The sequence below is a fragment of the Achromobacter sp. 1011811831 genome, assembly GCF_059760905.1.
Genome location: NZ_JCBANG010000026.1, coordinates 1 through 57,671 on the forward strand (window position 1 = coordinate 1; position 57,671 = coordinate 57,671).

44 protein-coding genes (1 of these 44 running past the window's edge) are annotated in these 57,671 nt (G+C 67.6%); 27 read left to right on the top strand and 17 right to left on the bottom strand.

What is annotated here, in order from left to right; translation table 11 throughout:
- Window positions 1-248 precede the first annotated feature (248 nt).
- From AC6LJ9_RS12420 to phbB, 5 genes are read left to right on the top strand one after another with little or no spacing between them, the layout of a single operon-like run.
- Entirely contained in the window at window positions 249-1,316 is a 1,068-nt protein-coding gene (locus AC6LJ9_RS12420; protein WP_498147779.1) for an HlyD family secretion protein, read from the top strand.
- Window positions 1,316-4,063, top strand: coding sequence for a ribosome-associated ATPase/putative transporter RbbA (rbbA, locus tag AC6LJ9_RS12425; RefSeq protein ID WP_498147780.1), 2,748 nt, complete (start codon window positions 1,316-1,318; stop codon window positions 4,061-4,063). The genes AC6LJ9_RS12420 and rbbA overlap by 1 nt, the downstream gene beginning before the upstream one ends.
- Before the next feature lies 1 nt (window position 4,064).
- Window positions 4,065-5,189, top strand: a complete 1,125-nt coding sequence (locus AC6LJ9_RS12430) for an ABC transporter permease (protein WP_103271149.1) — start codon at window positions 4,065-4,067, stop codon at window positions 5,187-5,189.
- Between the two features lie 48 nt (window positions 5,190-5,237).
- Complete coding sequence (locus AC6LJ9_RS12435) at window positions 5,238-5,705, top strand: hypothetical protein (RefSeq protein WP_498147781.1); 468 nt, start codon at window positions 5,238-5,240, stop codon at window positions 5,703-5,705.
- Complete coding sequence (gene phbB, locus AC6LJ9_RS12440) at window positions 5,695-6,456, top strand: acetoacetyl-CoA reductase (RefSeq protein ID WP_498147782.1); 762 nt, start codon at window positions 5,695-5,697, stop codon at window positions 6,454-6,456. Before AC6LJ9_RS12435 ends, phbB begins: the two co-directional genes overlap by 11 nt.
- Window positions 6,457-6,478: 22 nt before the next feature.
- On the opposite strand, the gene AC6LJ9_RS12445 is transcribed toward phbB, so the two are convergent.
- Window positions 6,479-7,375 (bottom strand): LysR family transcriptional regulator, encoded by an 897-nt coding sequence (locus AC6LJ9_RS12445; protein WP_498147783.1) that lies wholly within the window; start codon window positions 7,373-7,375, stop codon window positions 6,479-6,481.
- A 160-nt stretch (window positions 7,376-7,535) separates the two neighbouring features.
- On the opposite strand from AC6LJ9_RS12445, the gene AC6LJ9_RS12450 reads away from it, so the two are divergent.
- The 9 genes from AC6LJ9_RS12450 (at window position 7,536) to AC6LJ9_RS12490 (ending at window position 17,631) form a co-directional block, all read left to right on the top strand.
- A complete protein-coding gene (locus tag AC6LJ9_RS12450) occupies window positions 7,536-8,423 on the top strand; it encodes an EamA family transporter (protein WP_498147784.1) in 888 nt (295 codons plus the stop codon).
- Window positions 8,424-8,530: 107 nt separating this feature from the next.
- Window positions 8,531-9,217: an alpha/beta hydrolase gene (locus AC6LJ9_RS12455; protein WP_498147785.1), complete on the top strand. Its 687-nt coding sequence runs from the start codon at window positions 8,531-8,533 to the stop codon at window positions 9,215-9,217.
- 257 nt (window positions 9,218-9,474) lie between these two features.
- Window positions 9,475-10,908: a cytochrome ubiquinol oxidase subunit I gene (locus tag AC6LJ9_RS12460; RefSeq protein ID WP_498147786.1), complete on the top strand. Its 1,434-nt coding sequence runs from the start codon at window positions 9,475-9,477 to the stop codon at window positions 10,906-10,908.
- Between the two features lies 1 nt (window position 10,909).
- Window positions 10,910-11,917, top strand: a complete 1,008-nt coding sequence (gene cydB, locus AC6LJ9_RS12465; RefSeq protein WP_498147787.1) for a cytochrome d ubiquinol oxidase subunit II — start codon at window positions 10,910-10,912, stop codon at window positions 11,915-11,917.
- Window positions 11,917-12,075, top strand: a complete 159-nt coding sequence (locus AC6LJ9_RS12470) for a DUF2474 domain-containing protein (protein WP_498147788.1) — start codon at window positions 11,917-11,919, stop codon at window positions 12,073-12,075. Before cydB ends, AC6LJ9_RS12470 begins: the two co-directional genes overlap by 1 nt.
- Before the next feature lie 41 nt (window positions 12,076-12,116).
- Window positions 12,117-13,526, top strand: a complete 1,410-nt coding sequence (locus AC6LJ9_RS12475) for an aminotransferase-like domain-containing protein (protein WP_498147789.1) — start codon at window positions 12,117-12,119, stop codon at window positions 13,524-13,526.
- Window positions 13,527-13,635: 109 nt separating this feature from the next.
- Window positions 13,636-14,145: a sigma-70 family RNA polymerase sigma factor gene (locus AC6LJ9_RS12480; protein ID WP_498147790.1), complete on the top strand. Its 510-nt coding sequence runs from the start codon at window positions 13,636-13,638 to the stop codon at window positions 14,143-14,145.
- Entirely contained in the window at window positions 14,142-15,122 is a 981-nt protein-coding gene (locus AC6LJ9_RS12485) for a DUF4880 domain-containing protein (RefSeq protein WP_498147791.1), read from the top strand. The genes AC6LJ9_RS12480 and AC6LJ9_RS12485 overlap by 4 nt, the downstream gene beginning before the upstream one ends.
- Before the next feature lie 85 nt (window positions 15,123-15,207).
- Complete coding sequence (locus AC6LJ9_RS12490; protein ID WP_498147792.1) at window positions 15,208-17,631, top strand: TonB-dependent siderophore receptor; 2,424 nt, start codon at window positions 15,208-15,210, stop codon at window positions 17,629-17,631.
- A 42-nt stretch (window positions 17,632-17,673) separates the two neighbouring features.
- Here AC6LJ9_RS12490 and AC6LJ9_RS12495 read toward each other — a convergent pair whose 3' ends face one another.
- From AC6LJ9_RS12495 to AC6LJ9_RS12505, 3 genes are all read right to left on the bottom strand, one after another.
- The gene (locus AC6LJ9_RS12495; protein WP_498147793.1) at window positions 17,674-18,606 is read right to left on the bottom strand and encodes a c-type cytochrome; all 933 of its coding nucleotides are present in this window, start codon (window positions 18,604-18,606) and stop codon (window positions 17,674-17,676) included.
- Complete coding sequence (locus tag AC6LJ9_RS12500; protein ID WP_498147794.1) at window positions 18,603-19,949, bottom strand: c-type cytochrome; 1,347 nt, start codon at window positions 19,947-19,949, stop codon at window positions 18,603-18,605. Before AC6LJ9_RS12500 ends, AC6LJ9_RS12495 begins: the two co-directional genes overlap by 4 nt.
- Window positions 19,950-20,187: 238 nt before the next feature.
- Window positions 20,188-20,886 carry a glutathione S-transferase N-terminal domain-containing protein gene (locus tag AC6LJ9_RS12505; protein ID WP_498147795.1) on the bottom strand — a complete coding sequence of 233 codons (699 nt, stop codon included), beginning with the start codon at window positions 20,884-20,886 and terminating at the stop codon, window positions 20,188-20,190.
- Between the two features lie 208 nt (window positions 20,887-21,094).
- On the opposite strand from AC6LJ9_RS12505, the gene AC6LJ9_RS12510 reads away from it, so the two are divergent.
- A complete protein-coding gene (locus AC6LJ9_RS12510; protein ID WP_498147796.1) occupies window positions 21,095-22,549 on the top strand; it encodes a tetratricopeptide repeat protein in 1,455 nt (484 codons plus the stop codon).
- Window positions 22,550-22,615: 66 nt separating this feature from the next.
- On the opposite strand, the gene AC6LJ9_RS12515 is transcribed toward AC6LJ9_RS12510, so the two are convergent.
- Window positions 22,616-23,581 (bottom strand): glycosyltransferase family 9 protein, encoded by a 966-nt coding sequence (locus AC6LJ9_RS12515; protein ID WP_498147797.1) that lies wholly within the window; start codon window positions 23,579-23,581, stop codon window positions 22,616-22,618.
- Window positions 23,582-23,980: 399 nt separating this feature from the next.
- Here AC6LJ9_RS12515 and AC6LJ9_RS12520 point away from each other — a divergent pair, with 399 nt between their 5' ends.
- From AC6LJ9_RS12520 to prpF, 4 genes are all read left to right on the top strand, one after another.
- Entirely contained in the window at window positions 23,981-24,160 is a 180-nt protein-coding gene (locus AC6LJ9_RS12520) for a hypothetical protein (RefSeq protein ID WP_498147798.1), read from the top strand.
- 310 nt (window positions 24,161-24,470) lie between these two features.
- Window positions 24,471-25,181, top strand: coding sequence for a GntR family transcriptional regulator (locus tag AC6LJ9_RS12525; protein ID WP_498147799.1), 711 nt, complete (start codon window positions 24,471-24,473; stop codon window positions 25,179-25,181).
- The gene (gene acnD / locus AC6LJ9_RS12530; protein WP_498147828.1) at window positions 25,181-27,796 is read left to right on the top strand and encodes a Fe/S-dependent 2-methylisocitrate dehydratase AcnD; all 2,616 of its coding nucleotides are present in this window, start codon (window positions 25,181-25,183) and stop codon (window positions 27,794-27,796) included. The genes AC6LJ9_RS12525 and acnD overlap by 1 nt, the downstream gene beginning before the upstream one ends.
- A gap of 82 nt (window positions 27,797-27,878) precedes the next feature.
- On the top strand, window positions 27,879-29,063 hold the full coding sequence (prpF, locus tag AC6LJ9_RS12535; RefSeq protein WP_498147800.1) for a 2-methylaconitate cis-trans isomerase PrpF: 1,185 nt from the start codon (window positions 27,879-27,881) through the stop codon (window positions 29,061-29,063).
- A gap of 114 nt (window positions 29,064-29,177) precedes the next feature.
- On the opposite strand, the gene AC6LJ9_RS12540 is transcribed toward prpF, so the two are convergent.
- The 3 genes from AC6LJ9_RS12540 to AC6LJ9_RS12550 all read right to left on the bottom strand — a co-directional run bounded on the left by AC6LJ9_RS12540 (window position 29,178) and on the right by AC6LJ9_RS12550 (window position 32,190).
- A complete protein-coding gene (locus AC6LJ9_RS12540) occupies window positions 29,178-29,435 on the bottom strand; it encodes a hypothetical protein (RefSeq protein ID WP_498147801.1) in 258 nt (85 codons plus the stop codon).
- 277 nt (window positions 29,436-29,712) lie between these two features.
- Window positions 29,713-31,239 (bottom strand): argininosuccinate lyase, encoded by a 1,527-nt coding sequence (locus AC6LJ9_RS12545; RefSeq protein WP_498147802.1) that lies wholly within the window; start codon window positions 31,237-31,239, stop codon window positions 29,713-29,715.
- 111 nt (window positions 31,240-31,350) lie between these two features.
- A complete protein-coding gene (locus tag AC6LJ9_RS12550; protein WP_212320110.1) occupies window positions 31,351-32,190 on the bottom strand; it encodes a YggS family pyridoxal phosphate-dependent enzyme in 840 nt (279 codons plus the stop codon).
- Window positions 32,191-32,403: 213 nt separating this feature from the next.
- Between AC6LJ9_RS12550 and AC6LJ9_RS12555 the strand changes: the two genes are divergently transcribed.
- The 5 genes from AC6LJ9_RS12555 to AC6LJ9_RS12575 all read left to right on the top strand — a co-directional run bounded on the left by AC6LJ9_RS12555 (window position 32,404) and on the right by AC6LJ9_RS12575 (window position 37,755).
- Window positions 32,404-33,888 carry an L-lactate permease gene (locus AC6LJ9_RS12555; RefSeq protein ID WP_498147803.1) on the top strand — a complete coding sequence of 495 codons (1,485 nt, stop codon included), beginning with the start codon at window positions 32,404-32,406 and terminating at the stop codon, window positions 33,886-33,888.
- A 122-nt stretch (window positions 33,889-34,010) separates the two neighbouring features.
- Window positions 34,011-34,904 carry a LysR family transcriptional regulator gene (locus tag AC6LJ9_RS12560; protein ID WP_498147804.1) on the top strand — a complete coding sequence of 298 codons (894 nt, stop codon included), beginning with the start codon at window positions 34,011-34,013 and terminating at the stop codon, window positions 34,902-34,904.
- A gap of 107 nt (window positions 34,905-35,011) precedes the next feature.
- Window positions 35,012-35,791 (top strand): aldolase, encoded by a 780-nt coding sequence (locus AC6LJ9_RS12565; protein WP_103271171.1) that lies wholly within the window; start codon window positions 35,012-35,014, stop codon window positions 35,789-35,791.
- Between the two features lie 36 nt (window positions 35,792-35,827).
- Window positions 35,828-37,156 carry an MFS transporter gene (locus AC6LJ9_RS12570; protein WP_498147805.1) on the top strand — a complete coding sequence of 443 codons (1,329 nt, stop codon included), beginning with the start codon at window positions 35,828-35,830 and terminating at the stop codon, window positions 37,154-37,156.
- Window positions 37,153-37,755: a 2-hydroxychromene-2-carboxylate isomerase gene (locus AC6LJ9_RS12575; RefSeq protein ID WP_498147806.1), complete on the top strand. Its 603-nt coding sequence runs from the start codon at window positions 37,153-37,155 to the stop codon at window positions 37,753-37,755. The genes AC6LJ9_RS12570 and AC6LJ9_RS12575 overlap by 4 nt, the downstream gene beginning before the upstream one ends.
- Window positions 37,756-37,801: 46 nt before the next feature.
- Here the strand turns inward: AC6LJ9_RS12575 and ptsJ are convergent, their stop codons facing one another.
- Window positions 37,802-39,097, bottom strand: a complete 1,296-nt coding sequence (gene ptsJ, locus AC6LJ9_RS12580; protein ID WP_498147807.1) for a MocR-like B6 salvage transcription factor PtsJ — start codon at window positions 39,095-39,097, stop codon at window positions 37,802-37,804.
- Between the two features lie 344 nt (window positions 39,098-39,441).
- Between ptsJ and AC6LJ9_RS12585 the strand changes: the two genes are divergently transcribed.
- Complete coding sequence (locus AC6LJ9_RS12585) at window positions 39,442-39,888, top strand: hypothetical protein (RefSeq protein ID WP_498147808.1); 447 nt, start codon at window positions 39,442-39,444, stop codon at window positions 39,886-39,888.
- 76 nt (window positions 39,889-39,964) lie between these two features.
- Here AC6LJ9_RS12585 and AC6LJ9_RS12590 read toward each other — a convergent pair whose 3' ends face one another.
- Together AC6LJ9_RS12590 and AC6LJ9_RS12595 are read right to left on the bottom strand one after the other, a co-directional pair.
- Window positions 39,965-40,417 (bottom strand): WG repeat-containing protein, encoded by a 453-nt coding sequence (locus AC6LJ9_RS12590; RefSeq protein WP_498147809.1) that lies wholly within the window; start codon window positions 40,415-40,417, stop codon window positions 39,965-39,967.
- 44 nt (window positions 40,418-40,461) lie between these two features.
- The gene (locus AC6LJ9_RS12595; RefSeq protein WP_498147810.1) at window positions 40,462-41,205 is read right to left on the bottom strand and encodes a hypothetical protein; all 744 of its coding nucleotides are present in this window, start codon (window positions 41,203-41,205) and stop codon (window positions 40,462-40,464) included.
- Window positions 41,206-41,450: 245 nt separating this feature from the next.
- On the opposite strand from AC6LJ9_RS12595, the gene AC6LJ9_RS12600 reads away from it, so the two are divergent.
- Window positions 41,451-42,083, top strand: coding sequence for a putative 2OG-Fe(II) oxygenase (locus AC6LJ9_RS12600; protein WP_498147811.1), 633 nt, complete (start codon window positions 41,451-41,453; stop codon window positions 42,081-42,083).
- Window positions 42,084-42,124: 41 nt separating this feature from the next.
- Entirely contained in the window at window positions 42,125-43,141 is a 1,017-nt protein-coding gene (locus tag AC6LJ9_RS12605) for a hypothetical protein (RefSeq protein WP_498147812.1), read from the top strand.
- Window positions 43,142-43,158: 17 nt separating this feature from the next.
- On the opposite strand, the gene AC6LJ9_RS12610 is transcribed toward AC6LJ9_RS12605, so the two are convergent.
- The 6 genes from AC6LJ9_RS12610 to AC6LJ9_RS12635 all read right to left on the bottom strand — a co-directional run.
- Complete coding sequence (locus AC6LJ9_RS12610) at window positions 43,159-44,277, bottom strand: ATP-grasp domain-containing protein (RefSeq protein ID WP_498147813.1); 1,119 nt, start codon at window positions 44,275-44,277, stop codon at window positions 43,159-43,161.
- The gene (locus tag AC6LJ9_RS12615) at window positions 44,274-45,176 is read right to left on the bottom strand and encodes a hypothetical protein (RefSeq protein WP_498147814.1); all 903 of its coding nucleotides are present in this window, start codon (window positions 45,174-45,176) and stop codon (window positions 44,274-44,276) included. Before AC6LJ9_RS12615 ends, AC6LJ9_RS12610 begins: the two co-directional genes overlap by 4 nt.
- Before the next feature lie 12 nt (window positions 45,177-45,188).
- Window positions 45,189-47,348 carry a YcaO-like family protein gene (locus tag AC6LJ9_RS12620; RefSeq protein ID WP_498147815.1) on the bottom strand — a complete coding sequence of 720 codons (2,160 nt, stop codon included), beginning with the start codon at window positions 47,346-47,348 and terminating at the stop codon, window positions 45,189-45,191.
- Window positions 47,349-47,409: 61 nt separating this feature from the next.
- Window positions 47,410-47,544: a hypothetical protein gene (locus AC6LJ9_RS12625; protein WP_498147816.1), complete on the bottom strand. Its 135-nt coding sequence runs from the start codon at window positions 47,542-47,544 to the stop codon at window positions 47,410-47,412.
- Window positions 47,545-47,883: 339 nt separating this feature from the next.
- Window positions 47,884-48,144, bottom strand: a complete 261-nt coding sequence (locus tag AC6LJ9_RS12630; protein ID WP_498147817.1) for a hypothetical protein — start codon at window positions 48,142-48,144, stop codon at window positions 47,884-47,886.
- Window positions 48,138-57,671, bottom strand: the 3' portion of a protein-coding gene (locus tag AC6LJ9_RS12635) for a LysM peptidoglycan-binding domain-containing protein (RefSeq protein WP_498147818.1). The gene runs 3,198 nt beyond the window's last position; the window shows 9,534 of its 12,732 coding nt (coding positions 3,199-12,732); its start codon lies off the right edge, out of view; its stop codon occupies window positions 48,138-48,140. The genes AC6LJ9_RS12630 and AC6LJ9_RS12635 overlap by 7 nt, the downstream gene beginning before the upstream one ends.

The window sequence follows — 57,671 nt, forward strand, 5'->3', positions numbered from 1 at the left end:
AATACAATACAAAAACAAAAAAAAAGAAAATATAAGATTTTTTTTTTTTTTTTTTAAAAGAAAAAGACGCAATACGAGTTCCCTTGTGGCGTCTGGGGGCCCGGGAGTTGTTTAAAAGAGACGGGGCCTGTCCGCCGGGCGGGGGGGCGGCACGCCCCCCCCCAGCCCGCAAAAAACCCCCGCCACATCCGCCGATGCCGCCCCGTCCGCGCCGGTTCGCGGCCAATAAACCCGAAGGATCCCCTCCCATGCGCATACCCGCCAAGAAACTGCTTCCCGCCCTGCTCGTCGTGGCCGTGGCCGGCGCCGGCTACCTGGGCTGGCGCCTGCTGGGCGACCACGGCCCCGGCGCAGGCTTCGTCAGCGGCAACGGCCGCATCGAAGCCACCGAGATCGATGTCGCCGCCAAACTGCCCGGCCGCGTGCAGGACGTGCTGGTCAAGGAAGGCGACTTCGTCGCCGCCGGCCAGCCGCTGGCGCGCATGCAGGTCGACACGCTGCAGGCCCAGCGCGCCGAGGCCGTGGCCCAGCAGCAGCGCGCGGTCAACGGCGTGGCCAGCGCCGCCGCCCAGACCGCGCAGCGCGAAAGCGACAAGCTGGCGGCGCAGGCCGTGGTGGCGCAGCGCGAGAGCGAGCTGGACGCCGCGCGCCGGCGCCTGGCGCGCTCCGAGACCCTGTCGCGCGAAGGCGCCTCGTCGATCCAGGAACTGGACGACGACCGCGCCCGCGTGCGCAGCGTCCAGGCCGCCGTGCATGCCGCGCGCGCCCAGGTGACGGCCGCCGCCGCCGCCATCGAGGCCGCGCGCGCCGCCCAGGTGGGCGCGCAATCAACGGTCGAAGCGGCACGGGCCACGGTCGCGCGCATCGATGCCGACCTGGCCGACAGCGAGCTGCGCGCGCCGCGCGCCGGCCGCGTGCAGTACCGCGTGGCGCAGCCGGGCGAAGTGCTGGGCGCGGGCGGCAAGGTGCTCAACATGGTCGACCTGGCCGACGTCTACATGACCTTCTTCCTGCCCGAGCAGGCCGCCGGCCGCGTGGCGCTGGGCCAGGACGTGCGCATCATCCTGGACGCCGCGCCGCAATACGTGATCCCGGCCGCCGTATCCTTCGTCGCCAGCACCGCCCAGTTCACGCCCAAGACGGTGGAAACCGCCAGCGAGCGGCAGAAGCTGATGTTCCGCGTGAAGGCCCAGATCAGTCCCGATCTGCTGCAAAAGCACCTGCAGCAGGTCAAGACCGGCCTGCCCGGCGTGGCCTGGATCAAGCTGGATGCCGGCGCGCAGTGGCCGGCTCAACTTGAAGTCCGGGTGCCCTGATGGCCACGCAACCCGGCGTCCCCTCCGCCGCGCCGCCCGTCGCGTCGCTGGCCGGCGTCAGCCTGCGCTACGGCGAGGTGCTGGCGCTGGACGACGTGACGCTGGACGTGCCGGCGGGCCGCATGGTGGGCCTGATTGGCCCGGACGGAGTGGGCAAGTCCAGCCTGCTGTCGCTGGTGGCCGGCGCGCGCGCCGCGCAGGACGGGTGCGTGACGGTGCTGGGCGGCGACATGGCCGACCGCCGCCACCGCGACGCCGTCTGCCCGCGCATCGCCTATATGCCGCAAGGCCTGGGCAAGAACCTCTATCCGACCCTGTCGGTGGAAGAGAACCTGCAATTCTTCGGCCGCCTGTTCGGCCATGACGCGGCCGAGCGGCGCCGCCGCATCGACAGCCTGACGCGCAGCACCGGCATGGCGGCCTTCCTGTCGCGCCCAGCCGGCAAGTTGTCCGGCGGCATGAAGCAGAAGCTGGGACTGTGCTGCGCGCTGATCCACGACCCGGACCTGCTGATCCTGGACGAACCGACCACCGGCGTGGACCCGCTGGCGCGCGCGCAGTTCTGGGACCTGATCAACGCCATCCGCGCCGAGCGCCCCGCCATGAGCGTGATCGTGGCCACGGCCTACATGGACGAGGCGCGGCGCTTCGACTGGCTGATCGCGCTGGACGACGGCCGCGTGCTGGCGCAGGACACGCCGGCGGGGCTGCAGGCGCGCGGCCACGCGGCGTCACTGGAAGAGGCCTTCATCGCGCTCTTGCCCGAGGAAAAGCGCCGCGGCCACGAGCCGGTGCGCATCGTGCCGCTGGCGCTGGACGAGGACGCCGAGATCGCCATCGAGGCGCGCGACCTGACCATGCGCTTCGGCGACTTCGTGGCCGTGGACCACGTCAACTTCCGCATCCGCAAGGGCGAGATCTTCGGCTTCCTGGGCTCGAACGGCTGCGGCAAGTCCACCACCATGAAGATGCTGACCGGCCTGCTGCCGGCCAGCGAGGGCCGCGCCTGGCTGTTCGGCCAGGAGGTCGACCCGAGGAACATCGACACGCGCCGCCGCGTCGGCTACATGTCGCAGGCCTTCTCGCTGTACGGCGAGCTGACGGTGGAACAGAACCTGGTGCTGCACGCCCGGCTGTTCCACGTGCCCGAGGCCGAGATCCCCGCGCGCGTGGACGAGATGGCCGCGCGCTTCAGCCTGGACGCGGTGCGCGGCTCGCTGCCCGAGAACCTGCCCATGGGCGTGCGCCAGCGCCTGTCGCTGGCCGTGGCCATGGTGCACAAGCCCGAGCTGCTGATCCTGGACGAGCCGACCTCGGGCGTGGACCCGGTGGCGCGCGACAACTTCTGGCGCCTGCTGATCGCGCTGGCGCGGCAGGACCAGGTCACGATCTTCATCTCCACGCACTTCATGAACGAGGCCGAGCGCTGCGACCGCATGTCGCTGATGCACGCGGGCCGCGTGCTGGTCAGCGCCTCGCCCGCCGAGATCACGCGCGAGCGCGGCGCGGCCACGCTGGAAGAGGCCTTCATCGCCTACCTGATCGACGCCGGCGCTGGCGCCAAGGCGGACGCGCCGGCCATCGAGGACGCTGCCCAACCCGCCGCTCCCGTCGCCCACCGCCGCTTCAGTCCGCAGCGCATGCTGAGCTATATGTGGCGCGAGGCGCTGGAACTGCGGCGCGACCCGGTGCGCGCCACGCTGGCGCTGGCCGGCTCGCTGCTGCTGATGTTCGTCATCGGCTTCGGCATCAGCCTGGACGTGGAAGACCTGCGCTACGCGGTGATGGACCGCGACCAGACCGGGCTGAGCCAGAACTACGCGCTGAACCTGTCCGGCTCGCGCTACTTCATCGAGCATGCTCCCGTGACGGACTACCGGGACATGGACGCGCGCATGCGCAGCGGCGAACTGTCGCTGGCCATCGAGATCCCGCAGGGCTTCGCCCGCGACGTGCAGCGCGGCAAGCCTGCGCAGATCGGCGTGTGGATCGACGGCGCCATGCCGCAGCGCGCCGAGACCATCCGTGGCTACGTGCTGGGCATGCACCAGGGCTGGCTGGCGCAGCAGGCGCGCGAGCGCCTGGGCGTCTCCACCGCGGCCGCCGTCGGCGTGGAGACGCGCTTTCGCTACAACCCCGACGTGCGCAGCCTGCCGGCGATGGTGCCGGCCGTGATTCCGCTGCTGCTGCTCATGATGCCCGCCATGCTGACCGCGCTGGCGGTGGTGCGGGAGAAAGAACTGGGTTCCATCATCAACCTGTACGTCACGCCGGTCACGCGGCTGGAATTCCTGCTGGGCAAGCAGGCGCCCTATGTGGCGCTGGCCATGCTGAACTTCCTGCTGATGGCGCTGCTGGCGGTGACGGTGTTCGGCGTGCCGGTCACGGGCAGCTTCGCCACGCTGCTGCTGGCGGCGCTGATCTACAACGTGGTGGCCACCGCCATCGGCCTGCTGGCCTCGACCTTCACGCGCAGCCAGATCGCGGCGCTGTTCTTCACCATGATCGGCACGCTGGTGCCGGCGGTGCAGTTCGCCGGCCTGCTCACGCCGGTCGCCTCGCTGGAAGGCATGGGCAAGCTGATCGGCCAGGTCTACCCGGCCACGCACATGCTCACCATCAGCCGAGGCGTCTTCAGCAAGGCGCTGGACCTGTCCAGCCTGCAGTCCTCGTTCTGGCCGCTGCTGGCGGCCATACCGGTGGCGCTGGGCGCGTCGGCGCTGCTGCTGCGCAAACAGGAGCGCTGAGATGCGGCACTGGTCCAATATCTGGCGGCTGGGCGTGAAGGAACTGTGGAGCCTGGCGCGCGACCCGATGATGCTGATCCTGATCACGGTGTCGTTCACGCTGATGATCTACACGGCCGCCACGGCCGTGCCCGAATCGCTGCACAACGCCGCCATCGCCGTGGTCGACGAGGACGGTTCACCGCTGTCGGCGCGCATCGTCTCGGCCTTCTACCCGCCGCACTTCACGCGCCCGGCGATGGTGACGCCGGCGCAGGCCGACGCCGGCATGGACGCCGGCCGCTACACCTTCGCGCTGAACATCCCGCCCGACTTCCAGCGCGACGTGCTGGCCGGCCGGCCGGCGCAGATCCAGCTCAATGTGGACGCCACCCGCATGAGCCAGGCCTTCACCGGCAGCAACTACATCCAGCAGATCGTCGCCGACGAGATCAACGAGTTCGCGCGCCGCTACCGCGCCAGCGCCGAACCGCCGGTGGGACTGGCGGTGCGCATGCGCTTCAATCCCAACCTGACCCAGGCCTGGTTCGGCGCGCTGATGGAGATCATCAACAACGTCACCATGCTGTCCATCATCCTGACCGGCGCCGCGCTGATCCGCGAGCGCGAGCACGGCACCATCGAGCACCTGCTTGTCATGCCCGTGACACCGACGGAGATCATGGTCGCCAAAGTGTGGTCGATGGGGCTGGTCGTACTGGCGTCGGCCGCGCTATCGTTGACGTTCATCGTGCGCGGGCTGCTGCAAGTGCCGATAGAAGGGTCCGTCGCCCTGTTCCTGGCCGGCGCGGCCCTGCACCTGTTCGCCACCACCTCGATGGGCATCTTCATGGCCACGCTGGCGCGCAGCATGCCGCAATTCGGCATGTTGCTGGTGCTGGTGCTGCTGCCCTTGCAGATGCTGTCGGGCGGCACCACGCCGCGCGAGAGCATGCCCCAGTTCGTGCAGGACATCATGCTGGCCGCGCCCACCACGCATTTCGTAGAGCTAGGCCAGGCCATTCTCTACCGAGGCGCGGGAATCGACGTCGTCTGGAAGCCCTTCCTCGCCCTGGCCCTGATCGGCACCGCGCTGTTCATGTTTTCGCTGGCCCGCTTTCGCAAGACCCTCAGCCAGATGGCTTGAGGCCAAGTATTCGTTGCCCCTTACCACGACACTTTAAAAGGACGGATGATGAAGAAGACTACAGCCTCCACGCCCCAGGGTCTGTTCGGCGCCAACGCCGCGTGCTGCCAACGGCTCGCCCTGCTGGCCCAGCAAAGCCAGCAGCGCTGGCTGGCGCTGGGACAACGCCTGTACGGCGGCACCGCCTCCGAGTACCTGTCCACCCTGGCCCCGCTCAAGGCCTCCGGCAACTGGCAGGAAATCGCGCCGGCGCTGGGCGAGGTCACCCGCAAGCAATGGCAGGCCCAGCTGGAAGCCAGCCAGGCCCTCACCCACGCCGCGCTCGAGGAACAGGCCGCGCTGGCGGCCGGCTGGAGCGAGGCCATGAGCGGTTGGCTGCATGACGCCGCCGGCGCCGCCACCGGCCTGGCCGCCACGCCCGTGACGCAGTTCTGGTCCAACATGTCCGACCAGGTCGCCAGCGCCTGCGCCGCCATGCGCGAAGCCACGCAGGCGGGAGCCCGCCATGGCCAATGACGCTTCCCGCCAAGCACGCACCGCGCTGGTGACCGGCGGCACAGGCTGCCTGGGCCGCGCCATCGCCATCGCGCTGCATGATGCCGGCCACCAGGTCCTGGTGACGTATCACAGCAGCGCGGCCGCCGCCCGCGCCTGGCAGGACGAGCAGGCCGGGCTGGGCCGCGACTTCACGCTGTATCAGGTCGACGTGGCCGACAACGCAGCGTGCCAGGCGCTGGTCCGCCAGCTGGAGCAGGACGGACGGCAGGTCGACATCCTGGTCAACAACGCCGGCATCACGCGCGACGCCAGCCTGCGCAAGATGAGCTACGACAACTGGAACGAGGTGATGCGCAGCAACCTGGACTCGATGTTCAACATGACCCAGCCGCTGTGCGGGGCCATGGCGGACAGGGGCTGGGGACGCATCGTCAACATCTCGTCGGTCAACGGCAGCAAGGGCGCGTTCGGCCAGGCCAACTACGCGGCGTCCAAGGCCGGCATCCACGGCTTCACCAAGTCGCTGGCGCTGGAGCTGGCCAGGAAGGGCGTGACGGTGAACACCATCTCGCCCGGCTACCTGGCCACCAGCATGGTCAAGGCCGTGCCGGAAGAGGTGCTGAAGGAGAAGATCCTGCCGCAGATCCCGCTGGGCCGGCTGGGCGAGCCGGACGAGGTGGCGGCGCTGGTGGCCTTCGTCTGCAGCGACGCGGCCGCGTTCATGACGGGCAGCAACATCGCCATGAACGGCGGTCAGCACATGTATTGAGCGCCGCCTGCCCGCCCGCGCCTCAGGGCCCGGGCGGGCCCAGTTCCTCGACCAGGAAATCGATGAAGGCGCGCACCTTGGCCACCATGTGGCGGCGCGACGGATACACCACGTAGATGTCGGTCTGCACCGGCCGCCAGTCGTCCAGCACGGCGCGCAACGCGCCGCTCGCCAGATCGTCCTGCACATACACGCGCGGCACCAGGCTCAGGCCGAAGCCGGCGCGCAGGGCATCGCGCACCGCCAGGCTGGAGCCGACCTTGTAGCGCCCCCGCACCGGCACGCGCTGGGTCTGCCCCGTGCGCTGGAAGGTCCATTCGTCGGCATGCCCGGACAGCGTGAACTGCACGCACTCATGGCCGCGCAGGTCGGCCGGCGACGCCGGTTCGCCATGACGCGCCAGATAGGCCGGCGCGGCGCACAGCACGTGCTCCAGGGTCATCAGCCGGCGCGCCACCAGGCTGGAATCCTCCAGCCGGTCCGTGCCGCGTATCGCCAGGTCGTAGCCTTCCTTGACGATGTCCACGCGCCGGTCCTCCAGGTTCAGGTCCAGCGACAGGTCCGGATGGCGCGCCAGGAAGGCGGGAATCGCGGCCGACAGGCGCGTCAGCGTGAAGGACATGGGCGCGCTGACGCGCAGCGTGCCCGTGGGCGCGGATTGCAGCGGCCCGAGCGACTGCTCGGCCTCGCGCAGCTCGTCCAGGATGCGCGCGACCTGCTCGTAGTAGCGCGTGCCCGCCTCGGTCAGGCTCATGCGCCGCGTGGTGCGGTTCAGCAGGCGCGCCGCGACGTGGGCCTCGAGTTCGGCGATGTTCTTGCTGACGGCGGCGGGCGACAGGCCGAGCTGCCGCGACGCGGCGGCGAAGCCGCCCTGCTCCACCACTTGCCGGAAAACCCGCAGCGCGGTCAGATGGCCCACGGATTATTTACCTTTGGTGAACGATATCGCGATCATAATGGCCATTATCACGAAGCAGGAATTCAATTAGCCTTCCGGTCATGACGCCAAGGCGCCGCATGCACGGTCCTGGATCTCCCCGAAACCCTCAACGGACACCGGCCCAGGCCGCTGCCAGGACATGACCACGAATCGCAGTTCCGACCTCCTGCTCACCGCCGCCGCGCCGGCCATCTGGGGCAGCACCTACGTGGTGACCACGCTGATGTTGCCGCCCGGCATTCCCCTGACCGTGGCCATGCTGCGCGCGCTGCCCGCCGGCCTGCTGTTGCTGCTGTTCGTGCGCCAGCTGCCGCAGGGCGTCTGGTGGCCGCGCGTGTTCCTGCTGGGCGCGCTGAATTTCTCGGTGTTCTGGGCCATGCTGTTCGTGGCCGCCTACCGCCTGCCCGGCGGCGTGGCGGCGACGCTGGGCGCGATCCAGCCGCTGCTGGTGATCGCGCTGGCGCGGCTGCTGCTGGGCGCGCCGGTGCGCGGCCTGGCGGTGCTGGCCGCGGCCGCCGGCCTGGGCGGCGTGGCGCTGCTGGTGCTCACGCCCAAGGCGGCGCTGGACCCGGTCGGCGTGGCCGCCGGCCTGGCCAGCGCCGCGTCCATGGCGCTGGGCACGGTGCTCAGCCGCCGCTGGCAGCCGCCCGTGTCGGCGCTGACCTTCACGTCCTGGCAATTGACGGCCGGCGGCATCCTGCTGGCGCCGGTCGCCTTGCTGGCCGAGCCCGCGCTGCCCGCGTTCAGCCTGCTGAACGTGGCCGGCATCGCCTACCTGGGGCTGATCGGCGCCGCGCTCACCTATGTGCTGTGGTTCCGAGGCGTGGCGCGGCTGGAGCCGGCCGCCGTGTCCTCGCTGGGCTTTCTCAGTCCGGTGACGGCCGTGCTGCTGGGCTGGAGCGTGCTGGGCCAGGGCCTGAGCGCGGCCCAATTGGCCGGCATGGCGGTGGTGGTGGCCAGCGTCTGGCTGAGCCAGCGCGCCCAGCGCATGGCGCCCGCGCCGGCGGCCCGCCGCGCCCCGGGCTGACGGCGGCTGCGCATGTGTATGCATAGGTAAATACCGCGACCAACGCGGTGGAAACCGCGCACGGCGTGCGGCATGATCGGACTCCGACTCACTCATGGAGACTGCCGATGAGCAGCAAACCCACCATCATCCTGGTCCACGGTTTCTGGGGCGGCGCCGCTCATTGGAGCCGGGTGATCCTGGAACTGTCGCGCCTGGGCCACGCCGGCCTGCACGCCGTCGAGCTGCCGCTGACCTCGCTGGCGGACGACGCCGAACGGCTGCGCAAGATGATCGCCCAGCAGCCCGGCCCGGTGCTGCTGGCCGGCCATTCCTACGGCGGCGCCGTCATCACCGAGGCCGGCAACCAGCCCAACGTCACGGGTCTGGTCTACATCGCCGCCTTCGCGCCCGACGCCGGCGAAAGCGCGGGCGGCCTGACCCAGCAGCGCCTGCCCGCCGCCGCGCCCCACCTGGCGCCCGACAGCGACGGCTACCTGTGGCTGCGCGCCGACAAGTTCCACGAGAGCTTCTGCCAGGACCTGAGCGCCGAAGACGCGCTGGTCATGGCCGTGACGCAGAAGGCCCCGCTGGCCTCGGCCTTCGGCACCACGGTGACCCGGCCGGCCTGGCGCGACAAGCCCAGCTGGTACCAGATCTCCAGCCAGGACCGCATGATCACGCCCGAGAACCAGGCCTGGATGTCCGGCCGCCTGAACGCGCGCAAAGTCATCACGCTGGACGCCAGCCACGCCTCGCTCGCCTCGCGCGCGGCCGAAGTGGCCGCGCTGATCGACGAGGCGGCGCGCGCCTGAACAGCGGCGCAGTGGCGCAGGCGCCACGCATGCAGCGGCGCAGTGGGTCCCCCGGGACCGGCTGCGCCGTTTTTCCTGCGCTTCGTCCCCACTATGCGGATTGTGGAAAACAGGCCTTTACCCCTATGAAACCGGGCCTCGCGCGATACCCACCACCAAACTGATACGCTTTTTTTAGCTTTCTCTGAATCTGTACTGTTCAAGCCGGGAGATCTACTTTGACGGCGTAGCTTCAACACGCACCAGGAACGACCGTCATGGACAGCGACGCGCTATTGCTCGCCCGAATACAGTTCGGCTTCACCATCTCCTTTCACATCATCTTCCCTGCCATCACCATCGGGCTGGCCAGCTATCTGGCGGTGCTCGAGGGCCTGTGGCTGCGCACCCGCGCCACGGTGTACCGGGATCTCTATCACTTCTGGACCAAGATCTTCGCCGTCAACTTCGGCATGGGCGTGGTGTCCGGCCTGGTGATGGCCTATCAGTTCGGCACCAACTGGAGCTTCTTCTCCGACTTCGCCGGCAGCATCACCGGCCCGCTGCTGGCCTACGAGGTGCTGACCGCCTTCTTCCTGGAAGCGGGCTTCCTGGGCGTGATGCTGTTCGGCTGGTCGCGCGTCGGGCCCGGCCTGCATTTCTTTTCCACGGTGATGGTGGCGCTGGGCACGCTGGTGTCGGCCACCTGGATCCTGGCGTCCAACAGCTGGATGCAGACGCCGGCCGGCTACGAGATCATCAACGGCCAGGTCGTGCCCACGGACTGGCTGGCGGTGATCTTCAATCCGTCCTTCCCCTACCGCCTGGCGCACATGGGCATCGCCGCCTTCCTGGCCACGGCGCTGATGGTGGGCGCGTCCGGCGCCTGGCACCTGCTGCGCGGCGACCGCAGCCCGGCGGTGAAGAAGATGTTCGCGATGGCCATGGGCATGCTGCTGCTGGTCGCGCCGCTGCAGGCCGTGGTGGGCGACTTCCACGGACTGAACACGCTCAAGCACCAGCCCGCCAAGGTCGCCGCCATGGAAGGCCATTGGGAAAACGAGCCGGGCGCCGGCGTCCCGCTGACCCTGTTCGGCCTGCCCGACATGGAAAAGGAGGAAACCCGCTACGCGCTCAACATCCCGCGCCTGGGCAGCCTGATCCTCACCCACAGCCGGGACGGGCAGTTCCCCGGCCTGAAATCCTATCCGGCCGCGGACCGGCCCAACGTGCCGGTGGTGTTCTGGTCCTTCCGCATCATGGTCGGATTGGGTCTCCTGATGATCGCGCTGGCGATCTGGGCGCTGTGGACGCGCTGGCGCGGCCGGCTGTATGAATCGCGCGCGCTGCAACGCTTCGCGCTGTGGATGGGCCCCTCCGGACTGATCGCCATGCTGGCCGGCTGGTATGTCACCGAAGTGGGCCGCCAGCCCTGGGTGGTGTACGGCGTGATGCGCACGGCCGACGCGGCCACGCCGCACGGTCTGGGCGAACTGACGCTGACGCTGGCGCTGTTCGTGGTGGTGTACCTGCTGGTGTTCGGCGCCGGCGTGTCCTACATGCTGCGCCTGATCCGCATGGGTCCCACGCCCGCCCCCGGCCACGCCCCCCTGTCCGGTGGGCCCGGCGAACCGCGCCAGCCGTCGCGTCCCCTGTCCGCCGCCTCCACCGGCGCCGGCCTGCCGCCGCAAACCTCGCATTCGGGAGCCTGAGATGGGCATCGACCTCGCATTGATCTGGGCCGTGATCATCCTGTTCGGCATCATGATGTACGTCATCATGGACGGCTTCGACCTGGGCATCGGCATACTCTTCCCGCTGGTGTCCGACGCCGAAGAGCGCGACGTCATGGTCAACACCGTGGCGCCCGTGTGGGACGGCAACGAGACCTGGCTGGTACTGGGTGGCGCCGGCCTGATGGCCGCTTTTCCGCTGGCCTATTCCGTCATCCTGCACGCGCTGCACCTGCCGCTGGTGTTCATGCTGCTGGGCCTGATCTTCCGTGGCGTGGCCTTCGAGTTCCGCTTCAAGGCCGACGAGCGCCACCGCCCGCTGTGGGACCGCGCCTTCGTGCTGGGCTCGGTCTGCGCCACCTTCTTCCAGGGCGTGGCGCTGGGCGCCTACATCGAAGGCATCCCGGTCGTCGGCCGCGTCTACCAGGGTGGTCCCTGGGACTGGATCAGCCCCTTCTCGCTGTTCACCGGCGCGGGCCTGGTGGCCGCCTATGCGCTGCTGGGCTGCACCTGGCTGATCATGAAGACCGAGGGCGCGTTGCAACGCCGCATGTGCCGCGCCGCGAAGCCGCTGACGCTGGCGCTGCTGGCCGTGATCGCCGCGCTCAGCCTGTGGACGCCGCTGGCGCAGCCGCAGATCGCGCAGCGTTGGTTCAGCCTGCCCAATATGTTCTGGTTCCTGCCCGTGCCGCTGCTGGTGGCGGCGGCCGGCTTCGACCTGATCCGCCGCGTGCGGGGCGCGCCCGCCGCCGGCCCCTTCCTGCTGGCGCTGGGGCTGGTGTTCCTGGGCTACAGCGGCCTGGGCATCAGCATCTGGCCGGCCATCATTCCGCCGGACGTCTCGATCTGGACGGCGGCCGCGCCACCGCAGAGCCTGGGCTTCGCGCTGGTGGGCGCGCTGGCCATCATCCCGGTCATCCTGATGTACACGGCCTGGTCCTACTACGTGTTCCGCGGCAAGGTGCGCGCGGGCGAGGGGTATCACTGATGCCATCCCGATCCGACACCCGCGCCGCCCCGGCGCTCCCCTCCTGGCGCAGCCGGTTGCTGTGGCTGGCGCTGATCTGGGCCGGCAGCGTCGCCGCGCTGGGCGTGGCGGCCTGGTCCATGCGCCTGGTCATGCGCGCCATCGGCATGTCCCACTGATCCCAATCCCTCTCCTTGCAGGCCGCCCGCGCGGAACCGCCATGAAACGCTATGAGAAGTTGACCGAGGAAATCACCGGCTCGATCCTGTCGGGCCTGCTGCAGGCCGGCGACCGGCTGCCCTCGGTGCGCCAGACCAGCGCCAGCCGCGGCGTCAGCCCGTCGACGGTGTTCAAGGCCTACTATCTGCTGGAGGCGCGCGGCCTGATCCGCGCGCGCGACCGTTCCGGCTACTACGTGCTGCGCGCGCCGCAGGCCACGCTGCCGGAACTGGAGGCCGTCTCCAGCGCCGACGCCGGCCGCCATCCGGTGGACGTCAGCGACAAGGTGCTGCAGGTGCTCAACGCCACCCTGCGGCGCGACATGCTGCCCTTCGGCTCGGCCTTTCCCAATCCCTCGCTGCTGCCCTACGGCCGGCTGGCCAAGTTCATGGCGTCGACGGTGCAGAAGCTCGACCCCTGGGGCTCGATCGATGACCTCAGCCCCGGCGACGCCGCGCTGCGCCGCGCCATCGCGCTGCGCTACCTGGCCGACGGCCTGACGGTGCCGGTGGATGACATCATCATCACCAACGGCGCGCTGGACGCGCTCAACCTGTGCCTGAGCGCGGTGACGCGGCCGGGCGACGCGGTGATCGTGGAATCGCCGACCTTCTACGCGGCGCTGCAATCGCTGGAACGCAACCAGCTGCACGCCATCGAGGTAGCCACCCATCCGCGCGAGGGCATCGACCTGGACGCGCTGGCCCAGGCCATCGTGCGCCACAAGCCGCGCGCCTGCTGGCTGATGACCACTTTCCAGAACCCGCTGGGCAGCCTGATGCCCGACGCCAAGAAGGAAGCGCTGGTCAAGCTGCTGACGCGCCACGGCGTGGCGCTGATCGAGGACGACGTCTACGGCGAGCTCTATTTCGGCGACAAGCGCCCGCGCCCGGCCAAGGCCTTCGACCGCGAGGGCATCGTGATGCACTGTTCCTCGTTCTCGAAGACGCTGGCGCCGGGCTACCGGGTCGGCTGGGTGGCCGGCGGCCGCTACACGCGCCGCATCATGCGCAACAAGCTCACCACCAGCCTGGCCACCGCCGCGCCTACCCAGGCCGCCATCGCCGCCTACCTGGAGAAAGGCGGCTTCGACCGCCACCTGCGCCAGTTCCGCCAGCAGCTGGCCCTGCAACAGGGCGAGATGCTGCAGGCCGTGGCGCGGCATTTCCCCAAGGGCACCCGCGCCACGCGGCCGCAGGGCGGCTACTTCATCTGGGTCGAGCTGCCCGAGCGGATCGACACGCTGCAACTGCATCGCGCCGCGCTGGGCCACGGCATCAGCATCGCGCCCGGTCCGCTGTTCTCGGCCACCGGCGGCTTCGGCAACTTCCTGCGGCTGAACTACGGCCATCCGTGGAACGGCGGGCTGGAACAGGGCATGGCGACTTTGGGCAAGCTGATGGGCGGCTAGCCCGCTGCCGGGAGGCGCGCTGGCCCGGCGGCGCCGGCGCACTCAAAAATGAGTGTTATTCTTATTTGAATCCCCACTCTCCGTCGATCCCGCCTGCCCCGCGCCGCCTATGGAATCCTCCGCGCATCACCACGTCCAGCGGCTCTACGCGGAACATCACGACTGGCTGTTCGGCTGGCTGGCGCGACGCGTGGCCAACCGCGCCGACGCGGCCGATCTGGCCCAGGACACCTTCTGCCGCCTCCTCACCGCCCCCAGCCCCGCGCCCCTGGCCGAACCGCGCGCCTACCTGCTGACGCTGGCGCGCCGCCTGACCATAGACCTTTGGCGGACGCGGGATGTCGAGACCCGCTATCTGCAGGCGCTGGCCCATGACCCCGAGCCCGTCGCCGCCTCGCCCGAAACGCTATGCATGCTCAAGCAGGCCGTCGCCGAAATCGACCGCTTGCTGGACGGCCTGCCGGTGTCGGTGAAGCACGCGTTCCTGCTCAATCGCCTGGACGGCATGACGCAACCCGCCATCGCCCGCGCCCTGGGCCTGTCGCTGGCCACGGTGGAACGCTATTTGAAGCGGGCCTTCCTGCACTGCATCGCCGCCCGCCGCGAGCTCGGCGCATGAGCGGCCGCGGGGCGCGGCGCGTCGACGAAGCGACGGAACGCGCAGTCGAATGGATGCTGCGCCTGACGTCGGGGCGCGCCACCGACCAGGACCATCGCGCGTTCGAACAATGGCTGGCGAAGCATCCCGGGCATGCCCGCGCCTGGGCCGAGGTCGATGGACTCATGGCGCGGCCGCTGGCCCGGCTGCGCGACGCCGGGAGCACCGCGCCCGCGCTGACACAGGCAGCCCGGACCGCGCTGCTGCACCACGGCGCCAGGCGTCGCAAGCTGCTCAAGCTGGCCGTGCTGGCGCCGGGCGCCGCGCTGGGCGCGCTGGCGGTCGACCGGTACGTGCCGCTGTCCGGCCTGGGCGCGACCTACGCCACGCATACCGCAGAACGGCGCAGCTACGCGCTGGACGACGGCTCCGAGCTGACCCTGGACGCGCGCTCGGCGGCCGACGTGCGCTACGACACGAGGCAGCGCCTCATCGTCCTGCGCGAGGGCGGACTGCACGTGGCCGCCAGCGCCGACGCCCGACCGCTGCGGATACGCACCCGCCATGGCGATATCGAGGCCGGCGCCACGGGCCTGGTCGCCAGCCTGGCGGTGACCCTGTACGAGACCTACGCCACGGTCAGCGCCATCGAGCACGCGTTGACGCTGATGCCCGGGCATGGCCGGCCCCTTGCCCTGCCCGGACATGGCACGGCGGCATTCGATGACACGGCCGCCTGGCTGCGCGCCGACGATGCGCAGGCCAGCTGGCGGCACGGCATGCTCAGTGTCAAGGATGCCAGCCTGGCGGAAGTGGTGGCGCGCCTGCGCGCCTACCAGCCCGGCGTGATCCGTCTGTCGCCGGATGCCGCCAGGCTGCGCGTATTCGGCGTGTTCCCGCTCGATGACACGCGCCGGGCGCTGCACGCGCTGGAAGAGACGCTGCCGCTCAGGATCCGGCGCTATGGCTCCTGGCTCACGCTGGTGGACCTGGCATGAGGTTTTTTCGCCGCCGCTGAGGGTATCGAGACCGGTTGCCCGTCATGGCTTATGACGCAACCCGATTCCACCCTCATTCCCAGCCATGCCGTTCTCCTTCGATTTCCGCGCCCGGCTCGTCGCCGGCGCGCTTGGCGCCAGCCTGATCGCCGCGCCCGCAGCCGCCCAGCAACGCTATGACCTGCCGGCCGCGCCGCTGGCCGACACCTTGAGCCGCATCTCCTTGATGAGCGGCCGCAGCATCTCCGCCAGCGCCGAACTGGTGTCCGGCAAGCAGGCCGCCGCCGTGCGCGCCGCCCCCGACGCCGAGACGGCGGCGCGCCAGGCCCTGGCCGGCACCGGCCTGGAACTGGTCATCACGCCAGCAGGCGTCTGGAGCCTGCGCCCGGCACCAGCGGTCGGACCGGTCGCCGCCCTGGAACCCGTGCTGGTCACCGCCGGCAACGCCATCGAGCCCAGCGAAGGCACCGGCTCGTACACCCAGGCGGAGTCCGGTTCCGCCACCCGCATGCGGCTGTCGCTACGCGAAACGCCCCAATCCGTCAGCGTGATCACGCGCCAGCAGATGGACGACCAGGGCATCGTCAACGTCGCGCAGGCGCTGGAGCAAACGCCCGGCATCATCGTCAACCGCGACAACTCCGAGGGCTACAGCTTCTACTCGCGCGGCTTCCAGCTGGAGAGCTTCCAATTCGACGGACTGCCCAGCCTGTCCAGCGACGGCGGCAACGTGCGCGACAACTACAGCATCACCAATTCGGTCGTCTATGACCGCATCGAAGTCCTGAAGGGCGCCACCGGCCTGGTCAACGGCGCAGGCTACCCGTCCGGCGTGGTGAACTTCATCCGCAAGCGGCCGACGCAGGACTTCCAGGGCAGCGTCACGGCCGGCATCGGTTCCTGGGACCGCTACCGCAGCGAGCTGGACCTGAGCGGACCGCTGGCGGCGCAAGGCAAGGTGCGCGGACGCGTCGTGGCCGCCGCCGAGAAGCGCGGCAGCTACATGGACTATGCGCGCGGCAAGGAAAACCTGGCCTACGGCATCATCGAGGCGGACCTGGGTCCGCGCACCACGGCCAGCATCGGCGTGGATCATCAGCAGAACCGCAACAAGGCCACGTCCAATACGCATCTGCCCGCCTTCTACTCCGACGGCACGCCGGTACGCTTCCCGCGCTCGACCAACCCCGCCGACAAATGGTCCTGGCGCAACCAGGACACCACGCGCCTATTCGCCGATCTGCGGCATACGCTGGACAGCGGCTGGCAATTCAAGCTGGCCGCCGCGCACCGCAACTACCGCTCGCGCGAACTGATATCGGGCATGAGCAGCGCCCTGGTCGATGCCCGGAGCCACAGCGTGGGACATGGCTACTATCCCGGCGGCGCGGCGCGATTCGACACCGACACGCGCGAGAACAGCGTGGACTTCCAGGCATCCGGCCCCTACACGCTGTTCGGCCGCCAGCACGAGTTGGTTATTGGCTACAACGCCGCCCGCAACCATGCTCAGTCGAACCGGCACGACGGCGAAACGGACGCGCTCATCGACAACGCGTTCCGCTGGAACAACGATGCCGCCAAGCCTGGCGTCTATGAGTGGTGGCTGACGCAGAACATGCTGGTCAACCAGAAAATCCTCTACGGCGCCACGGTGCTGCGCCCCGCCGACCGCTACGCCATCATCCTGGGCGGCCGCCTGAGCAACTATGCATGGAACCAGAACCTGGCCTTCGCCAACGGCCGCCTCGTCAACTACGCCAGCGAAGTGCGCCGGAAGTTCATCCCCTACGCCGGCCTCACCTATGACCTGGACAGCCAGCACACGGTCTACGCCAGCTACACGGATGTCTTCAAGCCGCAGGCCTACAGCTTCGACGCCAACGACCGCCAGCTGGATCCGCTGACCGGCAAGAGCATGGAGCTGGGCGCCAAGGGCGAATACCTGGATGGCAAGCTCAACGCCAGCATCGCGCTGTTCCAGCTCAAGCAGGACAATATGGCCGAGCTGGACACCAGCGGCGCGCGGCGGCCCAACGGCGACGAGGCCTATGTCGCCGTCCAGGGCGTCACCACGCGCGGCGTCGAACTGGAAGTGTCGGGCGAGATCTCGCGCGGCTGGCAGGTCCACGCCGGCTACACCTACAGCCGTTCGCGCGACCGGGATGGACGGCGCGTCAGCACCACCCAGCCCGAGCAGGTGTTCAAGCTGGCCACCACCTACCGCCTGCCCGGCGACTGGCACCGCCTGACGGTGGGCGGAAATCTGCTATGGCAAGGCAATACCTACTTCACCCAGGCGATCGAGGGCAAGGACCGCCGCTTCATCCAGGACAGCTACGCCATCCTGGGATTGATGGCGGCCTACGACGTCAGCAAGGACCTGCGCCTGTCCGTGAACCTGAACAACGTCTTCGACAAGGCCTATTACTCGGGCATCGGCACCTACAACTCGGTCTACTACGGCGCGCCGCGCAATGTGCTGGCGCAGGCGCGCTACCGGTTCTGATGACGGTCGCGGCCGGGGGAATTGAACCCCCGGCCGGCGCGCTCAATAGCGCGCGTCCTTCGGCTTCTTGCCCTGCGGCCAGTCCTTTTCCTTGCCGGCGAAATCCGGGCGCGGCATGTGGGTGAAATACTCGGCCACGTCGACCGCGTCCTGGTCCGACAGCACGTCGCCCTCGCCCCAGGCGCCGTGCGTGTTCACGCCCATCGGCATGCTGTTGCGGATGAAGGCGGCGGCCTTGTAGGTGCGGGCCAGGCCCGCGCCGATGTTGAAGGACTCATCGCCCCACAGCGGCGGAAACACGATGTCGCCGGCGCGGTCCTTCTTGCCTTCGCCGTTGGCGCCGTGGCAGGCCGCGCATTGCGCCACGTACAGTGACTTGCCGCGCTCGGGGTTCGGCACCAGCTTCATGTCGATGGGCCAGGCGTTCTCGATCTGCACCTTGGCGCCGTGCGGCACGTCCTGGGCCAGCCACTTCATGTAGGCGATCATGGCCTGCATCTCGGCCGAGTCCTTGGCCAGCGGCTTGCCGTTCATCGAGCGCATGAAGCAGCCGTTGATGCGGTCCTCCAGCGTCACCACGCGGTTGGCGCGCGGATTGAACTGCGGGAAGGTGTTCACCGTGTTGATGTACGGCGCGCCCATCGGCTTCTTGCCCTGCTGCACGTGGCAGCTGTTGCAGTTCATGCTGGCGCCGGTGTTGTTGGGCAGCAGGCGGCGCGTCTCGTTCAGGAGGCGCTTGCCGTAGTTGATCTGCTCGGCGTTGGGCTGTTTGGCGATATCGGTATCCGACGGGATGGTGTAGTCGGGCAGGCGCTTGCCGTCCTTGTCCAGCACCGGGAAGGTGCGCGCGGGCGCCTGCCTGTCGGCGGCCGGCGTGGCCGGGGTAGCCAGCGCATCGGCCGCGCTGGCGCCCAGCCAGGCGCCGCAGGCCGCCAGCGCGGCCAGCAGCGATGCGAGTTTCAGTTTCCTGCTCATTGTTTGCCTCCGGCGACGATGTTCGGCTTCTTGCCGGCCAGGAATTCGCGGATGTGCGCGACGTCGCGCTCGCCGATGGGCGGCGCCTGGTTGGTCCACGCGCCGCGGATGAAATTGATCACGTCGGTGATGTCCTGATCACTCAGGTGATTGAAGGCCGGCATGGCGAAGGCCATCGCGTCCTGCGCGTTGGACGGCATCCGGCCGCCCTCCAGCGTGATCTGGATGATGGACTGCGGGTTCTGCGCGAACACGGCCGAGTTGCCCGCCAGCGCCGGGAAGATGCGCGGCATGCCCTGGCCGTCGGCGCGGTGGCAGGCCACGCACTGCTCGACGTAGATCACCGCGCCGCGCGAGCCGTAGCGGCCGTCCAGCAACGCCGCCGTGGTGGTGTCGGCCTTGGGCGCGAAAGCCTGCAGCTTGCCCGGGGCGGGCGGCAGCTGTTTCAGGTAGGCCGCGATAGCCTCCAGGTCGGCGTCCGCGAAGTAGCGGGTGCTGTGCTCGACCACGTCGGCCATGGCGCCGAAGGCCGCCACCTTGTCCGTGCGGCCGGTCTTCAGGAACAGCGCGATCTCGGCGGGGCTCCAGGATTGCAGGCCCTGCGCCTCGCCGCGCAGGCTCTTGGCGCGCCAGCCGTCGATCACCGCGCCGGTCAGGAAGGCATCGCCATCGGCCATGGACAGCGCTTTCTCCTGGTAGGCCAGGCCACGCGGCGTATGGCAGGCGCCGCAATGGCCGGGGCCTTCCACCAGGTAGGCGCCGCGCTTGAGCTTCTCGTCGGCGCCGGCGGGCGCGGCGAAGTCGCGCTTGGGAGCGAACATCAGCTGCCACCATGCCATGGGCCAGCGCATGTTCAGCGGCCAGGGGATGGTCGAATCCGCGCTGGGCTGCTCGACCGGCGCCACGCTGGCCATGAAGTAGGCGTACAGGGCGCGCAGGTCCGCGTCCGGCATGATGGCGTAGGACGGATAAGGCATGGCGGGGTACAGCGGCGTGCCGTCCTTGCGGATGCCGTGCTGGACCGCGTTCTTGAAATCCGCGTAGCTGTAGGCGCCGATGCCCGTCTTCTTGTCGGGCGTGATGTTCGACGAATAGATGGTGCCCACCGGCGTCTGCATCGCCAGGCCGCCCGCGAAGGGCTTGCCGCCGGGCACGCTGTGACAGGCCACGCAGTCGCCGGTGCGCGCGATGTAGGCGCCGGCCTCGACCAGGCTGCGATCCTGGATATCGACGGGCGCGGGCGCGTCGACCTTGCGGGCGGCGGTCAGCGCTTGTGCGCCGCCGATGGCGATGCCTGCCGCGGCCACAAGGCCCAGCGCCGCCCAGATCCCGAACTTACTCATACTGACCCTCCGTGTCCGCTGGTCTGCGCGCACGTCGGGGAAATTCGTACTGCGTTGTCCAGCCTATGGGATCAGCTTACGCCTTTTAGTAATTAACATATGACCGAACAGCATGAATCTATGACCGCTGTTTGATCGGCAGCAAACCGGGCGGAAAACGGGCGGCTTGCCACCCGACCGCGCGCCGACGCCGCGTCTGGCGGCAAGCCCCGACGCGCGGACCCGAGACCCGCGCGGCTCAGCCGGGAATCGTCAGGCCCCGGACCACGGCGGGCCGGGAGACGAAAGCGTCCAGCACGCGCGCCACATTCTTGTACTGGGTGAACTCGACCAGCTCGCCCGCGCCGTAGAAACCGATCAGGTTGCGCACCCAGGGAAAGATGGCAATGTCGGCGATGGTGTACGTATCGCCCATGACCCAGTCGCGGCCTTGCAGGCGCTGGTCCAGCACGCCCAGCAGGCGTCGCGCCTCGGCCACGTAGCGGTCGCGCGGGCGCTTGTCTTCGTAGTCCTTGCCGGCGAACTTGTGGAAGAAGCCCAGCTGGCCGAACATCGGGCCGATGCCGCCCATCTGGAACATCAGCCATTGCAGCGTCTCGAAACGCCCGCCCGCGTCGGCCGGCAGGAACTGGCCGGTCTTGCTGGCCAGGTAGACCAGGATGGCGCCGGACTCGAACAGCGCCAGCGGCTTGCCGTCGGGCCCGTTGGGATCGAGGATGGCGGGAATCTTGTTGTTGGGGCTGATCGACAGGAACTCGGGCGTGAACTGGTCCTGCGTATCGAAGCTGACCCGGTGCGCCTCGTAGGGCAGGCCCAGCTCTTCCAGCAGGATCGACACCTTCACGCCATTGGGCGTGGGCAGCGAATACAGCTGGATGCGGTCGGGGTGGCTGGCCGGCCATTTCCTGGTGATGGCGTAGGAATCGAGGGAAGTCATGCGTCGCGCTCCGGGGAATCGGAAGAGTGGGGTCGGGAATGCCGCGCGGGCCCGGGGCCCGTCGCGTCGGGCAAATTTAGCGCAATTCTCCCGCCACGAGGATGGCGGCCCGGGGATCGCCGGTTCTTTGAGAGAATAGGCGGTTCGCGCTCGCCCGGGCGCTCTCCGTCAACCCGCGCCCAACACGCGCCCGCCCGCCGTACCGACGATGTCCACCCCTTTCTGGCTACGCCCCCTGCTCCTGGCTGGCGTGCTGGCGCTGCCTCCGGCGCCCGGCCTGACCGCCGCGCCTGTCGCGGCAGCCGCCCTCACCCCCGCGCCCGCCGCGCCCCAGGCCAGCGGCCGAACCTCCATCCGGGCCACCACCCACGCCCGGCCCGCCACGCCGCCCGCCGGCATGCCGCAATTCGGCGTGGGCGCCCATGGCCGCTACCTGGTGCTGAAAGTACAGGGCCCGTCGGGACCGAGGGTTGCGCCGTACACGCCCTACCGGCTGTTCCTGACCGCCGAGGACCAGTCGATCCGCGACACGCCCGACGGCAGCGGCGTGATTCACGGCGTGACCGATGCGCAGGGGCGAACCGCCTGGATCTGGACCGACACCGATCACCTGGCCCGCGATTTCACCCTGGTCCGCCTGGCCGGCAACAACAGCTGGGGCCAGGTGTTCCAGCTGAGCAGCAGTTTCGAAAACGAGCCGTTGACCCGCTACCCCTACCGCATCGGCCTGCATCAGCGCTGGGGCGAGCTGCTGGTCGACCTCGGCTACACCACGGCCCAGGGCAACACGGCCTATGTCAGCGATGCCATGCCGGCGGCGTCGCTCAATCTGTACACCAGCAGCGATTCCGGTTTCGAGCTGGACTGCTTTCCCGAATTGAACGCCGTGAATCTGGAGCTGGTCCGACGCGACCTGGATGCCGCGCGCGCGCAGATCGCCGCCATGCGCTGCGCCGACACGCGCGCGGGCAAGGTGGCGCTGGCGGCCGTGCTGCTGGGCGCGGGCCAGCCCGACTGGGCCCGGCGCACCCTCGCCGACGCCAGCGCGCCGGCTTGGATCGAACGCCTGAGCCCGCTGGACGACGCGACGCTGGCCGAGCGCTACACGCTTCACAAGCTGCTGGGCATGCCGGGCGAAGCCCTGGCCGACGCCGTCGAACTGCAGCGACGCCAGGCCCGCAACGCCGCGACGCGGCCGGACCCGGACTATGCCAACAGCATCGCCTATTACCTGGCCGACTTCCCGGACTATCTGGCGCAGGCCGAGGCGCAGGCGCGGCGCTCGATCCGCACGGCCGGACTGCGGCCCTACAACGGTGCCACACTGGGCTGGATACTCGTGCAGCGCGGCGACTCGGCGGGCGGCCTGGCGCTGTTGCGGCGCGGCTACGCGGACTGGCCGCGCGAAGAAGAAATGGTCGCCGACTACGGCCTGGCGCTGTGGAATGACGGCCAGCAGGCGCTGGCGCGGCGGGTCTGGGACCAGGCCGAGGCGCAATGCGTATGGGGCCGGCGGCTGTACGATGCGCTGCGCGCCGTGGACTACCCGCACCCACTGTTCAATCCGTCGGACAGCGAGCCCGTGCGCGCCTACCAGCGTCGCTGTGCAAAGCCCCCGCCGCAGATCCGCGACAAGCGCCATCTGCGCGGCGCGGCCGCCTGAGGCGCGGCGCGCGCCGGGCCGCGCCAGGGCGCAAATTCGAATGGCGGCCGCAAGGGCCGCCCGGGTTCAGGCCGCGACGGGCAGCACACGATCCACCGGATCCGCCGCCAGCGCGCCCATGCAGGCGGCCAGCACCTTTTCCGGCGCGATGCTGTTGATGCCCGCGCCGGCGATGTCGGGAACCACATCGACGGCGCCCGGCCGCTGCCAGAACCACTCGGGGTTCGGTTCGTTGAACACGCCCACGTAAGGCACGCCCACGCCCTGCGCGATATGCGAAGGACCGCAGTCATTGGCGACGATCAGGCGCGCGCGCAGCATCAGCGCCGACAGCTCCGGAATGGTCCGGCAATACTCGATCCGGAATTCCGGACGGTGCAGGCTGTTGATCAGTTCGAGCTCGGCGGCCTCGTCCGGCCCCAGCACGAAGGAAAACTGCGTGCCGCGCCCGAGCGAAGTCTTGAGCAGGTCCGCCAGCCGGATGTAGTGCGCGATGCTCCAGCGCTTGAACGGCCCTGAACCGCCGCCGGGGACCATCACCACGTCGACCGGCGCCACCGGGCGCTTGCGCTGCTCGGCGATTTCCCGGAAGCAGTTCAGCGCTGCCTGATGGGGATCGAAGGAACGGTAGGTGCCCAGGAGCCGCAGATTGGCCAGGCCGATGTATTCGCCGATGTTCTTGGGATGCGAATGCGTCCAGGCGCGGTCGCTCAGGCGATTGTTGCGGAATCCCATGCGCAACGCCGGGCGGCGCAGCATGCTGACCAGCCCGTAGCGCTCGCTGCTGTGATGCAGATTGATCGACGCATTGGCGCGCGCGGGCAGGCAGCGCACATGTTCGCGGAAGCTGGACACGCGCACGAATTCATCCACCCAGGGCAGGGACGTGTAGTAACGCCCCACGTCATCCCTGGCCACGACCCGCAGCCGCTGCGACGGCCACCATTGCTTGAGCTGGTAGAGCGTTGGAAACGCCACGACCTGATCCCCGTAGCGGGGCTGGCTCCTGATATAGACGACCGTATCCGGCATACCCTCTTTCCCGTGTTCCCTGAATTGCACCCGCCGCCCTGCGCAACGGATGACTGATATCGAGATTGATTCTCTTATTGGTATTGCGGCGCTTTTATAGCTGCCGATCACGCCTCGGCCGGCCGCCCAGGACGCTTCTCTCTGTCCCGGGCGCGACGACCGCTCGCCGTCATCGCAACGGCCACGCCGCCGATGCCGACAGTGGCGAATTTACCCGTAGCGCCTCATACGGAATACAAGACCTTGTTGAATAAGTGTGAAGAGTTTTAAAGTCGTTGTTTTTTGTCACAAATAGGCCCGGGGCAGCGCTTGCCGGCGTCCCGTCCGTCCGGCGCTATGATCCGTACATACGCTGCACGTTGCGCGCCGTTCCGAGGGGATCGGCGCGGGAGACTCACCATGACGCATTTCCGTTCCACTTTCCCCCTGCCCCGTCTGGCCATGCTGTTGGCGCTGGCCCTGGCGCTGGCCGGTTGCTCGCTCGGCCCCGGCGGCCCGCCCCACCCTGGCGCGGTCAACCCGTACAGCAGCGGCGGCTTCCATGACGCCGGCCCGAACTACCCCGACACCGGCCTTTGACACGATGATTCCCAGGGCGGAACGCCCTGGGAATCATCGCCATGCACGGCGCCCGAACGGTGCCAATCCATGGTGCCGATCCACGGCGCCTACCCCAGCCTCCCCTCTCCCGCCGATCTCGTCCGAGCCCGGCACTGCGGCTCGCCGACAGATTGTCGACACGAACGCCGCCCCCCTGCCCCAGCCGCCGCGCAGACCCGCCCACGCGCTTGCGCCTTTCCCGCCTCGCGGGTAAATTGTTGACAATTACTCGAGACAAGTCCGTCAATTCCGCATTCCGCTCGCCAATACGAGCCAGATTGTCGACACCATGAGCCAAATCCTCACGCTCCCGAACGCCGCGCCAGGCGATGGCGAAACGCTGTCGGACCAGATCTTCAAGAAGATCCAGGCCGCCATCGTCAAGGGCGAGATGGCGCCGGGCAGCAAGATTTCCGAGCCCGAGCTGGCCCGCGTCCATGGCGTCAGCCGCGGCCCGCTGCGCGAGGCGCTGCACCGCCTGGAAGGCCAGAAGCTGCTGGTGCGCGTGCCGCACGCCGGCGCGCGGGTGGTGTCGCTGAGCCAGCAGGAACTGTGCGAGCTGTACGAAATCCGTGAATCGCTCGAAGGCATGGCCTGCCGCCTGGCCGCCGAGCGCATGCCGGCCGCCGAGGTGCAGGAATTGCGCCGCGTGCTGGAAGCGCACGAGCGCGACGAAGCATTCCAGGCGGGCCTGGGCTACTACCAGCAGGAGGGCGACTACGACTTCCACTACCGCATCGTCAAGGGCAGCGGCAACCAGATGCTGTTCCGCATGCTGTGCGACGAGCTCTACCAGCTCGCGCGCATGTACCGCATCCAGTACTCGACCACGCCCAACCGCCCCCGGCAGTCCTATGCCGAGCACCACCGCATTCTCGACGCCATCGCCGACCGCGATGGCGAGCTGGCTGAACTCCTGATGCGCCGCCACATCCGCGCATCCCGTCTCAACATCGAACAACAGATCGCCCAGGGCAACCTTCGGCGTACCGAGGCATGATGAACAAATCCTATCGCAAGCCCCTGCCGGGCACCCGCCTGGACTACTTTGATGCGCGCGCCGCCGTCGAGGCCATCGCGCCCGGCGCCTATGACGGCCTGCCGTACACCTCGCGCGTGCTGGCGGAAAACCTGGTGCGCCGCTGCGAGCCCGCGCAGCTGACGGACGCGCTCAAGCAGCTGATCGAACGCCGCCGCGACCTGGACTTCCCCTGGTATCCGGCGCGCGTGGTCTGTCATGACATCCTGGGCCAGACCGCGCTGGTCGACCTGGCCGGCCTGCGCGACGCCATCGCCGACAAGGGCGGCGACCCGTCCAAGGTCAACCCGGTGGTGCCGGTGCAGCTGATCGTGGACCACTCGCTGGCCGTGGAATACGGCGGCGACGATCCCGACGCCTTCGCCAAGAACCGCGCCGTCGAGGACCGCCGCAACGAAGACCGCTTCCATTTCATCGACTGGACCAAGCAGGCCTTCCGCAACATCGACATCGTGCAGCCCGGCAACGGCATCATGCACCAGATCAACCTGGAACGCATGTCGCCGGTGGTCCACGCGCAGGACGGCGTGGCCTACCCCGACACGCTGGTCGGCACCGACAGCCACACCCCGCACGTGGACGCGCTGGGCGTGATCGCCATCGGCGTGGGCGGCCTGGAAGCCGAGAACGTGATGCTGGGCCGCGCGTCCTGGATGCGCCTGCCCGACATCATCGGCGTGGAGCTGTCCGGCCGCCCCGGCCCCGGCATCACCGCCACCGACGTGGTGCTGACGCTGACCGAATTCCTGCGCAAGGAAAAGGTCGTGGGCGCCTACCTGGAGTTCTACGGCGCCGGCGCCGCCGCGCTGACGCTGGGCGACCGCGCCACCATCTCGAACATGGCGCCCGAGTACGGCGCCACCGCCGCGATGTTCGCCATCGACCAGCAGACCATCGACTACCTGCGCCTGACCGGCCGCGAAGACGAACAGATCGCGCTGGTCGAGGCCTACGCCAAGACCGCCGGCCTGTGGGCCGACAGTCTGGCGCAGGCGCAGTACGAGCGCGTGCTGCGCTTCGACCTGTCCACCGTTGTGCGCACGCTGGCTGGCCCGTCCAACCCGCACCGCCGCCTGCCGGTCGCGGACCTGGCCGAGCGCGGCATCGCCGGCAAGGTCGAGAACCAGCCCGGCCTGATGCCTGACGGCGCCGTCATCATCGCCGCCATCACCAGCTGCACCAACACCAGCAACCCGCGCAACGTGATCGCCGCCGGCCTGCTGGCGCGCAACGCCAACCGCGCCGGGCTGACGCGCAAGCCCTGGGTCAAGAGCTCGCTGGCGCCCGGCTCCAAGGCCGTCGCGCTGTACCTGGACGAAGCCGGCCTGACCACGGAACTGGAACAGCTGGGCTTCGGCGTGGTCGCCTTCGCCTGTACCACATGCAACGGCATGTCCGGCGCACTGGATCCCAAGATCCAGCAGGAGATCATCGACCGCGACCTCTATTCCACCGCCGTGCTGTCGGGCAACCGGAACTTCGACGGCCGCATCCATCCCTACGCCAAGCAGGCCTTCCTGGCCTCGCCACCGCTGGTGGTGGCCTACGCCATCGCCGGCACCATCCGCTTCGACATCGAGCGCGACGTGCTGGGCACGGACGCCAGCGGCCGCGAGATCCGGCTCAAGGACATCTGGCCCACCGACGCCGAGATCGACGCCGTGGTCAAGGCCGCCGTCAAGCCCGAGCAGTTCCGCAAGGTCTACGCGCCCATGTTCGGCATCCAGGACGAGCGCCGCGCCGCCGTCGATCCGCTGTACCCCTGGCGCCCGCAGAGCACCTATATCCGCCGCCCGCCGTACTGGGAAGGCGCGCTGGCCGGCGCGCGCACGCTGCGCGGCATGCGCCCGCTGGCCGTGCTGGGCGACAACATCACCACCGACCACCTGTCGCCGTCCAACGCCATCCTGATGGACAGCGCCGCTGGCGAATACCTGCACAAGATGGGCCTGCCGGAAGAGGACTTCAACTCCTACGCCACCCATCGCGGCGATCACCTGACCGCGCAGCGCGCCACCTTCGCCAACCCCAAGCTGTTCAATGAGATGGTGAAGAACGCCGACGGCACGGTGCAGCAGGGCTCGCTGGCCCGCGTCGAGCCGCAAGGCCAGGTCATGCGCATGTGGGAAGCGATCGAGACCTACATGGACCGCAAGCAGCCGCTGATCATCGTGGCCGGCGCCGACTACGGCCAGGGCTCGTCGCGCGACTGGGCCGCCAAGGGCGTGCGGCTGGCCGGCGTGGAAGCCATCGTGGCCGAGGGCTTCGAGCGCATCCACCGCACCAACCTGATCGGCATGGGCGTGCTGCCGCTGGAGTTCAAGTCCGGCGTCAACCGCAAGACGCTGGCGCTGGACGGCACCGAGACCTACGACGTGATCGGCGAGCGCAAGCCGCGCGCCGACCTGACCCTGGTCATCCACCGCGCCAACGGCGAAACCGTGCAAGCCGCGGTGACCTGCCGCCTGGACACGGCCGAGGAAGTCTCCATCTACGAAGCCGGCGGCGTGCTGCAGCGCTTCGCCCAGGACTTCCTGGAAGCCGAATCGGCCGGCGCGGCCAAGCAGGCCGGCTGAGGCCAGGCCACGGCCAGCGGGCGCCCCGATCCCGGCGCGCCCGCCTCCCCCAATCAACCCGACAGACCCCGAGGACCGCGACATGGCCCACGCTCCCCAGACCAAGATTGCCGCCACCTACATGCGCGGCGGCACCAGCAAAGGCGTGTTCTTCAAGCTGGACGACCTGCCCGAATCGGCGCGCGCGCCCGGCGCCGCGCGCGACGCGCTGCTGATGCGCGTGATCGGCAGCCCCGACCCCTACGGCAAGCAGATCGACGGCATGGGCGCGGCCACCTCCAGCACCAGCAAGACCGTCATCATCGGCAAGAGCAGCCGGCCCGGCCACGACGTCGACTACCTGTTCGGCCAGGTCTCCATCGACCAGGCCTTCGTCGACTGGAGCGGCAACTGCGGCAACCTGTCGGCCGCCGTCGGCCCCTTCGCCATCAGCAACGGCCTGGTCGATCCGGCCCGCGTGCCGCGCGACGGCATCGCCACCATCCGCATCTGGCAGGCCAATATCAGCAAGACCATCATCGCCCACGTGCCGATGACGAACGGCGAAGTGCAGGAAACCGGCGACTTCGAACTGGACGGCGTGACCTTCCCCGCCGCCGAGCTGCAGCTGGAATTCATGGACCCGGCCGAGGATGGCGACGGCGGCTCTATGTTCCCCACCGGCAAGCTGGTGGACGACCTGGACGTGCCCGGCGTGGGTACCTTCAAGGCCACCATGATCAACTCCGGCATTCCCACCATCTTCCTGGACGCCGAGGCGCTGGGCTACACCGGCGCCGAACTGCAGGAAGACATCAACGGCGACGCCGCCGCGCTGGCGCGCTTCGAGACCATCCGCGCCCACGGCGCGCTGCGCATGGGCTTGATCAAGTCGCTGGAAGAGGCTGCGTCCCGCCAGCACACGCCCAAGGTCGCCTTCGTCGCGCGTCCGCGCGACTACGTGGCATCCAGCGGCAAGAAGATCGGCGCCGGCGACATCGACGTGCTGGTGCGCGCCTTGTCCATGGGCAAGCTGCACCACGCCATGATGGGCACCGCCTCTGTCGCCATCGCCACGGCGGCGGCCGTGCCCGGCACCCTGGTCAATCTGGCCGCCGGCGGCGGCGAGCGCGACCAGGTCTGCTTCGGCCACCCCTCGGGCACGCTGCGCGTCGGCGCGCAGGCGCAGTTGGTGGACGGCGAATGGAAGGTCACCAAGGCCATCATGAGCCGCAGCGCCCGCATCCTGATGGAAGGCCGCGTGCACGTGCCGCGCGTAGGCTTCTGATCCTCGGGAAAAAACCGTCCCCGCCCGCGCCTGGCAAGAAGCGCGCAATGCCCGGCATCCTCGCGGACCGGGCGAGGCGGGCCTTGCGCCCGCCCCGGCTATGCGCCGCGCATCCTACGGATAGGACAGCGTGACGACATAGTTCCTGGTCTTGCCCTGCGCGCCTTCGCGCGCCGGAAGCGGGTCCACGCGCACCTGCACATGCCTGGCGCTGCGCATGGATGCGTCCACGGGCCGGCCCGCCGCGCGGGCCCGCTCGGCTTCGCATTCGACGCTGACCTGCAGGCTGCCCGGACGCGTCTTGGGCGAGCAGCTCGCGGGCTCCACGATGGCGCCGTAGAAACGGATCTCTCCGCCCTGGGCATGGACCATGGATACAGCGCCGGCGACGCTGAGGAGCAAGACCGGTAGACAACGACGTGGCGTAATCATGGCGCCTCCTGACAACGAAGCGCCGGCATTCAAAACCGGCCGGCCTTCATTGTCTTAACGACCTGCGCACATCGAATTTAATGGCTTGTCCTAGGACTACGCGCTTAAGACTTTCCCTTAATTGCGCCGCAATAGCGCTGCCGAAAATGGCGCGGGCGAACGACATCACGGCGCCGATCATGCACCGCAACACCCTGGGTACGACCCAGGTTTGAGGCTATTTTTCCGCCTGCTGCGCCGCACTAGAGACTATTACGTCGAATTGCCGATCCAGTCCGTCCAACGCCTGCTGTATATGCAAACGGCGGGTTTTGATCCACGCATCCTGCTCCGCCAGGCGCGCGCCCGCATCCTTCAGCATGCGCGCCATCTCGGCGGGCTGCGGGCCGCCGATAGTGGCGCGGCTGTTCACGATGGCCACCGGATCCAGCGCGGCGCGGAACTCGGCCTCGCTCATCGGCAGCTCGGTCCCGTACTTCGAATCCTTCTGCGCCTCGGCATAGATGCGGCGCGCCTCGGCGTAGGAAAAATCCAGCGGCTTGATGCCGTGGGTCTTGGCATGGGCCACGACTTCCGACGCGAAATGATGGCCATCGCGGAACGGCAGCTTGTACTTGCGCATCAGCAGGTCCGCCAGTTCCTGCGACGCGGTCCAATCGCTGTTCAGCTCCTCCAGCGCCCGGTCCGGGCTGATGACCAGGGCCTTGAGCACGCGGTCCCAGCGCTTGAGCGCCGCGATGCCGCTGTCCACCATCGCCGAGTTCTGCTTCACTTCCTTCGGATCGCTCATGCCCGGCGTGATGTTGTGCGTCTGCAGAAGCGGCCCCATCGCCAGCGTCAGCGCCGTGGACGCATCGCTGCGCGTGTCGTTGAGCAGGCCCGGGTTGCGCTTCTGCGGCATGGCGCTGGACACGTAGGTATTGCCGCCGCCCTCTTCCAGCAGGATCCACGGGCGCGACTGCGCGTACTGCGTCATCACGTCCTCGACGAAATTGCCGGTGCGCAGCGCGATGCTGGCGACGATAGACGCCACCTCCACCGGCTGGTCCATGGACGAGATCTGCGCGGCGTCGTAGGCGTTGTCCACCAGCGCCTCGAAACCCAGATAACGCGCCATGCGCTCGCGGTCCAGCGGCCAGCTGGTGCCGTTGAGCACCGTGGTGCCCATCGGCGAGCGGTCGATGCGGACATAGGCCTCGCGGATGCGCTGCGCATCGCGCAGCAGCCCCGCCGCCTGCCCCAGCAGGTAGTGGCCGTAGCTGTTGGGCTGCGCGGCCACGCCGTTGGTGTAGTTGGGCACGATGGTGGCGGCATGGCGGCCTGCCAGCGCCACCAGCGTCGCGCTGGTCTGGTTCAGCTGATCGGCCAGTTCCAGCAGTTTGTCGCGCAGGATGGCGCTGCGGTAGGTGGCGTGCATGTCCTGGCTGGAGCGCCCGGCATGCAACAGGGTCACGTCCTCGCCCGCCGCCTTGATCAGCAGCGGCTCGAACGAGATCACCGTGGACGGCCGCCTGGCGCCGGGCTGGGCGCCCGCCTCGAGCACCTTGGCCAGCCCCGCCGCCAGCCTCGGCGCCATGCTCTTGTCGAGCAGGCCCTGGTCCGTATTGATGACCAGCGTGGCCTTGTTGATCTCGCCGAGCCAATAGAAGGGATCGCGTTGCTGGGCGGGCTTGGAATCGGTCTGCGCGGTCGCGCAGGCAGCGGTCAGGACGAGCGCAAGCGCAGGGACGAGGCGTGTGAACATGGCGGTCTCGGCGGAGGCAATGCCGGCCAGTGTAGTCAGCCCCGGGCCGGCGCGACACCCAGGCTTGTGCTTATACGCAGATCCTGTCGGCTGCGCCAAGGCGCGCTTTTCTCAAGCGGGCGGCGGGGCGCCGTCCTCGGTCGGCCAGTAATAGGAATCCGGCGTATTGCGCGCGCCGAAGATGGCCTGCCCCACGCGCACCACGGTGGCGCCTTCCTCGATGGCGATTTCGTAGTCGCCCGACATGCCCATCGACAACTCGTCCAGCCCGACGCCTGCGGGCGCGTCCTGGCGCAGCCGGTCGCGCAGCGTGCGCAGCAGCACGAAACACTGGCGCACGCGCTCGGCCTCGGCCGAGAACAGCGCCAGCGTCATGAAGCCGCGCACTCTCAAACCAGAATAGGCCGGCATCTGCCGCAGGAAGGCCGCGGCCTCGTCGGGCTGCAGGCCGTACTTGCTGGCCTCGCCGGAGGTATTGATCTGCACGTACACGTCCAGCGCGCGGCCCTCGGCCTGCAGGCGACGATCCAGCGCCTCGGCCACGCGCAGGCTGTCCAGCGCCTGGAACTCGGCCGCGTAGCGCGCCACCAGCTTGGCCTTGTTGGTCTGCAGATGGCCGATGACCGACCAGCGCAGGTCCGTCAGGTCGGCCATGGCTTCCCATTTGCGCGACACTTCCTGCAGCTTGTTCTCGCCCAGGTAGCGGCAGCCGGCCTGGTAGGCCAGGCGGATGCGCGCCTCGTCCACCGTCTTGCTTACCGGCAGCAGGCGCACGCTGTCAGGCGCGCGCCCGGCGCGGCGGGCCGCGTCGGCGATGCGCTGGTTGACCGTGGCCAGATTGCGGCGGAAATCCTCCACCGACTCGGCGCGCGGCCAGCGGCCGTGCTGGTCATGCTGGGTTTGGGTTTGCGCGGGCGCGTCGCCCGCCTCCTGATCGATTGCTTCGCTCATGCCTGAACCTCGCGCATCGAAGCGACGCATTGTCGGCGTCGCTTCATTTTTGTCATAGGTCAAATATTATCACGCGCCAAGAGCCGCGATGCATGAATGACATGACGCCAACGCGGGCTTGTACCGGCGCGTCCGCCGGCTGCGTTACTCTCTCTGCCTCACGCGCGCCGCGCCCACCGGACCGGCCGCCCCACTTCCGTCGCTGGACGCCGAATGAACTACCTGCTGTGGTCGCTCCCCATGCTCGTCATCGCCGGCGCGATCGCCATCGCGCGGCTGAACGCCACGCAGGCCGCCGCGCTGGGACTGCTGGCCACGGTGCCCGTGGCCATCTACGCCGGCGACACGGCCTTCGGCGGCGCGCAGCTGGTCCTGGCGCTGGAACGCGGCGCCTGGATCGGCGCCACCATCGCGCCATACATCCTGGGCGGGCTGCTGTTCTGGCAAGCAGCCGCCCACGGCGCCAGCGCGCCGGCGGACGGCGGCGCGGCAAGCCCCGCCGATGCCCGCGACCGTCGTCGCCTGCTGTTCTTCGCCTGTTTCCTGGTCGGCCCCTACGCCGAGGCGGCCACCGGCTTCGGCGTGGGCATGCTGGGCACCGTGGCGCTGCTGCGCGGCCAGCGCATCGCGCCGCGCCACCTGATGGTCTTCGCGCTGTTGAGCCAGACGCTGATCCCCTGGGGCGCCATGAGCAGCGGCACGCTGCTGGCCTCGGCCTATGCGCGCATGACCGGCACGGAACTGGCGCTGTACGCGATGGTGCCCACCGCCGCGCTGATGGCGCTGGTATGGCTGCCGCTGTATTGGCGCACCGCCAGCCGGGCCGGCTTCGATCCGCAAAGCGGTGGCAAGACCACGGAGCGCCTGCGCGAGGCCGGCTGGATCGCGGCCGCGCTGGCCCTGCTCGCCGCGTTCACCGCCTGGCTCGGCCCCGAGACCGCGCTGCTGGCCTCTTACGGCCCACTGATCACGCTGCGCTATCTGCTGGACCGCCGGCCGGACCGCCGCGCGTTCGCCGCGACCGCGCGCCGCATGCTGCCCTATGCCGCGCTGATCGCGGCGCTGGCGCTGACGCGCCTGGTTCCGGAATGGCGCGCCGCCCTGGCGGCCGTCGGCCGTGTCGCCCCCTACGCCGACCTGCCGGTCTGGTCGCCGCTGCTGCACGCCGGCTCCTGGCTGATCGCGGCCGGCGTGCTGACCGCCGCGCTGCGTGGCCAGGCCGCCCGGCTGCCGCGCGAGGCGCGCGCCGCCTGGGCCACCGGCCGCCACGCCGTGATGACCGTGTTCCTGTTCGCCATGATGGCCGAGATCCTGGCCGCCGCCGGCATCTCCCAGGCCTTCGCGCGCGGCATGTTCGACGCGCTGGGCCAGGGCGCCGTGGTCGTCGCCCCGCTGTTCTCGGCCGCCTTCGGCGTGCTGACCAACAGCGGCAACATGCCCAACAGCCTGTTCATGCCGGCCCAGACCGCCATCGCCGTGCAGGCCGGCCTGAGCGTGCCGGCGGTGGCCGCGCTGCAACATGTCAGCGGCACCGCCATGAGCCTGTTCTCGCCGGTGCGCATGTCGATCGCGGCCAACCTGGCCGAGGGCCGTGGCGAGGAACGCAAGGTCTACGCGGCGCTGCTGCCCTGCGCGCTGGCCGCGCTGGCGCTGTTGCTGCTGATGGCGCTGGCGATCGCGCTGTCGCCCCGGCCTTGAGCGGCAAGCCGCGCACGACACCTGCAAGCCCGCCACGTCGCGGGCCGCGTTAGTCCCGATCGCGCGACCGGCAAGCGGCCCGTATCATCGCCGGGTCCGCACAAGAGCACGAGGGGAACGGGATGGAAACCATGGACAGGCAGCTACGCTATTTCATCTGCATCGCGGAACTGGGGTCCCTGTCCCGCGCCGCCGACGCGCTGGACCAGACCCAATCGGGACTGAGCCGGCAACTGGCCTCGCTGGAGGCCCGCATCGGCCAGCCGCTGTTCCTGCGCACCGGGCGCGGCGTGGAGCTGACCGAGGCCGGCAAGCTGCTCTATGACGCCACCCAGCCGGCCTACCGCGGCATCGACCTGGCGGTCGAGCGCATGCGGCACCAGGGCGTGACGCAGGGCACGCTGCGACTGGCCGCCGTGCACACCCTCAGTTACTACTACACCGCCGACCTGGTGGCCGGCTTCGTCAGCGCGCATCCATCGGTGAACCTGTCCATCATGGGCCGCAGTTCGCCCGAAGTGGTGGCCCTGGTGGAAAGCGGCAAGGCCGACCTGGGCCTGGTCTACGACTCGGCGGTGGATTCCGGCACGCTGGAATCCTGTCCCCTGTTCGACGACGACATGGCGCTCATCGTGCGCCACGACAGTCCGCTGTCCGGCCCGCAGGACCTGGCCTCGCTGTCGCTGCGGCTGGTCGGCTTTCCGCCGCACTACGCGCTGCGCCGCATGATCCAGAGCGCCGGCCTGCAGCCGGATTTCGCCGCCGAGGCCGAGACCATCGACGCCATGCTCAGGCTGGTGTCCTCGGGCGTGGGCGACTGCATCCTGCCCGCCCGCATCCCGGACAAGCTGCTGGACGACTACGGCCTGCGCAAGCTGCCGGTGGCCCGGCCGCTGCTGCGCCGCCGGGTGGTGGCGGTGACGCAGGCCGGCAAGCCGCGCACGCCCTTGCTCAAGGAATTCCTGAGCCGCGTCGAACAGCTGGCCGGCGAGCTGCGCGGCGGCGCCCCGGCATAGCTGCTATGAGCTGAGGTGCATGGCTGCCGGCGGCGGCCCTCTCCACAATAGGGTCAGGTTGCGCGCATGCCGCGCCAACACAGAACCATAAAACGGAGACGCCCCGCATGAACCCCGCCGCCCTCAGGGAAAAATCGTATTTCGACCAGCGCGCCACGCAGGAGATGCAACAGCACCTGCGCGCCGTGCCCCGCAGCATCCAGGAGACCATGGCCCATGCCTGCCGCATCCTGGCGATGACGGAACAGGAGGCCGGGCTGGCCGGCCAGATCAGCGTGCGCTCGGAACGCCCCGGCGCCTACTGGACGCTGCGCTTCGGCCTGGGCTTCGACGAGGCCACGCCCGCCGACTTCATCGAAGTCGACCGCGACCTGCACACGCTCACCGGCGAGGGCATGGCCAACCCCGCCACGCGTTTTCACCTGTGGGTGTACGAGGCCCGGCCCGACGTGCAGTCCATCATCCACACGCACTCGCCCTGGGCCTCGGCGCTGGCCGCCGCGCGCCAGCCGCTGGTGATCGCGCAGATGGACATGACGCCGCTGCACGACGACTGCGCCTTCCTGGGCGAATGGCCCGGCGTGCCGATCGCCGACCAGGAAGGCGTGCTGATCTCCGAGGCGCTGGGCGCCAAGCGCGCCATCATCCTGGCGCACCACGGCTACCTGACCGCCGGCGCGTCCTGTGAGGAAGCGACCTATCTGTCGGTCTACCTGGAGCGCGCCGCGCGCATGCAGATCCGCGCCCAGGCCTTCGGCCCGCTCACGCCGGTGGACGACGCGCTGGCGCGCGAGGCGCACGACTACCTGCTCAAGCCGGCCATCGTGCGCGCCACCTTCGACTACTGGGTCCGCCAGACGCGCGGCATCCCCGCCCTGCCGGCCTGAGCGCCGCTCCTTCCGCACTCTTTCAAGGACGTCGCCATGACTACGCCTGCAAAGCAGGCGGCGCGCTCGCGCCGCCATTACGTCACGGCCGGGCTGGCCAGCATGATGGGCACCACCATCGAGTGGTATGACTTTTTCCTGTACGGCACCGCCGCGGCCCTGGTCTTCAACAAGATCTTCTTTCCCGCCATCGATCCCATCAGCGGCACGCTGGCCGCCTTCGCCACCTATTCCGTCGGCTTCTTCGCGCGTCCGCTGGGCGGCGTGGTGTTCGGCCATTTCGGCGACAAGGTCGGACGCAAGTCCATGCTGCTCATCACGCTCTTCATGATGGGCATCCCCACCATCCTGATCGGCCTGATCCCGTCCTACGACAGCATCGGCTACTGGGCCGCCGTGCTGCTGGTGCTGATGCGCTTCCTGCAGGGCGTGGCGGTCGGCGGCGAATGGGGCGGCGCCATCCTGATGGCCGTCGAGCACGCACCCGAAGGCAAGAAGGGCTTCTTCGGCAGCCTGCCTCAGACCGGCGTGGCGCCGGGCCTGATCCTGTCCTCGCTGGCCATGGGCGCGGTCGCCGCGCTGCCCGAAGAGGACATGCTGTCCTGGGGCTGGCGCATTCCCTTCCTGGCCAGCGTGGTGCTGCTGCTGGTGGGCTGGTTCATCCGCGCCAAGGTCGCCGAATCGCCCGACTTCGAGCGCATGCGCGAACAGGGCGACAAGGTCGAGGTGCCGGCGCTGGTGGTGCTGCGCCGCTATCCGCGCGAAGTGCTGATCGTGGTCGGCGGCCGGCTGGCCGAAGTGACCTGGTTCTACACTGTGGTCACCTTCTCGCTGGCCTATGCCACGGGCACGCTGGGCATCCCGCGCGCCACCATGCTGGACGCCACCGTCTGGGGCGCGACGCTGGCGCTGTTCACCATGCCGCTGTGCGGCGTGCTGGGCGACCGCATCGGCTTCAAGTGGATCTTCATGGCCGGCGCGGCGGGCATCCTGCTGTTCGCGCCCATGTTCTTCTCGATGCTGCAGACGCGCGATCCCGCCACCGTCACGACGGCGGTCGCCGTGGCGGTGGGCCTGGTCTACGCCGCGCTGTACGGCCCGCAAGGCGGCCTGTTCTCGGCCCAGTTCCCGCCCGAGGTGCGCTACAGCGGCATCTCGCTGGCGGTGCAGGTGTCGGGCGCCATCGGCGGCGGGCTGGCGCCGCTGGTCGCCACGTCACTACTGGCCCATGGCGGCGGCGACCCGCGCTACATTGTCTGGTACCTGAGCGCGCTGGGCCTGGTCGCCATCGCCAGCGCGTTCTTCATGCACCGGCCCACGCGCTTCGCGCTGCCGGCCGGCGCCCGCCTGGAGGCCCGCCCATGAAACCGTCGCACCTCGACTACTACTTCTGGCTGAATTCCGACTGGGCCTACCTGGGCGCCGACCGCCTGGAGGCGCTGGCGCGGCGCCAGAACGTGGCCATCCGCTACAAGCCGGTCGATCTGCCCGACGTCTACGCGCGCACCGGCGGCGTGCTGCTGGGCCAGCGCTCGCGGGAACGGCAGGACTACCGCGTCGCCGAGCTGCGCCGCTGGTGCCGCAAGCTGGGCATCCCGGTCAACCCTCACCCCGCCCATATGTGCCCGAATGCCGACCAGGCCTCGCGCATCGTGATCGCGGCGGACCTGCAGGGGCGGCCGGTGGCGGCGCTGTACAAGGCCATCCTGCATGCCGAGTGGTGCGAGGACCGCGATATCTCGTCCGAACCCACGCTGCGCGAGATCGTGGCCGCGCAGGGCCTGGACGCCGAGGCGCTGCTGCGCGCGGCGGCCGCGCCGGACATCGAGCAACGCTACCGCCAATACACCGACGAGGCGGTGGCCGCCGGCGTATTCGGCTCGCCGTCGTATGTCTATGCGGGCGAGCTGTTCTGGGGCCAGGACCGGCTTGAGATGCTGGAAGAGGCGATCGCGGCGGCGTGACGCATATCCCGCAGCAACGCGCGGCGGGATATGCGCGGGCAACCCCTTATGCGATGCTCTGGCGCAGATCCCGCGCCAGTTGCGCGCACTGTTCCGGCTCGATATCGGAAAGGGTCACGCGCAGCCCAGGCACGGGATCCTGCACGCAGAAGGCCTCGCCATGGCGCAGCAGCCAGCCGCGCCGCGCCATGGCCAGCGCCACGGCCTGATCATCCGCCGGTAGCGGAATCCACAGATTGAGCCCGTCGCCCTGCGCCGCATGCGGCAGGCCCTGCGCGCGCAGCGCGTCTTCCAGGCAGGCGCGGCGGCGCACATAGTCCTCGCGCGCCCGCGCCATCAATTGCGCCACCTCGGTCTGGCCGAGCGCCGCCTCGACCATGTCCTGCAAGACATGGCTGACCCAGCTGGTGCCCGAGGCCAGCCGCAAGCGCAGCTGCCGCGACGTGGCCGCATCGCTGGCCACCAGCGCCACGCGAATGTCCGGCCCCAGCGCCTTGGTCAACGAGCGCACCAGCGCCCAGCGCGGCGCGCCCGTGGGCAGCGCCGAATGATAGGCCGCGTTGGACAGCAGCGCGAAATGATCATCCACGATGGCCAGGACCTGAGGATGGCGCGCCAGCACGCGCGCCAAGGCCCGCGCGCGCTTCTCGCTCAGGCTGCATCCCGTGGGATTGTGCGCGCGCGGCGTGATCAGCACCGCCCGCGCGCCCTTTTCCAGCGCGGCTTCCAGCGCGCGGGGCAGCATGCCCTCGTCGTCCATCGCCACGCCGATCGCCGCCATCCCGGCCGCGCGCAGCGTGTTGATGCTGCTGAGAAAGCAGGGATTCTCGACCGCCACCTTGTCGCCCGGCACCAGGTGCGAGACCAGCAAGCGCTCGATCGCGTCCACCGCCCCGTGCGTCACGTTGATGTCGAACAGCCCCGGACAATCCGGCGCCAGCCAGCCGCGCCCGTAGGTCTCCAGGCCCGGATTGACCGTCGGCTCGCCGTAGAGCCGGGGCCGGTACGGTCGGGCGGCGAACGCCCGCGCCATGTCCGGCAGCCATTCCCGCCGGGGATTGCCGCTGGCCAGATCGGTCAGCGGCGTATCGGGCAAGGCGCCTTCCTGCTCGCCCGCGCCGTAGGGATCGCGGATCACCGTGCCCAGCCGCCCCTGCGTCAACGCGATGCCGGCGGCCGCCAGCCGCTTGTACGCCGCCGCCACGGTATTGCGGTTGATGTCGAGTTCCGCCGCCAGCTCGCGCACCGGCGGCAGCGCCTGGCCCGGCAACAACTGCTGCGATTGCACCAGCGCGCGCACGCAATCGACGATTTCGGCGGCGGTCTTTCCTTGTATCTTCATTTCGTCCCAGGACAATAGGGCTGATTGGCTTGCACTATCGCCAGACAATGTAGCGCCCATGCCGGAGTTTGGCATGATTGACGGCCACGGCAAAACGGACAGTGCTTGCCACCCGTTGGAACACTGGAAGCCTCGCGGCATGCAGTCGTTTCATCTGTGGATGCACTGCAGTCCATCCGCAGATGAGAACCTCATTGCGCATATAGGACAAGTCCTATACCCAGAACGGACCGGCCAGCGTAGCATGCGCCGAGCAAGGACAGTCCATCGGTCCGCCATGAGACCCCGCGCCTTGAGATGAGAGTCCTTGCACACAACTACAAAATAGATCAACCGGCCTACCCATGAGCGCGCACCCACCTTGCACCGACCTGAAGCTTCGCCCCGACATCGTCATGAACCTTGCAAGCTATGGCGTAGGCGCGACCTTGCTACTGGCCTTCTTTCATGACAAGCTCGACCCTCCTGGAGTCTGGCTGCAACGCCTGGACATCCTGCTGGCGCTATGCGTGCTGACTTTTTTCATGAGGCTCGCGCTGCTCGTCTTCATCCTGCGGGAAGAATTGCGCCCCCGCCCGCCCGAAACAGAACCCGGTCCAAGCATGTTCAAGCGGCTCGCCGGCTTTGCGCTGCTGCTCGCCGTGATGGCCCTGGGAGTCAAGCTGGCCGCCATTGCAGAAGCCAGCTCGTTGAAGTCCGCGCTTGTGCTGGGACTGGCGCTGATCGCCGCGAGCCTTGAACTGTTCATGCGTGGCTTCCGGCATGCGATGAGCATGCCCGTAAACACCTGACTCGCTCAATGGCGCGCTCGTCCGCGGGCGAGATGGCCGCGCCGGCACACGCCATGAACGCTCCATAGTGGGGTACCTACATTGGCGGCGGCACCTGCCGTCCCGATCGATCTATGTACTCCCAGGACTTGCACTGCACGCTGGAGTGTTCCCCAGCCGGGTACTGGACGCAATCCATCCCCACCTGGGCCCTGCCGTCGCGGAAAGGAAAGGCGAAATCGTAGCGGGCGGGAATCACCACTTTCAGGGCTTCATCGTGGAACCCCATCTTGCCGTTCTCCACGTGACGCGCCAGCCCGTCCTGGAAAAAGTCCGGACCATTGTCGTAGATGAACGGGCGCAGCACCGGGCGATCCTGGCGGTCCACGTAGACCAGGCCTTGCTCGTCCACGGCCAGCGTATGGCCATGGACGTCGTAGCTCGGCGGCGCGTCATCCTGCTCCTGCGCCGGCCAGTATTGCAGCGCCTGCGCCGGCCCCAGGGCCGCGCCCAGCAGAATCGCGCCGATGACGCGGCGTTTCACATGCATTCTTTTCTCCTTGGCCGCGCGCTTGCGCCGCGCGCCGGCCCGCTTCAACTCCATTCGAACGTCTGCAGGGCCACGCGGGTCTGCGGATCGTAGAACAGCAGGATCTGGTCGGCCCCGCCATCCCGGTAGTTCCAGCCCGGCACCGCCGCCACGAAGCGGAACGGCCTGCCGTCCTCCGTCAGCGGAAACGCATCTTCCCAGTCCATCTCCGGGTTGTCGACGAACTCCAGCGGAAACAGGTCGGGATCGGCCCAGTTGCCCGCGCCCTGCGATTCCTTCCAGTCTTCCAGGAACGCCAGCCGATACTTGAGCATCTGCGCCTCGCCCTCGCGCTTGCCCAGGTCCACGTTCATCAGCAGGCCGCGCTCGGCATAGGCCGCCTTGACCTCGTCGAACGACCGTTGCTGCTTGGCGTAGTGTTCGAGCAGCTCGGGATCCTGGCTGCGCGTCTTGTCCTCGCTCATCGCCTGAAAGCAGCGCCAGTCGCCCAGCAGTTCGTAGCGGCTGTCCTCGCCCAGCTTGAAGCCGATCCAGTTCCTGCGGGTGTAGTAGGAGTGATAGGCCTCGGCGCCATCGGCGAAATAATCGTCGTAGGGTTCTACCGGGCTCAGCAGGTGGATGCGGCCGGACCAGGCGGGGTCGACGGCGGACAGGTCGATGGAGACCAGCGGGTGCAGCAGCTTCGCGGCCTGGGCGGGGTCCGCGGCGAAGACGTCGGCCGGATCCGGGAACGGGTGCAGGAAGGGCTGGGGTTGGGTGAAGTCGATCTTGTCGGGGGATGCGCTCATGGAGATGCTGTCCTGGAAGGGCCTTGACCATTACTTGGGAAAACCGCTGTGGCGGCGACAGCCACAAGCATGCTGTTTGCCTGCCGGAAGGAAAGATAGCAAGTATTTGGATCCTTGCCGAATCGCGCCGGAGGCCCAAGGCCGAACAGAATGCCCAACCGCCCCTAAACTGAAACCGCCCGGCGCAGATAACTTAAGGATGTCGTGGCGCGATACGCGCGCCGTTCAATCTGCCCTATTGATCCATGTCCCGTGAAATCCAATGGCTGTGGCCCACTCCGATCATGCACTACAACCTGCGCGAGAGCGGCCAGGTCGGGACGGATCTGCACACGGCCTTGCAAGCCTATTCCGAACAAAACCAGAGCCGCCTGCTGAACGACGAAAGCCGGTCCGCGACGCTGGAAACCCTGTACACCCGCTACGACACGGGTGTTTTCAAGCGCACGCGCGATCCGCAGCTTAAAGCCATCCGGGAACTGTTGTTGACGGAATGCGACAGCTACGCCCAGGAAGTCTACGGCGAGCAGATCCATCAGGCCAAACGCCATCACACCATGTGGTTCGTGGTCCAACGGTCGGGCCAGGCCAAGGACGCCGTGCATGCACACTATCACGAAGGCTCGGATCTGGCCTTTGTCTATTACCTGACTATGCCGAAGGACGGCAGCGGCCAGCTCGTGCTGATGGATCCCCGGGGCACGGTCGGCAGAGGCGGTTTCGTGGTCCCCCGCCACGCCCTGGTGAAGATCATCCAGCCCAGCGAAGGCGATCTGATCATGTTCCCGCGCTACCTGATGCACTACACCACGCCCAATACCGACGATGTGACCCGGCGCGTCATCGCAGGCAGCGTCAAGTACGAACGGCCCGCATAGCATTCCTCAGCGCTACCCTTGGCTTTTCATCAGCGGCATTCATGTATTACCTGTTTCGCCCGATCAAGCATCTTCATCCCATCCGTGAATGGGCGCTTGCTCATGACGCGGAGATGCTGATCGCGCCCGAAACGTTCGAAATGACCATTCGTTTCGCAGGCCGCCAGATCGTGCTGGTGCCCCGATTCGTCCGGGAGCACAACGGCCAGACGATCTATCAGCGCGACTTCGCCGGCGATGGCGATTTCATCGGGTGGATGCCATATCCGGTCAAGTCCTGGCCCTTGTCGACGGACAAGACCCTGTTCAAGGAGTATGCGCTGGCCAATGGCCTGCGGGTGACGGCCAGCTGGACCGAAGGTCCTCCATTGGCGCCCGACTACATCGTCAAGCCCGCCATAGGATCATTCGGCGTGGGCATCCGAGGGCCGTTCGGGCCGCTGGCGCCATTGAACAGCGACGATCCGCTGCAGGCAGGGAATTTCTGCGAGCAGTTCATTCGCGGCCGCAGCGCGAAAGCGTGGTTCTGGAATGGCGAGCCCGTTGCGCTTGAAGTCCTGACACCTCCGCAGATCGCCGGCGATGGCCGCCGGACGCTGCGCGAGATCGCCACCCAGCCCCGTGGCAATTTCGATCTGACGATGGACCTGGATGATTCGGTCCAGATCCTGGCATGGCAAGGCTATCACCCGGACGAAGTTGTGCCCGATGGCGTGAACGTCATGCTCGATTTTCGCTACATGACGCCGCACGACCGCGTCACGCTCAAGAACCGCGATGTCTGGCAGCAGGCGACCGCGGCAGTCAAGGCGCAGTTCTGCTTTGCCGGCCCGCTGCTGTATCGAGGCATTCCGGAGGCCATCCGCCGTCACTCCGTATTCACGCTTGACGCCGTCATTGACGACGATGATCGGGTCTGGCTGTTGGAAATGAACAGCCATCCCATGATTCACCCCAATGTGTATCCACACATGCTGGCGTCCGTGTTCACGGAAGAGACGCCGGCAGCCGAAGCGCCTGAAGACGGGTTGAAGGCCGAGGCCGAACATACGGCCTGACCTTCTTCAGGTGGGCCTCAAATCTCGGCCAGCGGCGACAGCCGCATGTTTCCGACCAACGATTCCGCCAGTTGCGCGCAGTGCAGGGCGTCGCCTCCACTGACTGCGAACATGGGCCAAGCATGGCCAAGATCGAACGGACGGCCAGAATCGTAGGCAAGCTCGCCAATCAGGGAGATGCATCCCTCGCCGAAACTGGCCTTGCGACGCCCATGCTCCAGCGGCAGCACCACCCGCCGGATGCCGACATAGGGAGCGTTCCAGCTGAAGTCCAGCGAGGCCGTCATTCCCAGCATGTATGCGAGCGCAGCCTGGTAGTACGGCAGTCCCAGGCCATGGAACGCGCGGTCCGGCATGGTCCCCGGTCGCAGATTGATGTCGATGGCGCAAAGCTGCCCATCCTTTTCCACGCATTGGATGTATATGACGGACTGGCGCAAGCCCACGTCATACAGCGCCTGGATCATTTGCGTGATCTGGTCGTGGTTCACGTGGCGCTCGCCCAGCAGCATCCATTCGCATTGCAGGGTGTCGCGGGTGAAGCGCAAGCGCCCGCCCTCATAGACGGCGACGCCATCCGGGCCGGCGACCGCCGCGGCGGTATAGATGTCGCTATCGCCGATGTACTCCATGGTCAGATAGCGTCCATACCAGGAATTGGGATCGTTCTGATAGGCCAGGAACGCCTCCAGCAATTGGCGTTCCGCCAGCCAATCATGGAAATGGCGAAGGCTGTCATAGCGCTGATACGCCCAGGGATGCTCGGCGAACGACCCGCTGCCCTTGTCCGGCTTGACGATGATGGCATAGGGTAGATCCAGCTCCAGATCCTCCACGCGCAACGGCGCGTGCGCCCATAGCGTGGAAAAGCCGCGTTGCGACAGGAATCGATAGGCCAGGGACTTCTGCGTGGCGATCGTCGTGGCAAGCACCTCGGGACCCGCTACCTGATGCAGCGCCGCCAGATTGGCGGCATCCACGCTGCGGAAGTCGCTGCAGGCGAATACACCCAGGGTGCCGGCATCGGGATAGTCGGCGACCGCCAGGCCCAGCGCGTCGGCCGCCGCCCGGTATTGCTTCTCCTTGGCGGCGCTTTCGCGGCTGTGAGACGAGAGCAGGACGATGTTCTTCTTCATGCTTGGGCCCTCAAGGCGGAATGCAGTTGTCCGTTGCGCAGCAGATCGAAGGGATGGATCTTGCCGAAGTGCGCATTGACGCGCCAACGATCTTCCCCGGGGTCGTGGTCGAACCAGGGCGCAAAGCCCAGCACCAGATGGATCCTGGGCTGGCTGCTGGGTTCTTTCACGTACACCCGGTGGGGGATGTTGGTATTGAAGGTATAGGCATAGCCAGGTTCGAGGAAATGCTCGGTCATCGTGTCCGAGTCTTCCTGTGGCCTGTCCTTTTCATGCTCGATCTGCAGGCGATAGGCGGGGTCCGAGGTCAGGGGAATGTTCAGGCGCAGGTTCTCGAACACGGGTTCGTCGCGATGCCAGCCATCCATGAAATCCGAGGTGATGCCGCGCTCGCCGATCAGCACGGACAGGCGGGAACGAATCAGGGTCAGGCCGCATTGATCCAGAAACCTGCCCAACTCGCCCAGCCTGGCCGCCGGCGTTCTCACGCGAAATCCGTAGGAATCGAAGTACGTGTTCTTCAGGCCCCGATGCCGTTGCACCGAGTTGTAGAAGAACTCATTGATCGGGTTCAAGGACGTACCCAGCGTGGCCTGATGCACATCGTCCATCCCCGGCTCGTGCATGTCGGGGTTGTAGACCAGCGAAAGAGATTGATAGTTGTGGTCGTGATGACGTCCTTCCGCCGACAGCCACCCGTGCAGGCCATGCGCCTCGATCGCCTGGTAGGCGGCATCCTGCAAACCTTCATATAGCCCTGCCGGCAGCGGAATCGCCAGCAACTGCGATGAAGTCCGGCTGCTCAACGCATCGCTGGCCTGCTGAAATGCAGTTTGGGTCTTCAGATGCTGAACGAGTGTGAGCGCGTCGGGCGCCTCTTTAACCAGGAACGATGACATGGTCCTTACCTATCAATTGAAGGGATGCGGAAAACCGGGGCCGCGCCCCCGTCCCGCGTAAAGCTGGCGCATGCGCTGATAGACCGGATGCCCGGCGGGTTCGTTACCCGCGCCGAACTTGATGGGGACCAATCCAGGAATGAACGCCTTGACGGTGGGCGTGCGCAATGGCGCGCCGTCGCTCAAATCGACGGCAATCAACTGCTGGCCGTCTTCGCGCAGGCGTTGGACCAGGCCTGCCCAGTCCCTGGACAGGCGCCGTTCGGCCGGGGCGGCAGCCGGCGCGGCGACCAGGTGATCGGCCCGTCGAAAATAGGCCTTCTGTTCATAGAGCGCCGCATGGTCTTCCGCTGCGCGCACCTGTCCGGGCCGGAAGGCGGCAGGCGCTGGATTGTGCAGCGTGATGTAGATCTGCGCTTCCAGCTCCATCAAGGCATGATCCATGGCGGTCACGAAGTCATAGCTCGCGCAGCTGGACACCCGCGTGAAATGCCGGGATTCCGATTGGCCATGGCAGAACGCCACCGGGCAGTAGGCGTGCCCGATATCACGCAGCGTCACCTTGATGCCTGCATCGCGCAGGCGGCGCAGCCGGGCCTGCAACGAAGCGGGCAGCGCGTCTTCGATGACGGCGACGGCGTCGCCGCCCAACCACAGGCGCATGAACGCGTCGCGCTCGATGAGTTCCAGCACCGCGTTCTCAAGCGCGGCGTCCATGGATGCATGCGAGGCGGCGCCGGATGTATTGGCATCGGTATAGGGCAGCTTCCGGTCCAGATCCGACAAGCCGGCCTGCAGATAGACCAGGTCGGCCAGCATGAAGCACGGCCCGCCATCCAGCACATTGCGGGCAGCCTTCCACCAGTATTCCGCCGTCGGGTCGAAGGGGCGGTATGGAAAGCCGGCGCGCTGATACTGCGCCGCGCCGTAGCGGAGGATGTCGCGCGGATCAATGGCGCCTGGCAGGTCCCCATGAAGCGCGGCGACCAGCCCTAGCGGCCGGCACAAGGCCGCGCGCTCATGGCTTTCCATGGTCGCTTTCAGGCGCGCGCGCGCGGGGTCGGGATCGCGGCCCCAGGACCATGGACGGGCGGCATCGTCGCGGGCGCGGCACAGAAAGAACGGGCGTTCACCGTCGGCGTCCCTGATCCCCACCCATTCGAACTCGCTGGCGGCCGCCACCGCCGGAGGCGCCGCGACGGTCCCGAGTATCACCGTCGTGATGGGAACGATGGCTTCCGCGCATCCCAACAGCGTCGCCAGCTCCCGTTCCATGAATCCGCCGATCTCAACGGCATGGCAATCGCATGCCGCCGCCGCAAGCAGCGCGTTCTGCGCGGCATGCCCGGCTTCCAGCGGCACATACGACAACGCGCGGGGTCCGTACTTGTTCGCGCTCGCCGCGAAATCGGCGGCGATCACCAACACCCCTTGCGCATTATTCAGCAGATCCGGAGAGGAGAACGCCGCTTCAAGCGTGGTCAGATCCGCGTTGACCAGGGTGTAATGCAAGCGTCCTTCGCCGCTTGCCGACAACGCATAGGCGCCGGGCGACAGCGTGCCGGTGGCGCGCAGGTTCAAGTAGTAGTGACGTAGCGGATAGAGCGCGCCGGCCGACGGCGTGACGGTGCGCAAGCGATCTTCGTCATCAACCACGCCGGCCGCCGCCCACAAGACCGCGGTAAGGATCTGCGGCGCAAGCGCCTGTTCTCCGAAATGGCGGCGAGAGACCCGCTGGCGCAGGAGCTTGTGCAGCCCGTCGGCGCGCGGATCGCTTTCAAGCGTGATGGCATGGCAGCCTGGAGCCGCTTTCAGGCGCGCCTGAGCCTCGTCCATCAAGGCCACGATCCGGGCAGGCTCAGGGGCAGATCCCATCGATCTGGGATTCAAGACATGCGACCAGAGTTGCCTGGGCATATCGGCGGCGCTGACCAGCACCCCCTCGGCAATCAGCGTGGCCATCAGCCCGGTTGCCGCCTGCGCGTCCCATCCCCGCTCGGCGCAGGCATTCAGCCACTGCCGAGGCGTCAAACCGCCGTCAAAGTCGCGCAGGCTGCGCAGCACGGCTTGCGGCGCCCGCAGCGACAACGTGCGCGAGGCCAGCCGGCATTGCAGGGAGGAACCATGCAGCAGGCTTCCGGGCATCAACACGTGAGGAAGATCCAGTTGCATGGCGTATCGCCGGGGCGGATGGGGCCCGCCAGCCGGCTTTCGTGCGCTTCTTCCTTGCGTCTTACTTCCCGCCGCTGCCCGCCGGGACAGGCAGGGTCTGGCTGCGGCGTTGCTGGCTGGACACGCTCCAGGTGAAACGCTTGGGATCGTTCTGGGGGGTGCCGGGCTGCGGCGTGGTAACGGGGGTCTGGCTCATGGTTGCTCCGATGTCGGTACCTGGGCTGGCCTGAAGGGCCAACCCTGTGTGTAGAGACCGGCCATTTACCGGCTCAAGCAACTTTTCCAGGTGGGGGGATGGTGGTTTAGGGCGGAGGTTCTCGCCGTTTCGGTTTGCCGGCGGATGCGGCATCCGCGTGCTGGAGGTGATTGACGATTTTCGCCTTGGGGTGTCGGTAATTGACGCCGGCTTTTCGCCGTCGTCCAAGTGGGCAAGGAAGCGCGGTGGACGATCTGCCCCGCCGGATTTGTTGGCAGATACTCTTTGAGCAAACACCGGCTTGCGGCCGGTGTCAGGTGAATATCATCTCAGTACACTCTACTTATCCAGAAAAACACTTACTCGCACCTCTCCACTCCGCCTATCGACGGCTGCACGGCTAATAACCACCGCATCCTGCGGACGCTCACCGGAGATGTATAACTCAAAGATTCCCTCCGTATCGGTCAAACTCGTTCCTAACGTTAGATTTTCGAGATTCCCACTCGGTTTTGGATAGCCCTGAAGAGCTTCAAATGTTGCCTTTTTTGCTATGACTTCCATGTCATCAAGCCTAAGTAATTTTTGCTTTATCACCATGATGGAGTCCATCCTTCCAAACTATCACCTCTTGGTGTGAAACTACTACGTTGACCAAGCGAGTTGAAAATGGCGCTACGCTGACCACCCATAGCGTCAAGCACTGCACGATCACCGAATGACGACCTCAGAACTCTGGAATCAAAACCTGGATGCACGTGAGAAGACCAACGCCAACCTTGGTTTGCTAAGTTGGCTGCTGTGTCTGGCGTAATCGGTACGGATGTTGCGTCCCCACGAATAATCAATCGGCGTCCACCTGTCGAGAACATAGCAAATTCCTCGCCAGTTGCGGCAGTCAACGCCGCCAAATCCCTTTGACCAAATGTCTTGCTTGTGATTGTTTGTGAGCCATATTCGGATAGTTGATTTAGAACCGCTGTTTGCCTCAGGTTCAGTGCTCCAATACCCCGCGCAATTGCCAACGGATTTCCCGTAGCCGGATTGGATGCGATCATCAGTTCACTATTTGCACCTGCAGGTAGTCTCGCAAACCGCCCAGCAGCAATCCCCCCAACTACCCCAAGGGCACCACTACCGGCTGACTCATACTTACCGGAGAACAGATCCCCAGTTATATCACCAAGAGCATTAAACGGCGCGGCATAGTATTCCCTCAGAGTTCCCCCGCTCTGGAAAAACTTCCCAGTATCGCTCCACGGGGTGAATGGATCAGCGTTGCCAGTAAGCAGCTTCTTTCCCGACAAGAAGCCCAGCTTCCCGATGTCACCCGCCATCAGCGGCACCTCAAGCACCGCATCCTTGGCCCCGACGAAGAAATCACGCGTCAAGGCTCCCGCAATCTCAGACCCTGATACGGGTTGCTCATCCATCACGGATCGATTCGCACGGCCATTCTTCAGCCCATATAGGAAAGTGCCCTTCTCGCCCTTGACCAGTTCCGATATGCTCGGCCCCTTCTGCAAAGCGCCAAACGCCTCCATGAAGGGCGGCACCTTGTCTGAACTGGCAACAAGCATGCCGGCACTTGTCCGGCGATCCTCGCTCAGCGCACTGGTAAAGCTCGACACCAGCGCATCATTCAAATCCGCCGTCGAGTAGTTGGCGCCAGGCAAAGTCGCGGCGGAAATACCACTCGTATACGACTGCGGCAACCCGGCACGATCCAATTGCTGATCGGCCCGGAATTTCGCCAGAGGATACCCACCATCATCCATCCCGACGGGCGACCGTGCGAATATCTCCAAATCCTGCCCGGTGACTCGCAAGCCTCGGTCCCTTCCTAGGTCGATCGGCTCGTTGGCGAGCCTGCGATCAGTCATGGACTCCATCACCGAATTCCCCAACGCATTCCCAAACGCATCCACCGCGATCTGCAGATAGTTCGGCTTGCCTCCCGTCAGCACCGTCGCCGCAACCCCGCCCACCGCGCTGGACGCAAAGCCACGCATCAGGTTCGTCGAGAAATCATTCCCCGTGGGGAACAGCTTGCCTCCCACGAACCCTCCCACTCCCGCGCCCACGCCTGCGGCCGCCACATTGGTCCAGCTGAACTTGGACTGCAGCCCCGTCGCCATCGCGATGCCCTGCGTCACCGTCGAGCTGACCGTCGCCCGCACCGCCATCTGCATGGCGTTGGCGCCGGAGTACGTGCCATTGGCGATGCCGGCCTTGATGGACTCCGACAGCGCCTGGTTGCCGCTCAGGAAGCTTGCGCCGTTGAACGCGCCGCCCACCCCGGCCATCACGCCCGAGCCCAGCGCGCCCATCGCCACGCTGCCCCAACTGAACTTGGACTGCATGCCCAGCGCCATGCCCACGCCCTGGCTCACGGCGCTGCCGACAGCGCCCGCCGCCAGCCCTATCCCGACCGCGCCGATGCCGGATAGCGCGGAAGTGCCGGCCAGCACGGACATCCCCGTGGTCATCATGCCGCCCAGCGTGGCGCCTGCGGGCGCGGCCAACGCCCCCGCCGTAAACACCGTCGCCACCACCGCAACCACCGCCAGGATCAACCCGCCAAACCCGCCGCAGCCCCCTCCCCCGCCATCCGCCTCCGGCACCGGCATCGTCGGCTGCGTATCCCCGATCAGCTTGCCCGGGTCATACGGTTTGAAGGTCTTGTAATCGTTATGGTTGCCCGACACCCGGTTCGGGATCGTCACCGTCGCCCCGACCCGCAGGTCGCGGTCGCTGGCAAGACCATTGGCCTCGGCCACCAGGAACCACAGGCGGCTGTCGCCGTAGGCTTGCTGCGCGATGGTCTGCAGCGTGTCGCCCGGCTGGATCCGGTACGAACCCGGGCTGGCCTGCGGATTGCCGCCGTCGATGGGACGGAAGGACGGCGAGAAGTCGTCCGCGCCCACCGTCGGGCCGGTCGTGCCCAGCAGCTCGCCGTTGACGATCAGGGAACGCGTGGTCTTGCCGTCCTGCACCCGTTGCAGGATCTTGCCGCTGGCGTCGTTCACCAGCGTCTGGTTCTTGCTGCCGTCCTTGGTGTCGACCACGCCCACCAGGTTGCCGTTGACGTCGTACTGGTACGTGGTCTGGCCAGGATCCAGCTCCGTGCTGGTGCCCGACAGCGTGGCCTCGCGGTAGCCTTCGTAGCGCGCATGCGTGTAGTTGTAGTAATTCGTGTACGCCGTGCCCTCGTACATGTCCATGCGGTACTGCGTCACGTTGCCCGCCTGGTCGTAGCCGCTGTAGGTCACGTTGTGGCTGCTCGACAGACCCGCGTTCGTCATCTTGACGAAGCGCGTGTTGTACAGCCGGCCCGCGCCATCGTACATATTGCGGCGCTGCTCGTTGGCCAGGCCCGAGCGATCGAAGAACGCCTTGCCCAGCGAGCCGTCGATGCCGCTCCAGACCACGCGGTCGGCGCCGTCGTAGTAGCGGTAGTCCAGCAGGTTGCCGTCGCGCCGCTGCGTGACCAGCCGGTTCAGGATGTCGTAGGTATAGGTCTCGGTGGTGAAGCCGGCCGCCGTGCTGCCGTCGCCGTAGACGACCTTGTCCCAGTACGTGTCGCTCAGGCGGTTGCCGTTGGCGTCGTAGGTCAGCCGGTGGCCCTGGCCCGCGCTCAGGTCCAGGTTGGCGTTGATGGCCTCCACCGTGGTCTGGCGGTTCATGGCGTCGTAGCCATACCAGTAGTCGCGGTTGCGCCAGGTGTCGGACGCGTCGGTGTACTGGGTCTGGACACGCTTGCGGTTGCCGTTGGCGTCGTAGTCGATGTTCTGGCGCAGGTAGCCGTCCGATACTTCGCGCAGGCGGCCCAGCGCGTCGTAGGCCATGATGTTGTTCTGGTAGACCCGGCCGCCCTGCTCGGTGCGCTCGCGCACCTTGTTGCCGGCATGGTCGTACGAAAAGTCCGTGATCTTGCCCAGCGCGGCATCGTAGATGCGTGTGACCTGGCCCGCGGCGTCGTAGGTGTAGTTCAGGTTCTGGCCGCGCGTGTTGGTCTGTTGCAGCAGCTGGCGGGCATTGTCGTAGGCGTAGTAGTACTTGGCGCCGCCAATGTCGGTATGGCCGACCAGCTTGCCGAAGTAGTCGTAGGCCCAGGTCGAGGCGTTGCCGTTGGCGTCGGCCTCGAAGGTCTTATTGCCGCGCGCGTCGTAGGCGGTGCGCAGCTCGGTGGACATGCCCGGTTTGCGCACGCCGGTGACGTTGCCGCGCAGGTCGTAGCGGAAGTAGACCGTGTCGCCCGCGCCGTTGGTGGAGCTGAGCTTGTTGCCCAGTTCGTCGTAGCGCACGCTCTCGATGACGGTCTTCTGGCCGGTGGCGACCATCGTCAACGCGTCCTGCATGCCGTAGCGCGTCAGCGCGGCATGCGACGTCAGCGTCAGGCGGCCCATCCAGTCATAGGTGTAGGACGTGACGTTGCCCAACGCATCGGTCCAGCTGATCTTGTCGCCGAAGCCGTTGTAGCCGTAGCGGTAGACGCCGCCGTCGGCGTGCCGCTCGACGATGCGCTTGCCGCCGGCGTCGTACTCCATGCCGGTCAGGTTGCCGTTGCCGTCGCGCGTGGCGACGTTGTTGCCCTGCGCGTCGTAGTACAGATAGGTGGCGGGTCCGGCGCCCGCCGCGCCATCGGCGCTGGGTCGGATTTCCGAGGTGATCTGGTTGGCCGCGTTATAGGTATAGCGGGTGATCCAATAGGGCGAGCGCGGATCGGACACCGTCAGCACGTTGCCCCAGCGGTCGTAGGTCCGCTCTACCGACGGGCGGCTGGTGACGGCGCCGCCGTTCGGGCCGGACGTGCTCCACGACGCCACCACGCCCAGGATGCCGGACACGTTGGTGCTGATGGGTCGCGGATTGCTGCCGGTGGTGCTGCTGAGGGAATAGCTGGTTGGCCGGCCCGGGATGGTGTAGCCCGCCACATAGGTGGCGGTGGTGTGCGACATGCCGGGACGCGGCGTGACGGCGTTCACCCAGACCTGCTCATAGCGGGTCTCCTGGCGATATTCGGTCTTCCAGTAGCCGGGCGTACCGCCTTCGCCACCTTCGCCGCCTTCACCGCCGTTGCCGGTCGGCGGCACCCAGACCTGATAGGGCACGGACACCGTATAGCTGCGGGTGTAGTAATAGCCCGGCGTGGTGGCGCCTTGCGAGATCACGCCGATGCGGTGCTTGCTGGGTTCGGACGCGCCGGTGGGCGTGAACAGCAGGTCGAACTCGTAGTTGCCAGCGGGCAGCGTGCCCAGGCGGACCCAATAGGTCATGACGGTCGTCGAACCGCCCTCTCCGCCTTCGCCGCCCTCGCCGGTGCCGGGCGTGCCCACGGGCCCGAACGGCGTGGCGGTCGGGCTCTGGTTCAAGCCCACGGTCGACCAGGCCTGCGTGCCTTGCAGCCGGTACCTGAGCACGGCCGTGCCGCTCAAGTTGCGGCGATCAGCCGTGGTCCAGGAAATGCCGGTGCTGCCCGTGTCCAGCGTCAGCCCTTCCGCGATCGGCGGAATGCCGACCGGCGGCACCCAGCGCGGCGGCACCGCGGCCTCCTTGTTGATGAAGCCCGTGGCATGCGCATAGGCCGCGCCCGAGCTGCGGTCTATCAGCAGCAATTCATACTCGAACTGGCCGGCGCCCATGCCGATCCAGTCCACGCCATCATGACCCGAGCTGCGCGCGGATACGGGCAGCTGGACCCAGGCGCCGCCCGGCGAGCGGTAGCGGAACTGCGCATCCACGCCCGCGCCGAACGAAGGCCAGCTGAACACGTCGTGGCCGACGGCGCCGAAACCCATGGCGCTGCTGATCGAGGACAGGCTCGGCGCCGCCAGGGCCAGCGTGCCGGAACCCGTGACCTTGGTCATGCCATCGCGGGCGATCTGCGATACCCGGTACTCGTAATTGCCCACGGCCAGCCCTTCCGCGTCATAGCGCAAGGTGTTGCCATAGTTCACCAGCCCCACTTCGCTCCAGCCGCCGTTGGGCACGCGGATCTCCAGCCTGACCTTGACGCCCGGATCGACCGGCGCGGCGATGTCGATAAAGTTTCCCGTGTTGCCGAAGGTGCCCTGCTGGTTGATGACGGTCTGCCAGGTACCGCTGGTGTCCTTCTTGTAGACCGTCATGGCGACCACCCGGGTGACGCCCCCGTCGGTCGTGTTCATGGCGGCGCCGTCCCAGCTGAACGTCACGCCAGTCTGCGCCGCGCCGGCCTGGTAGTTCTGCGTGAGGGTCCGGCGCGTGCCGCCGGCGCTCTGGTAAGTCATGACGACGCGCACGTCGCCGTCGCCCAGGCCGGCCAGGCTGGTCCAGCCGAGCTGCACGGTATTGGTGCCGCGCCAGGCGGGCGTACCGGGATCGTTGGGATCCGTGCCGCCTTCGCCGCCCTCGCCGCCATTCTCACCGCCGCCGGGTTTGGGAATGTAATAGAGCGTGGCGGACGAGGCGATGGTGGCGTAGGTGTAGTCGCGATTGACCGTGACCCCGCCCTCGTACACCGTGCGCGCGGGCGCCATGGTCTTGAGCGCGTTGCCAAGCAGGTTGTAGACCGTGTCCTCGCGCCGCAGGTTGCCCATGGCCGACGCCTGCTGGATGGAGCCGATGGCCGCGAGGTCGACATTGCCGCCGCCCGCGCCGGCGCTGGTCATGCTGGCGGTGGCCTTGCCCTGCAGGTTGTAGAGCGTGAACTGGTCCTTGCCGTCTTTGGCGTTGGTGCGCACCAGATTGCCGGCGTTGTCATACTGGAAATACTCCTGGCGGCCGCCGTTAACGCCACGGCGCACCATCTCGCCAAAGGCGTTGTACTCGGTGACGGTGTCCGACCAGCCGGCTTCCTGCTGCGACACGTCGACAATGCCGGAACCGTTGGCCTGGGCGTTGCTGCCTTCCCACTTGCTGACCCAGTTGCCGGCCACGTCCTGCTGCCACACGCGGATGTAGCTCAGTTGGGCAATGCCGCCCACGGCCACCTTGCGTTCGCTCCAGCTGATCGACACGCCCGATGCGGCCGACGCCGCGCCGAAATCCATGGTGCGGCTGGTCGCCACGCCGGGCGAGCCATAGGTAATCGTGGTGCCGCCCGTGGAAACGCCGCCTTCTCCGGCCTCGCCGCCCTCATTGGCGACCGTCTCGCTGTACTGCGTGTTGAGGGTGGTGTAGTACACCTGGACCCGCACCAGGCCCGCGCTGGCATCGATCAGCGAAGACCAGTTGAGGTTGATCGTATTGGTACCGGAAACGACATACTTCTGCCAGAAATTGAATTCCTTGGTCGCCGACGACCAGCTGGTCTGGACCCCGCTCTTGAGCACGGCCGTCGACGCCGGATCGATCACCCGAGTCTGATGCCCCAGCTTGTCGTACTGGAAGGCCTGGAACCAGGTCTTGACGCTGCCGTCGTTGCCCGTGACGCCACGCCATTGCTTGGCCAGCTGGCCGGCGGCGTTGTACGAGTAGTTGGTGCGCGCGCCATTGGCGTCTATGGTCTGGATCTTGTTGCCGCGGCTGTCGTAGGCGGCAAAGGTGTAGCGGTTGTCGCCGCTGGAGGTTTCGGTGTAACCCGCCTCGGACGCTTGCGGCGTGCCGTTGGCGTACTGGATGGTGCGGATGATGTTGCCGACCGCGTCGCGGTAGAACACGGTCAACGGTGCGTACGAAGCGCCGGACGCGTTCAGGCGCGCCGCCTCGGTCACCGCCTTCACCCGGCCCAGGGCGTCGTAATAGGTGTAGGACGTGCCGCCCTTGGCGTCCGTCACGCGCGTCTGGTTGCCCAGCACGTCGTAGCCATAGGTCGTCTTCAGGTCGCCGCGCTGCGAGGTGCCGTTGGACTGGCTGCTGTACTCCACGTTAACGCGGGTCTCGGACAGCTTCCTGCCCAGGGCGTCGAAGGCATAGGTCACCAGGCGGTCGTTGGCGTTCGCCACCGGCAGCGCGTAGCCTTGCGCGTTCCAGACAGTGGTGGCCGTGGCGTAATCGCGCACCGAGGTCTTGTTGCCCATCCCGTCATAGGACGAGACCGTCACATAACCCAGGGCATCGACCCGCGCGACCATGTTGCCGACGCGATCGTAGTGCTGGGTCGTGTTCGCCCAGACCTGCGAGACGGGATTGACCAGTTCGCGAATCGCCACGGCCTGACCGAAGGCATCGTATTCGGTGCGCACCAGCTTGTTGCTGGTGAAGTACTGCGCCCCGGCCGCCGCCGACGAATCGTAGGCGTAGATCTGCGACTGGCTCACCTCCACCGCGCGGCCCAGCTTGTCGTAGGTGGTCACTTCGCCGCGATCGCCGCCATGATCCAGGCCGGCCGCGTTGACGGCGGTGGCCACGGCTTCCGCCGTGATGCCGGTGTAGCCATTGGCCGTCAAGCCCGTCTTGACCGCGTAGCGCAGGCGCAGCGTGACGTCGCCCATGGCGTTGCGATCGTACTCGGTGACATAGCCTTCGGCATCGACCTCGTACTTCAGCGCCCCGGTCTTGTCATAGACCTTGTAACTGATCGATCCCGCCACGTCCCGGCCCGCCACCGCGTTGCCGAACGCGTCGAACAGCACGTCCGACGTCAGCGAGATGGGCGCGGTCTCCTTGCGCGCGGCGACGCCGCTGGCGCCGTTGACCAGCAGGTTGTCGGCAGCCGCGTCGTACAGGCTGACAGGCGCGAAGATGGTCCGCACCTGGCGGCCCGCCGCGTCGTAGACATAGCGCGTGGTGCGTGCCTCGGGCTGGCCGTCCGCCTCGGTGCGTGACAACAGATTGCCCAGGGCGTCATAGACGTTGCGAGTCACCAGCGAGACGGAGCGATGGGCGCCGACAGTCATGTTGCCGTCGGCGGTCCAGCCCGTTTCCAGCGAACCGATCTGCGGCGTGCGCTCGACCAGCAGACGGCCGGCCGCGTCGTACTCATAGGACCAGGGTTCGCCCGCCTTGTTGACGAAGCGGATCTTGTTGCCCACCCCGTCATAGGCGTACGACTCGGACTTGCCCAGCGTATCGGTGACGCCCAGGAGACGGCCGGCCGCGTCGAACACATAGCTGTCGACCCGGTCGCGCACGTTGTCGGCAGACAAGGCGGCAGCCACGTCGGCGGCGGACGGCGTGCCGCCCAGCAGCACGCCGTTGGCGTAGCGGCGGCTGCTCACCACGTTCCCGCGCGTGTCGTAGCTCAGCTGCGTGACAAAACCCGCCGCGTCGATCTTATATACGGGCAGGCCCGCCGCGCCATAGACGCTGCGGCTGCTGCGGTCCTGCGCGTCGACACCCGGCAGGCGCGCCGTCAGCGCCGCCAGGCTCAACTGGCCCGGCGCGGCGCCGGCCAGCGCATCGCCCGGCATCGGCCTGGCGTACTGGTAGGTTTCCAGCAGATTGCCGACGGCGTCATAGGTATTGCGCACCACGCCCATCAGGGCATCGACCACCAGCACGGCCCGGTTGGCCGCATCAAAGGCGGTGGTGGTGACCCGGTCCTGGGCATTGGACACCAGGGCCGCCAGGATGGCGCCGCCCTCGCGCGGCACCGTGGCGCCCAACCGGGTCGCGTAGCGGATCACCTGCACGGCGTTGCCATTGGCGTCCAGCACCTTGCGCGTGACCGCGCCCGTGGGATCCACGGAGACGATCTGGCGATGCGCGCCGTCGTAGACCCAGTCGGTGGCCCGGTCTTTCAGGCTGCCCTGCACCGAGCGCGGATCGCCGCCGGCCGCCACGGGCGTGGCGTACTGGATCTGCCGCAGCAGGTTGCCAGCAGCATCGTAGACGTTCTCGGTCACCGCGCCCAGGCCGTTCATGATGAGGGTCAGGCGGCCGATGCCGTCGTAGGCGTTCAGGCTGCGCTGATCGCGCGCGGCATCGGCCACGCCCGCCAGCGCCGCGTCGATGGCCGCCGCCGTCAGCGCCACATTGGCCGGCACGCGCGCGGCGTAGGCGATCCGTTCCACTACCTTGCCATTGGCGTCGTAGCGCTGGCGCACCACGGCGCCGGTGCCGTCCACCTGCAGGATGGCATGTCCAAACGCGTCGTAGACCGCGCGCTGGCGCTGGTCGTAGGCGATATCCACCGCCGGCGCGGCCGGCATCTTGGCCGCGCCCACGCTGGCGGCCGGCAGGCGGTTGGCATAGGCGATGCG

Excerpts from the sequence above, each read along its gene's own strand:
- AC6LJ9_RS12455 (WP_498147785.1), top strand. The coding sequence starts at position 8,531 with ATGAGCAGCAAACCCACCATCATCCTGGTCCACGGTTTCTGGGGCGGC.
- AC6LJ9_RS12555 (WP_498147803.1), top strand. The coding sequence starts at position 32,404 with ATGAACTACCTGCTGTGGTCGCTCCCCATGCTCGTCATCGCCGGCGCG.
- AC6LJ9_RS12490 (WP_498147792.1), top strand. The coding sequence starts at position 15,208 with ATGCCGTTCTCCTTCGATTTCCGCGCCCGGCTCGTCGCCGGCGCGCTT.
- AC6LJ9_RS12600 (WP_498147811.1), top strand. The coding sequence starts at position 41,451 with ATGTCCCGTGAAATCCAATGGCTGTGGCCCACTCCGATCATGCACTAC.
- AC6LJ9_RS12570 (WP_498147805.1), top strand. The coding sequence starts at position 35,828 with ATGACTACGCCTGCAAAGCAGGCGGCGCGCTCGCGCCGCCATTACGTC.
- AC6LJ9_RS12545 (WP_498147802.1), bottom strand. The coding sequence starts at position 31,239 with ATGTTCACACGCCTCGTCCCTGCGCTTGCGCTCGTCCTGACCGCTGCC.
- AC6LJ9_RS12620 (WP_498147815.1), bottom strand. The coding sequence starts at position 47,348 with ATGCAACTGGATCTTCCTCACGTGTTGATGCCCGGAAGCCTGCTGCAT.
- AC6LJ9_RS12475 (WP_498147789.1), top strand. The coding sequence starts at position 12,117 with ATGAAACGCTATGAGAAGTTGACCGAGGAAATCACCGGCTCGATCCTG.
- AC6LJ9_RS12480 (WP_498147790.1), top strand. The coding sequence starts at position 13,636 with ATGGAATCCTCCGCGCATCACCACGTCCAGCGGCTCTACGCGGAACAT.
- AC6LJ9_RS12485 (WP_498147791.1), top strand. The coding sequence starts at position 14,142 with ATGAGCGGCCGCGGGGCGCGGCGCGTCGACGAAGCGACGGAACGCGCA.
- AC6LJ9_RS12565 (WP_103271171.1), top strand. The coding sequence starts at position 35,012 with ATGAACCCCGCCGCCCTCAGGGAAAAATCGTATTTCGACCAGCGCGCC.
- AC6LJ9_RS12505 (WP_498147795.1), bottom strand. The coding sequence starts at position 20,886 with ATGACTTCCCTCGATTCCTACGCCATCACCAGGAAATGGCCGGCCAGC.
- phbB (WP_498147782.1), top strand. The coding sequence starts at position 5,695 with ATGGCCAATGACGCTTCCCGCCAAGCACGCACCGCGCTGGTGACCGGC.
- AC6LJ9_RS12615 (WP_498147814.1), bottom strand. The coding sequence starts at position 45,176 with ATGTCATCGTTCCTGGTTAAAGAGGCGCCCGACGCGCTCACACTCGTT.
- AC6LJ9_RS12605 (WP_498147812.1), top strand. The coding sequence starts at position 42,125 with ATGTATTACCTGTTTCGCCCGATCAAGCATCTTCATCCCATCCGTGAA.
- prpF (WP_498147800.1), top strand. The coding sequence starts at position 27,879 with ATGGCCCACGCTCCCCAGACCAAGATTGCCGCCACCTACATGCGCGGC.
- AC6LJ9_RS12430 (WP_103271149.1), top strand. The coding sequence starts at position 4,065 with ATGCGGCACTGGTCCAATATCTGGCGGCTGGGCGTGAAGGAACTGTGG.
- AC6LJ9_RS12460 (WP_498147786.1), top strand. The coding sequence starts at position 9,475 with ATGGACAGCGACGCGCTATTGCTCGCCCGAATACAGTTCGGCTTCACC.
- AC6LJ9_RS12500 (WP_498147794.1), bottom strand. The coding sequence starts at position 19,949 with ATGAGTAAGTTCGGGATCTGGGCGGCGCTGGGCCTTGTGGCCGCGGCA.
- rbbA (WP_498147780.1), top strand. The coding sequence starts at position 1,316 with ATGGCCACGCAACCCGGCGTCCCCTCCGCCGCGCCGCCCGTCGCGTCG.
- AC6LJ9_RS12470 (WP_498147788.1), top strand. The coding sequence starts at position 11,917 with ATGCCATCCCGATCCGACACCCGCGCCGCCCCGGCGCTCCCCTCCTGG.
- AC6LJ9_RS12560 (WP_498147804.1), top strand. The coding sequence starts at position 34,011 with ATGGAAACCATGGACAGGCAGCTACGCTATTTCATCTGCATCGCGGAA.
- ptsJ (WP_498147807.1), bottom strand. The coding sequence starts at position 39,097 with ATGAAGATACAAGGAAAGACCGCCGCCGAAATCGTCGATTGCGTGCGC.
- AC6LJ9_RS12625 (WP_498147816.1), bottom strand. The coding sequence starts at position 47,544 with ATGAGCCAGACCCCCGTTACCACGCCGCAGCCCGGCACCCCCCAGAAC.
- AC6LJ9_RS12540 (WP_498147801.1), bottom strand. The coding sequence starts at position 29,435 with ATGGTCCATGCCCAGGGCGGAGAGATCCGTTTCTACGGCGCCATCGTG.
- AC6LJ9_RS12525 (WP_498147799.1), top strand. The coding sequence starts at position 24,471 with ATGAGCCAAATCCTCACGCTCCCGAACGCCGCGCCAGGCGATGGCGAA.
- AC6LJ9_RS12630 (WP_498147817.1), bottom strand. The coding sequence starts at position 48,144 with ATGGTGATAAAGCAAAAATTACTTAGGCTTGATGACATGGAAGTCATA.
- AC6LJ9_RS12610 (WP_498147813.1), bottom strand. The coding sequence starts at position 44,277 with ATGAAGAAGAACATCGTCCTGCTCTCGTCTCACAGCCGCGAAAGCGCC.
- AC6LJ9_RS12585 (WP_498147808.1), top strand. The coding sequence starts at position 39,442 with ATGAGCGCGCACCCACCTTGCACCGACCTGAAGCTTCGCCCCGACATC.
- AC6LJ9_RS12590 (WP_498147809.1), bottom strand. The coding sequence starts at position 40,417 with ATGCATGTGAAACGCCGCGTCATCGGCGCGATTCTGCTGGGCGCGGCC.
- AC6LJ9_RS12595 (WP_498147810.1), bottom strand. The coding sequence starts at position 41,205 with ATGAGCGCATCCCCCGACAAGATCGACTTCACCCAACCCCAGCCCTTC.
- AC6LJ9_RS12510 (WP_498147796.1), top strand. The coding sequence starts at position 21,095 with ATGTCCACCCCTTTCTGGCTACGCCCCCTGCTCCTGGCTGGCGTGCTG.
- AC6LJ9_RS12420 (WP_498147779.1), top strand. The coding sequence starts at position 249 with ATGCGCATACCCGCCAAGAAACTGCTTCCCGCCCTGCTCGTCGTGGCC.
- cydB (WP_498147787.1), top strand. The coding sequence starts at position 10,910 with ATGGGCATCGACCTCGCATTGATCTGGGCCGTGATCATCCTGTTCGGC.
- acnD (WP_498147828.1), top strand. The coding sequence starts at position 25,181 with ATGAACAAATCCTATCGCAAGCCCCTGCCGGGCACCCGCCTGGACTAC.
- AC6LJ9_RS12495 (WP_498147793.1), bottom strand. The coding sequence starts at position 18,606 with ATGAGCAGGAAACTGAAACTCGCATCGCTGCTGGCCGCGCTGGCGGCC.
- AC6LJ9_RS12550 (WP_212320110.1), bottom strand. The coding sequence starts at position 32,190 with ATGAGCGAAGCAATCGATCAGGAGGCGGGCGACGCGCCCGCGCAAACC.
- AC6LJ9_RS12435 (WP_498147781.1), top strand. The coding sequence starts at position 5,238 with ATGAAGAAGACTACAGCCTCCACGCCCCAGGGTCTGTTCGGCGCCAAC.
- AC6LJ9_RS12450 (WP_498147784.1), top strand. The coding sequence starts at position 7,536 with ATGACCACGAATCGCAGTTCCGACCTCCTGCTCACCGCCGCCGCGCCG.
- AC6LJ9_RS12515 (WP_498147797.1), bottom strand. The coding sequence starts at position 23,581 with ATGCCGGATACGGTCGTCTATATCAGGAGCCAGCCCCGCTACGGGGAT.
- AC6LJ9_RS12575 (WP_498147806.1), top strand. The coding sequence starts at position 37,153 with ATGAAACCGTCGCACCTCGACTACTACTTCTGGCTGAATTCCGACTGG.
- AC6LJ9_RS12520 (WP_498147798.1), top strand. The coding sequence starts at position 23,981 with ATGACGCATTTCCGTTCCACTTTCCCCCTGCCCCGTCTGGCCATGCTG.